Here is a 55,027-nt window from a genome sequence, read left to right on the forward strand (position 1 = left end):
GTCCCGGGCTCGGCCCGGTGCTGCCGCTCCGGGTGCGGCCGCGGGGGCAGCACGGCGGCCGCCGCGGGCACCGGCCCCGCCGCAGCACCGCGTGCCGCGCCCAGGGGGCCGAACGCCTCTCCGGCCTGTGGAGCCTCGTCGACAACTCCGGACAGCTGCCCGCCGCGGCTCTCCATCTCCGCACCCACTCTCCTGCTCGGTACCTGGTGTACTTGCAGATGTACTTGCATTGCATGGTGGTACCGCGCGGTGCAGACCAGAGCGGGTGACCGTAACTTGGCACGTATCGATGACATTTGACAGAAGGCTTATGCCAGCTGGCAGCTCGGTGACAGAACCTGACGCTTCCTGGATACGATCACGCTCATGGAGCCGACCCTGCGCACCGCCCGCCACCAGGGCGTCGCGACCGTCACCCTCGACCGCCCGGCCAAGCGCAACGCCATGACCCCCGCCATGTGGCGCGGGCTGGCCGGGCTGCTGGCGGAGCTCGCCGCCGACCCGGACGTACGGGTCCTGGTGCTGACCGGGGCGCAGCGCACCTTCTGCGCGGGGGCGGACATCGGCACCCTGCGGGACGCGGCCCGGGCCGGGGACCCCGGGACGGGACAGCCGGAGAGCGAGGGATCCGGCGGCGCTGCCCGCGCGCAGCAGACCCTCGCCGTCGCCGCGGAGGAGGCCCTCGCCGCCTTCCCCAAGCCCACGGTGGCGGCCGTGCACGGGCACTGCGTCGGCGGCGGCTGCCAGCTCGCCGCCGCCTGCGACCTGCGGTTCGCCGCGCACGACGCGCTCTTCGGGATCACCCCGGCCAAGCTGGGCATCGTCTATCCGGCCTCCTCGACCGAGCGCCTGGTACGTCTGGTGGGGCCGGCCACCGCCAAGTTCCTGCTCTACTCGGGAGAGCTGATCGACGCGGAGCGGGCGCTGCGCACCGGACTGGTCGACGAGGTGCACCGCGGGGAGGAACTCGACGAAAGAGTCGCCGAGTTCGCGCGGACTCTGACCGCACGCTCCGCACTGACCCAGGCGGCCGCAAAGGACTTCGCGGACGGGCGCACCGGCCCCGAACGGGTCGGACACTGGCAGCGCGAAGCGGCGGCGAGCGGCGACGCGGCCGAGGGCGTGGCCGCCTTCCTGGCGCGACGCGCCCCGCGCTTCGGCCCCCCGCGGCACTGAAGCGGGACCGGCGGCACCGGACCGCCGGGTACCCGCCACCGCGGGCGGCAGCGCCGCGTCCGGGCGGCCGGGAACCGCGCGGGGACACCGCCCGGCGGTCGGCCCGGCACCCGTCGTGCCCGCCCGGCGGGCGCGGCGTCCGAAGGGTGGCCGGCGGGTCCGGAGCCGCCGGTTCCCCGCCCTTCAAGTCGTCCGTACCGACCGGTAGCGTACGGGCATGACGCCACTTCCCGAACGCGCCGGGCGGCGCTGCCACAACGCCCTGAACGCCCTGCACTCCGCGCTCTACTTCTCACCCGCGCTGGGGAAGGAACTCTCGCCCTACGGCATCGACGACCCGCGCGCGATCAACCTGTCCTCGCGGTCCGCGCCGCTGGGCGCGGTGGGCGCGGGCGCGGTGACGGCCACCTTCTACAACTACAGCCACGCCCTGGTCGCGCGGTTCGTACCCGCGGTGTGGGACGCCGCCTCGCCCGAGACCGTCCTGGCCGCGCGGCTGCGTGCGGCCGACACGATGCTGCGGCACCTGCTGGGCGAGGACGCCGTCCGCTCGGCGGAGATGACCGAGGCCGCCCGGCTGGCGCTGCGCGCCGCCGAGGGGTGCACCCGCTCCGGACGGCCGCTGCACGCCGCCAACGCGGACCTTCCGGTCCCCCCGCTCGACGACTCGCCGCACCTGGCGCTGTGGCACGCGGCGACGCTGCTGCGCGAGCACCGCGGGGACGGCCACATCGCCGTACTGCAGAACGCCGAACTCGACGCGCTGGAAGCGCTGGTCAGCCACACCGCCAGCGGACACGGGATGAACCCCGCGTGGGTGATGAGCACCCGCGGCTACAACGAGCAGGACTGGACCGCGGCGCAGCAGCGGCTGACCGGGCGCGGGCTGCTGGACGGCGAGGGCGAGCTGACCGAGCGGGGCACCGAGCTGCGCAAGCACCTCGAGGAGGAGACCGACCGGCTGGACCGCCGCCCCTACGAACTGCTGGGCGCCGAGGGCGTGGCGCGGCTGACCGAGCTGGCGGGCGGGTTCACGCAGGCGGCGATCGGGGCGGGCGCGTTCCCCGCCGACCTGCTCGGCAAGGGCTGAGCCGCGGCTGCGCGGGGCGGTCCGCGCCCGCCCCGCGGGGCCCGCCGTCCCGCCCGCCTGCACGGGCCTGTCGGACACGCCTGCCACAATGCATGCCTACCGGGGGACAACAGCACCGAGAAGGCGGAACGAACCATCGTGACGACGACGATCGAAGGCAGGATCGCCGAGGAACTCGGCGTACGCGAGCGGCAGGTCCGCGCCGCAGTCGAGCTGCTCGACGGCGGGTCGACCGTGCCGTTCATCGCGCGCTACCGCAAGGAAGCGACCGAGACGCTCGACGACGCGCAGCTGCGCTCCCTGGAGGAGCGACTGCGCTATCTGCGGGAGCTGGAGGAGCGGCGCGCGTCGATCCTGGAGTCCGTGCGCGGCCAGGGGAAGCTCACCGACGAGCTCGCGGAGCAGATCCGGGCCGCCGATTCCAAAGCGCGCCTGGAGGACATCTACCTGCCCTACAAGCCCAAGCGGCGCACCAAGGCGCAGATCGCCCGCGAGGCGGGCCTCGAACCGCTCGCCGAGGGCCTGCTGGCGGACCCGTCGGTGGAGCCGCCGGCCGCTGCCGCCGCCTTCGTCGACGCCGACAAGGGCGTCGGGGACGCCGCCGCGGCCCTGGAGGGCGCGCGCGCCATCCTCGCCGAGCGCTTCAGCGAGGACGCCGACCTGATCGGCGAGCTGCGCGAGCGCATGTGGGGGCAGGGCAGGCTGTCCGCCCGGGTGCGGGAGGGCAAGGAGGAGCAGGGCGCCAAGTTCGCCGACTACTTCGACTTCTCCGAGAGCTTCACCGAGCTGCCCTCGCACCGGATCCTGGCACTGCTGCGGGCCGAGAAGGAGGAAGTGCTCGACCTCACGATGGAGCCCGAGCCGGCCGGGGCGGAGCAGGAGGGCCCGAGCTCCTACGAGCGTTCGGTCGCGCACCGCTTCGGTGTGCGCGACGAGGGCCGCGCGGCGGACCCGTGGCTGGCGGAGACGGTGCGCTGGGCGTGGCGTACCCGGATCCTGGTGCACCTGGGCATCGATCTGCGCACCCGGCTGCGCGCCGCGGCCGAGGACGAGGCCGTGCGGGTCTTCGCGACCAACCTGCGCGATCTGCTGCTGGCCGCTCCCGCCGGTACCCGTGCCACCCTCGGCCTGGACCCGGGGCTGCGCACGGGCGTGAAGGTGGCCGTGATCGACGCGACGGGCAAGGTCGCCGCAACGGACACGGTCTATCCGCACGCGCCGCAGAAGCAGTGGGACGAGGCGCTGGCGAAGCTGGCCGCGCTCGCCGAGGCGCATCAGGTGGAGCTGGTCGCGATCGGGAACGGCACGGCCTCCCGCGAGACGGACAAGCTGGCCGGTGAGCTGGTCGCCGCGAAGCCGCAGCTGAAGCTCACCAAGGTGATGGTCTCGGAGGCGGGTGCCTCGGTCTACTCCGCCTCGGCCTACGCCTCGCAGGAGCTGCCCGAGCTGGACGTGTCGCTGCGCGGCGCGGTCTCCATCGCCCGCCGGCTGCAGGATCCGCTGGCCGAGCTGGTGAAGATCGACCCGAAGTCCATCGGCGTGGGCCAGTACCAGCACGATCTGTCCGAGGTGAAGCTGTCGCGCTCGCTGGACGCCGTGGTGGAGGACTGCGTGAACGGCGTCGGGGTGGACGTCAACACGGCTTCCGCTCCGCTGCTCTCCCGGGTGTCGGGGATCGGCTCGGTGCTGGCCGGGAACATCGTGGCGCACCGGGACGCGCACGGCCCGTTCAAGGGCCGCCAGGAGCTCAAGGACGTCTCCCGGCTCGGCCCCAAGGCGTTCGAGCAGTGTGCGGGCTTCCTGCGCATCCGCGGCGGCGACCCGCTGGACGCCTCGGCGGTGCACCCGGAGGCGTATCCGGTGGTCCGCGGGATGGTCGCCAGGGCGGGCACCGACGTGCCGTCGCTGATCGGCAACGCGAAGGCGCTGCGGGCGCTGGACCCGCAGGAGTTCGTGGACGGCTCGTTCGGGCTGCCCACCGTCACCGACATCCTGCGCGAGCTGGAGAAGCCGGGCCGCGACCCGCGGCCCGCGTTCCGCACGGCGAGCTTCAAGGAGGGGGTCGAGAAGCTCGGCGACCTCTCCGCCGGCATGGTGCTGGAGGGCGTGGTCACCAACGTCGCGGCGTTCGGCGCCTTCGTGGACGTCGGTGTGCACCAGGACGGTCTGGTGCACGTCTCGGCGATGTCGAAGACGTTCGTGAAGGACCCGCGCGACGTGGTCAAGCCCGGCGACATCGTCCGGGTGCGGGTGCTGGAGGTCGACGAGGCGCGGAAGCGGATCTCGCTCACCCTGCGGCTGGACGACGAGCCCGGGACGGGCGGGGGCGGCGGTGCGCGGCGCGGCGGCCGGGACCGGCGCCGCGACGGCTCCGGCAAGGCCCCCGCGGGTGCCCCGCGGCAGCGGCAGGGTTCGCCCAAGGGGGGCTCGGGCGGCAAGCGCCGGGGCCAGGGCGCGTCGGCTCCGGCGCCGAACAACAACGAGATGGCCGAGGCGCTCCGCCGCGCGGGCCTGGCCTGACCGGCGGTCCGAGCGGCCGGCCGGCAGCGCGCCGGGGACGGGTGACACCTCGTCCGTCCCCGGCGGCGCCCCTTCCGGCGGTCGCCCGGACCGGGCCCGCGGCGCGGCCTGCGGGGGTGCTCACAACCGCACCAGCACCTCGTCCAACTGCTTGCGCTCCAGGTCAGGCACCCGGGCGCCGGGGGCCGGGTAGCCGACCGGGATGACGTAGGCGCCGCGTTCCTCGGCCGGGCGGTCGCAGATCTCGTTGAGGAAGCGCATCGGGCTGGGTGTGTGGGTGAGCGTGGCCAGCCCCGCCTGGTGGAGGGAGGCGAGCAGGAAGCCGACGGCGATGCCGACGGACTCCTTGGTGTAGTAGGGGCGCGGGGTGTGCGGTCCCTTGTGCACCTCGAAGACGACGAGGACGGCGGGCGCGGTCTCCAGGAACGGCTTGTGCTCGTCGGTGCCGAGCGGGGCGAGCGCCTCCAGCCACTCGTCCGAGGCGCGGCGCCCGTAGAAGGCGCGCTCCTCCTCCTCGGCGGCGGCGCGCAGCCGCCGCTTGCGCTCGGGGTCGGTGAGGACGACGAACCGCCAGGGCTGGACGTGCGCTCCGCTGGGGGCGGTCGCGGCGGTGCGGACCGCCCATTCCAGGACTCCGTCGGGCACCGGCCGGTCGTCGAAGTCGCGGACGGTGCGGCGGCGCGCCATGATCTCGTGGAACGACCTGGCACGCTCCTGCGCCTGCGGGGCGGGGACGTCCAGCGGGCGGAGCGGAACCGTGGGGAGCCGGCTCGGACCGGAAGCGGGACTGGGCTCACTGGTACGGACCATGCCCGCAGCACAGCACATCGCGGCGCGCGGAAAAAGGCTTGCGGCACCGGAGGCGGGGACGTAGCGTCTTGGACGGTTCTGTTGTCGCCGTGAGGAGAGGCCGTTGCGTATCTGAGGTCTGAGACACCGTGTGCCCTGTCTGTGTGCCACGAGTGCGACCTCGGAAGCGAGTCGGCCGACTGCTGCCCCTCTCCTCTTCTGATCCCCGTCCCGGTGTATCCGTCCGGGCCCGGTGTCTCCATGTTGCTCATCCACACCGTGATGCGACCAGGAGGCCCCTGTGACCACTTCCGCACCTTCCCTCATCTGCTCCCGGCTGACCTTCTCCTGGCCGGACGGCACTCCGCTGCTGACCGATTTCGACCTGTCCGTCGGCCCCGGACGCACCGGCCTGATCGGCCTCAACGGCACCGGGAAGTCCACCCTGCTGCGGCTGCTGGCGGGCGAACTGCGGCCGGACGCGGGGAACGTCACGGTCCGGGGCGAGGTGGGCTACCTGCCGCAGAACCTCACCCTGGACACCTCCCTGCGGGTGGACGAGGCGCTGGGGGTCGCCCGCGCCCGGGCAGCGCTGCACGCCATCGAGGCGGGGGACGTGGGCGAGGAGCAGTTCGCCGCCGTGGGCGACGACTGGGACGTCGAGGAGCGTGCCCGGGCGACGCTGGACCAGCTCGGTCTGCACCACATCGGCCTCGACCACACCATCGGTGAGATGTCCGGCGGCGAGTCGGTACTGCTGCGGCTGGCCGCTCTGCTGCTGGCCGGGCCGGACATCCTGCTGCTGGACGAGCCGACCAACAACCTCGACCGGACGGCCCGCCACCGGCTGCAGGAGGCGGTCTCCTCGTTCCGGGGGGTGCTCGTCGTGGTCAGCCACGATCGCGAACTGCTGTCGCTGGTCGACCGGATCGCCGACCTGCGCGGCGGTGAGGTGACCTGGTACGGCGGCGATCTGGAGGCGTACGAGGCCGCTGTCGCCGCCGAACAGCAGGCGGCGGAGCGGATGGTGCGCGCGGCCGAGACCGATGTGCGGCGCCAGCGGAGGGAGCTGGCCGAGGCGCGGATGAAGCTGGCCCGGCGGGCGCAGTACGGCAGCAAGCAGGCCGCGGCCGGGAGCGAGCCGAAGATCCTGCTGGGCGCCCGCAAGCGGCAGGCGCAGGAGACGGCGGGCAGGCACCGCCTGCTGCACGAGCAGCGGCTGGACGAGGCGCGGCAGCAGTTGGAGGAGGCGTCCGAGCGGGTCCGGGACGACTCGGCGATCCGCGTCGACCTGCCCTCGACCGCGGTGCCGCGCGGACGGCGGGTCCTGGAGATGCGGGAGGTGGAGCTGCGGCACGGCCCCCGGATCGACCTCGACGTGCACGGGCCGGACCGGATCGCGCTGGTCGGGCCGAACGGTGCGGGCAAGACGACGCTGCTGCGGACCCTGGCCGGGCAGCTCCCGCCGGTCGCGGGCGAGGTGCACACGCATGTGCCGCTGCGCCATCTGCCGCAGCGGCTGACGGTGCTCGACGACCGGCTGTCCGTCGTGGAGAACGTCGCGCGCTCGGCGCCGCAGGCCACCAATCAGCAGATCCGCGCCCGGCTCGCGCGGTTCCTGCTGCGCGGCAAGCGGGCCGACCGCGCGGTGGGCACGCTCTCGGGCGGCGAGCGCTTCCGGGCCGCGCTCGCCGCCGTCCTGCTGGCGGACCCGGCGCCCCAGTTGCTGATGCTGGACGAACCGACCAACAATCTGGACGAGTCCAGCGCACGGCAGTTGCGGGACGCGCTGACGGCGTACGAGGGTGCTCTGCTGATCGCCAGCCACGACCTCCCGTTCCTGGAGGAGTTGGGCATCACCCGCTGGCTGGGGCTGCGGGACGGGGCGCTGCTGGAGGCAGCCCCGCAGGAACTCGGCCTCCGGCCGGCGGAGGGCGACTGACCGGCGGGCTCATCCGGCGAGGGCGGCCAGGCGGGCGTCGGCGCGGGCGGGAGCGTAGCGGTCCTCGACGACCAGCGCCGCGGCACCGGCCAGGCCCGCGCGCTCGCCGAGCCGGGAGGTGACCACGTTCAGGTGCGCGGTCGTACGGGGCATGGCGCGCTGGTACAGCAGTTCCCGTACGCCGGTCACGAACGGGGTGCCCGCCAGGTCACCGGCGATCATCAGCACCCCGGGGTTGAGCAGGGTGACCACCGTGACCAGCACCTCCCCCACCAGCCGTCCGGCGTCCCGGGCCAGCCGCACCGCCTCCGGCCGGCCGGCGGCGAGGTGGTCGCGGACGCCGGAGCCGGAGGTGGTGGGCACTCCGGCGGCGGTGAGCTGGTCGGCCAGCGCCCGGCCGCTGGCGACGGCGGCGAGGCAGCCGTGGTTGCCGCACATGCACAGCGCGTCGGGGAAGTCGTGCAGCCGGATGTGCCCGATGTCGCCCGCGCCGCCGTCCGTGCCCCGGTAGGGCTGCCCGTCGACGACGACCCCGGCGCCGATCCCGGTGGCGACCTTGACCAGCAGGAACGCCGCACAGTCGGGGTAGCCGGCGCGTTGTTCGGCGTAGGCCATGAGGTTGGCGTCGTTGTCGACGAGGACGGCCGGAGGCGCCGCGGACGGCACATGGGCCGCGTAGGCGGCCCGCATCCGGTCGGGCAGCGGGCAGCCGTCCCAGCCGGGCATGATCGGCGGCTGGACGACCACTCCGGAGTCGACGTCGACCGGGCCGGGCACCGACAGACCGATGCCGCAGACGCGGGCCGGGTCCGTGCCGTGCTCGGCGAGCAGCGCGGCGAACCACCGCGCCAGCCGGTCGAGCACCGTATCGGGACCGTCGCCGACGAGCATCGGGCCGGAGGTGCGGGCCAGCACGTTCCCGGCGAGGTCGAGCAGGCCGGCGGTGGCGTGCCGGGTACCGAGGTCGGCTGCGAGGACCACGGCGTGCCCGGCGTCGAACTCCAGCCGTGTCGAGGGCCGCCCACCGGTGGAGCCGGGCTCGGGCGCGGGCTCGCCCTCGCGCAGCCAGCCCGCGGCGAAGAGCTGGTCGAGCCGGTGGCCGACGGTGGACCTGGACAGCCCGGTGACCTGCTGCAGAGCCCCGCGGGTGGTGGCCCGGCCGTCCCGGATGAGCCGCAGCAGGTGGCCAGCGCTCGACTGGTTGCCGGTGGTGCCGGTCATGCTCTCCTCAGCTCTCGTCCGCTCTCGTCCCCGGGCGCCGGTCCGCGGTCAGCGGCGCCCGGCGGCGGGAACGGCAGGACGACGGGGACGGTGTGGATACCACCGCATCCTGCCATCAGCGCCGCTCAGCGGCCCCGGCGCCGTCCGCCGCCCGGCCGGCTGCGGGCGCGGCCCGTCGGTGCCGTCCGGCTGCCGGGCCCGGTGCGGCCCACCGTGCCGGGACCGCCGCCTCGGTCCCGAACCCGCGCCCAGGGTGCGGCGCCCTCGACGTCGCGGGGCCCGGCGCCGCTCGCGCCGGGTTCGGGGACCCCGGCCCCTGGTTCCGACGGCGAGTGACACATCTCATCGTCAGTTATGTCTGTTCACGAGACGTAACTGCGAGGTATCTTCGACGAAATTCATGAAGCCCGGCAGCCGCACCGTGGCCGCGGCGGAAACGGGAGCGCGCACAGGGACCCGGACACGGACATATGCCGTGCGGGCGGCGGACGAGGGAACGCGAAGGGCGGAACATGGTCAGCACGGCCTGCCGGGAGCGGCCGCTTCCGGACGGCGAGGAGGCGCTTCCCGACGGGCGGAGGACGCCGGGCGGACGCACCCCGGCGGGCGGTGCCGCCCGTCCCGGCGGGGTGGCGCGGTGACCCCTCCGCTGCCGTCCACCGGTGTCGGCCCCGCCGCCGCGCGTGCCCGTGCCGCCGCCCCGCCGCCACACCCGGAACACCGCGGACTGCGCCGCTCCGCCCGCCGGGTACTGCTCGCCAACCGGAACGGCACCTCCACCGTGCCCTCCCGCGCGCTGTATCCGCACCAGTGGAGCTGGGACTCGGCGTTCATCGCCATCGGGCTGCGCCACCTCTCCCCGGTACGGGCGCAGCAGGAGTTGGAGACGCTGCTGTCCGCGCAGTGGGGTGACGGCCGCGTCCCGCACATCGTCTTCAACCCGGCGGTACCGCTCGACGCCTACTTCCCCGGCCCCGACTTCTGGCGCTCCTCCTCGGCGGGCGCCGCCGCCGGGGCGCCGCGCACGGTCGAGACCTCCGGTGTGGTGCAGCCGCCCGTGCACGCGCTGGCCGCCTGGCTGGTGCACCGCGCCGACCCGCGCGCCTCGGCCCGGCGCGCCTTCCTGGCCGGGGTGTACCCGCGGCTCGCGGCCTGGCACCGCTACCTCGCCGAGCACCGGGATCTGGGCGGAGGCGGACTGGCCGCCGCGGTGCACCCCTGGGAGCCGGGCATGGACAACAGTCCGTGCTGGGACGGGCCGCTGGCCCGGATCGAACCGGCTGATCCGGCGTCGTTCCGCCGTGCCGACCTGGCGCACGGCGCGGCAGGGGACCGGCCCACCGACCTGGACTACGGACGCTATGTCCGGCTGGCCGCCGAGTACCGCGAGACCGGCTACCGCGACGCGGCGGCCACGCACCCCTTCGCCGTGGAGGACCCGGGGTTCAACGCCCTGCTCATCGCCTCCGAGTACGCGCTGGCCCGGATCGCGGCGGAGCTGCACGGTGACGCCGCACTCCACCGCAGGCGCGCCGCGGCCCGCACGGAGGCACTGGTGGAGCGGCTGTGGTCGCCGCGGACCGGCCAGTTCCACTGCCGCGATCTGCGGGCCGGGGCGGCTTCGGGCGGCGCCGGGCACGGCGGCACGCTGGTGCCCGAACGCAGCGCCGCGGGGCTGCTGCCGCTGATGGCGCCCGGACTGCCCCGGCCCCTGGTCGAGACGCTGCTGCGCACCGTCGAGGGCGACCACTTCGGACTGGGCACCCGGGTGCGGCTGCTGCCCAGCTACGACCTGCGCGGCGCGTGCTTCGACCGGAACCGCTACTGGCGGGGCCCGGCCTGGTTCAACGTCAACTGGCTGCTGGAGCGCGGGTTCCGGGAGCACGGCGAGCACGCGCGGGCCGACGTGCTGCGCGCGGAGGTGCTGCACGCCGCGGCGGCCAGCGGCTTCGCGGAGTACCTCGACCCGTACACCGGGCAGGGGCACGGCGCCCGCGACTTCAGCTGGACGGCCGCACTCGCCCTGGACCTGCTGGGGCGGGAGGCGGACACCGCAGAGACCGAAAGTGCCCGGGACACCGCCCCGGGAACGGGCGCCGCACCCTCCGCGCCCGTACCCGCGCCCTCGCCCGTACCACCGTCCGAGAAGGGACCCTGACCCCATGACGGCGATCGAGCACCGGCTGCTCGTGCACGACGGGACCTTCGCGGTGCTGGCCGCCTCCGGGGACATCGCCGGGCACAGGGGGGCGCTGCCCGCGGACGGGCTCTTCCGCCGGGAGACCCGCCATCTGAGCCGGTGGCAGCTGACGCTGGACGGCGCCGCCCCCACCGTGCTCGTGCCGGCGCGGGACGACGTCCGCCTCCCCCCGTCCGCAGCCGCGGACGGGCTCGCGGACCGGGAAGGCAACACCGGCGGCGGTGCGGTCGTCCTCACCCCGCACGGGACCCGCGAGGCCCCGCCCGCCTGCACCGTCTTCCGTGAGCAGGCCGTGGTGGACGGTGCGCTGACCGAGCGGATACGCGTCGTCAGCAATCAGGGCACGGCTGCCCCGATACGGTTGAGCCTGACCGTGGACGCCGACTTCGCCGACCAGGCGGAACTGCACTCCCCGCGCGAGGAGTTCACCGGGCCGCAGCGTGCGCGCAGCACCGTCGCCCGCCCGGACGGCGTCGAGTTCCACTACCGGCGGGGCACGAGCCGGCACACCCGCACGGTCGTCACCGCTGATCCCGCGCCCGCCGAGGCCGCGGACGCGGAAAGCCCCGTGGGCACGGCAGGCGCCGGGCCCGACGCAACGGCCCGCAGGCTGAGCTGGCTCCTGGAACCGGCCCCGCACACGGCGGTCGAGCTGCGGCTGTGCGTACGGACGCTGCCGCACGGCACTCCGGACACGGCAGCCCCCGGCCCCGCCGAGGCGCCGGACCCGGCCACCGTGCGGTCCGAACTGGCCGCCGCGCGGCACGCGTTCGCCACCGCCGAGCCCCGGCCCGGCCTGCGCACCACCCGGCCGGAACTGGCCCGCGCCTGCGAACAGGGACTCGCGGACCTGGCCGGACTCTGCGTCACCGTCCCCGGGCCGGACGGTGCCCCACTGCGCGTGCCGGGCGCCGGAGCGCCCTGGTATCCGACCCTGTTCGGCCGGGACTCGCTCCTGACGTCGTTCTTCACACTGCCCTACCGTCCGCTGCTCGCCGAGGCCACGCTGCTCGCGCTGGCGGCCGCCCAGGACGGCGAGGCGGAGCCGGGTCGGATCGCCGAGCCGGGGAAGATCCTGCACGAGCTGCGGCACGGTGAGCTGACCGCCTTCGGGCGGCTGCCGCGCGGGCGCTCCTACGACTCCGTCGACTCCACCCCGCTCTTCCTCGTCCTCCTGGGCGCCTACGCGGAGCAGCGGGGGGCCGCGGGAGCGGAGCTCGCCCGCCGTCTGGAGCCGCAGGCGCGGGCCGCGGTGCGGTGGATGTTCGACCGGGGCGGGCTGGCGGACCTGGGCTATCTGGCCTGCCGGCCCGGCGAGGGCGGCGGGGGTGACCGGAGCTGGAAGGACTCGCCCGGTGCGATCTGCGCGGCCGACGGCACCCTGCCGACCGGTGCCGTGCTGGTGGCGGAGGTGCAGGGATATGCGTACGACGCGCTGTGCCGCACCGCCGAGCTCGCCCGTGCGGTCTGGGGCGATCCGGGTTACGCGGGCTCGCTGGAGCGGGCCGCGGCGGGCCTGCGGGAGCGCTTCGGCGCCGACTTCTGGCTGCCCGAGCGGGGCTTCCCGCCGCTCGCGCTGGAGGAGTCGGGCCGGAAGGTGGATGCGCTCGCCTCCGACGCGGGGCATCTGCTCTGGTCGGGCATCCTGGGGCAGCGCCGGGGCGAGACGGTGGGGCGGCGGCTGCTGGAACCGGACTTCTTCTCCGGGTGGGGGGTGCGCACCCTCGCCGCCGGGCAGGCCGCCTACCATCCGCTCTCCTGCCACCGGGGCGGCATCCAGCCGCAGGACAACGCGCTGATCGCGCTCGGCCTGGCCCGCTACAGCCTGCGGGCCGAGGCGGCGCGCCTCGCGGACGGGCTGCTGGCCGCCGCCGAGCGCAGCGGCGACCGACTGCCGCAGGTGCTGGCCGGCTACGCCCGCGAGGACGTTCCGGAGCCGGTGCCCTCTCCGCACGGAGGTGCGCCGCGCGCCTGGTCGGCGGCCGCTCCGCTGGCCCTGCTGGCGGCGCTGGGCCGGTGACCTGCCGGTGCCCGGCACCGTAGGGTCGCGGCATGAGCGAGGTGACGGGTACGGCGGCGGGCAGCGCACGGCGGACCGGGGGCGTGGTCGTCCTCGGCGGCGGCGTCATCGGGCTGACCACGGCGGTGGTCCTGGCGGAGCGCGGAGCGGACGTGCGCGTGTGGAGTCCGAGCCCGCCGGAGGGGACGACCTCGGCGGTGGCCGGCGGCCTGATCTGGCCGTACCGGATCGCACCGGAGCGGCAGACCCTGGACTGGGCGGTCCGCTCCTTCCGGCACTTCTCCTGGCTGGCCGAGCAGCCGCCGGCCACCGGGGTGCGGCTGGTGCGCGGGCAGTTTGCGGACAGCACGCCGCCCGCGGAGTGGAGCGCGCTGACCGGCACGCCGCCGCGCACTCCGCTGGTCGACATGGGCCGCTATCTCGGCTTTCTGCGGCGCCGTCTGGATGCCGCGGGCGGGCGCTGGGAGCAGCGTGCGGCCGGTTCGCTCGCCGAGGCGGCGGCCGAAGCCCCCACGGTGGTGAACTGCGGCGGGCTCGGCGCCCGTGAGCTGGTGCCCGACCCGGAGGTGCGGCCGGTGCGCGGCCAGATCCTCGTGGTGGAGAACCCGGGCGTCGAGGAGTGGTATGTCGCCGCGGGCGCCGGTGCCCGGGAGACGACGTACCTCCTGCCGCAGCCCTACGGCCTGGTACTCGGCGGCACGGCCGAGGACGGCGTCGAGGAGCGGGAGCCGGATCCGGAGACGGCGGCGGCGATCGTGCGCCGGTGCGCCGCCGTCCACCCGGAGGTGGCGGAGGCCAGGGTGCTCGCACACCGGGTGGGGCTGCGGCCGTTCCGGCCCCGGGTCCGGCTGGAGGCGGAGCGGATTCCCGACGGGCTGGGCGGCACGGCGCTGTGCGTGCACAACTACGGGCACGGCGGCGCGGGCGTCACCGTCTCCTGGGGGTGCGCGGTGGACGCGGCCCGGCTGGTGGAGCCGCCCGAGGCGCGCGGATGACCTACCCGCACCGGAGCGGCGGCTGCCGGGACCCGTTTCCCGGGTGCGGCCGGATGACGCTGGTTGCTGTGGACATGCAATGTGACACGGGAGTACACACGTTCACGGAGAAGTGATCCCTGTCGCAGATGAGTTGGAGGACTCGTGCGCCACAGACTGATCGTCCCGGGTGCGGCAGCGGCGGCCCTGCTGCTGCTCGCGGCCCCGGCCTCGGCGGCCGAACCGACTCCGGGAGCACCGGGCGCGGGCGACCCCTACTACCCGGACTACGGGAACGGCGGCTACGACGTCTCCCACTACGACCTTCGGCTCACCTACCGGCCGAAGACGGACGAACTGGCGGGCACCGCCACCCTGCTGGCCACCGCCGAGCAGGATCTGTCCCGGTTCAACCTGGACTTCGCACTGGACGTCACCGACGTGCGGGTGAACGGGAAGAAGGCCCGCTTCCGCACCTCCGGGGCGCACGAGTTGCGCATCACCCCGGCCCGGCCGCTCGCCGAGGGCGAGAAGGCGACCGTCGTGGTGCGCTACCACGGGACGCCCTCGAAGGTGAAGGTGGACGGCTTCACCTCCTGGCACCGCACCCCGGACGGCGGGGTGGCGGCCAACGAGCCCGAGTCCGCCTGGTGGTGGTTCCCCAGCAACGACCACCCCACCGACAAGGCGAGCTACGACGTCAGCGTCGCCGTCCCCGAGGGCACCCAGGCCCTCAGCAACGGCACCCTCCAGTCGCAGCGCACCCGGGCCGGCTGGACGCGCTTCAACTGGCGTTCCCGCGCCCCGCAGGCCACCTATCTGGCCACTCTGGCGGTCGGCAGGTTCGACATCACGACGTCCGAGACCGACTCCGGACTGCCCGTCGTCAACGCCTACAGCAAGGACCTGGGCGAGCACGAGGGCGCCGCCCGGGCCAGCGTCGAGCGGACCGCGGAACTGACCGGGTGGCTGGAGGGGTACTTCGGCAGCTACCCGTTCGACGCGCTGGGCGGCTATGTGCCCAACACCGACACGACCTTCGCGCTGGAGACCCAGACCCGCCCCTTCTACAGCCCCGACGACTTCGCGGACGGCTCCAACACCTCCGTTGTCGTGCACGAGATGGCCCACCAGTGGTACGGGGACAGCGTCTCGGTGAAGGGCTGGAAGGACATCTGGCTCAACGAGGGATTCGCGCGGTACGCGCAGTGGCTCTGGTCCGAGGACCAGGGTGAGGGCACCGCACAGGAACTGGCCGACTACGCCTACGCCTCGCACCCGGCCGACGATCCCTTCTGGAAGGTCGCGCCGGGCGACCCCGGCCCCGACAACCAGTTCCACCGGGCGGTCTACGACCGGGGCGCCATGGCCCTGCAGGCGCTGCGCAACAGGATCGGCGACAAGGACTTCCTCGCCCTGCTGAAGGGCTGGCCCAAGGCGCACCGGGGCGGCAACGCCGAGGTGGGCGACTTCGTCGCCTACGCGGAGAAGGTGTCCGGCGAGCCGCTGGCCGGGCTCTTCGACACCTGGCTGTACCAGCCCTCGAAGCCCGCCGCGCACGCGTCGGCCTTCACCGCCGACCGTGCTCCGGAGCGCCCCCGCTCCTGGAAGCAGATCCACACGGCGGACCACCCGCGCCGCTGACCCCGGCACGCTCCTCCGGTGCTCCGCCCGGCGGGGCGCCGCCCCCCCGTGGAGCGCCCGGCCCCTCGTCCGCGCCGCCGCGGGCGGAGGGCCGGGCGCTGCCCTGACCTGGCCCTCCCGGCCCGGCCGTGCTCCGGCCGGGCCGCCTCGCAGCCGGGTCCCGGCGCGGGGTCAGCGGCGGCGTTCGGCGCGGGCACGGCGGGCGTAGGGCAGATAGCGGAGGCGCTCCGGGAGGAGCGGGAGGGTCCGCGCGAGCACCCGGCCCAGGCGGCGCAGCCGCCGCTCCTGACGCGACGTCCAGGGCAGCCCCAGGACCTGGCGCGCCTCGGGCGGCATCAGCCCCACGGTCAGGAAGCGACGGAGCCGGGCGAACCCGGGAACGACCAGCGGCCACACCGCACGGACGGCCCCTCGCACGGGCCGCGGCCCCCAGGGCGGCGGCGGGATGTCGGTGTTCAGCGAGGTGAGCTCGCGGACCACCCGGGTGGGTTCGATCTCCTCGGCCAGCATCCGGTGCCAGTAGGGCCAGAACTCCTCCCGCGTCTGCGGCATGTCCCGCTCGTGGATGCCCAGCACCCGGCCGACCTGGAGCCACTCGGCGTACAGCTGCCGCTCCTCGGCGTCGGTGTAGGGACGGCGGCCGAGGTAGCGCTGCGCGTGCCGGTAGGTGGGGAAGCCGGTGGCGTGCACCCACGCGTAGTAGGCGGGGGTCAGCGCATGGTAGCGGCGGCCGTGCGCGTCGCTGCCCTGGATGTGTTTGTGCAGCTCACGCAGTCTGCGCCCTTCCTCGACCCCCTCCTGGCCGCCGTAGACCCACAGCAGGAAGCTGCCCAGCGAGCGCTCCCCGCGGCCCCAGGGGTCGGTGCGGAAGACGGAGTGCTCGTCCACTCCGGCGCCGACGGCGGGGTGGGCGACCTGCAGGGTGAGCGCGGCGGGCAGCATCAGGAGCTGGCGGACCTCGCCGACCACGTCCCACAGGATGCCGTCCGGGGGCGGCGGCTCCGGCCCGGTGCGCACTGGCTGTCGTCCCTCGCTCGTCTGCACACTTCTCATGATGCCTCCGGGGCCCGCACGACGCTCTGCGGCCACCGGTTCCGGCGCGGCGCGAGGTGCGGAACGCGGATGCGGCCGACGGGGCGGCGGAGCCGAACCGGTCGCGGATGTTTTTGCCGCAGTAGCACCCCAGTGTTACCTACTGATCACTAACTGACTTATATTGGTGCGGCGTTGATCGGAGGGCTGCGGCTCAGCTCTCGCCTCTGCCCGGTTCCGTTTCCTAGGACCTGATTGATGACCTCCCCCGAGACACCACCGCCTCCGGCCCCCGCCGCGGACGGAGCGGCTGCCGGCCGGTCCGGGCCGACCGCGGGCGGCCCCCCGAAGGTCCCGGCCGGTCGCGGTCCCGCCAAGGGCACGGCACTGGCACTGCTGGCCTCCGTCGCGGTCGTCGGCGCCGCCTGCCTGATCACCGTCCAGACCTGCGCCGACTCCGCCCGTACGGCGGTCGCCTGGGGCACCGGCGCGGCCGGCGCCGTACTGTGCGCGGCGGTCGCGACCGCGGTGCACGCCCGGCTCACCAGCCGCTCGCTGCGCGCCCAGGTGGCCGCCGCGCAGGCCGGGGCGGCCGAACGGGACGCGGCCGAAGCCCGCTTCGCGGAGACGGCGGTCCCCGGCGTCGTGGAGCGGCTGCGCCGCGGCGGCTCGGCCGAGACCGCGCTGGCCGAGGCGCCCCCGGTGGCCTCCGAGGCGCAGCGCCGGGTGCTGGCGGCCCTGGCGCACGAGGTGCACCGGGGCGAGACGCTGCGGGCGGCGGCGATGTCGGCGTGCGCCAACGCCGCGGGCAGGGTGCAGGCACTGGCCACCGGCATGGCCGCCGACCTGCGGGAGATGGAGCACCGGCACGCGGACGAGGACGTGCTGGGCGACCTGCTGCACCTCGACCACCGGAACGCGCAGACGGGCCGGATCGCCGACTCGCTCGCCGTGCTGACCGGCGCGCGGTCCGGCCGCCGCTGGGCCAAGCCGATCGTGATGGAGTCCGTGCTGCGCGGCGCGATGGGCCGGATCAGCGGCTACCAGCGGGTGCGGCTGCACGCCACGAGCGAGGCCGCAGTCGCGGGCCACGCGGCCGAGGGCGTCATGCACGCGCTCGCCGAGTTGATGGACAACGCGGCGAACTTCTCGCCGCCCACCTCCGAAGTGCACGTCTACGTCGAGGAGGTGGCCGCGGGCATCGTCATCACCGTGGAGGACGGCGGTCTGGTGATGGGCGATGTCGCGCTGCGCCGCGCCGAGCAGGCCGTCTCCGGTGAGCACGGCGACCTGACCACGCTCTCCGGCACCCGGCTCGGGCTGGCCGTGGTCGGGCGGCTGGCGCGCAAGCACGGCCTGCAGGTCTCCTTCCGGCCCTCCGCGCACGGCGGCACGGGCGTACTCCTGCGCGTCCCGCACGAGTTGGTGACCGAACCGCGCCACGAGGAGCGCACCGAGGTGCCGGCTTCGGCCCCCGCGGTCCCGCCCGTGCCCCGCGCGCAGCGGAGCCCCGCACGCCCGGCGGCCCGGCGTCAGGACGACACGGCGGCAGTCCACTCCCGGCAACCGGAGCCGGCCGGCCCGGAGGCGCAGCGCTCCCCGGGCCACGACCGGCGGGAGGAGACCACCCTGACGACTCCGGCACCGCCGCCCCAGGAGTTCGGCGAGAGCGGACTGCCCAAGCGGCGGCGCGGGCAGACCCTGGCCGCCGTCGCCCGTGCCTCGGCCACCTCCTCACGGCTCTCGGAACCCGCGCCCGGCGCGGAGCAGCGGGACCCGACCGCCGCCGGGGAGACCGCGGACGGGCCGGCTGCGGCCCGCGGCGCCAGACGCCCCTCCGGTGCCCGGTTCGGCGACTTCCGCCGGGCCGTCCAGGGCACCGGTACCGAAGACACCGGCCGGCGCTCCCGGCCGTCCGACTCCTCCCCCACCCGCTCCTCTTCCCTCTCGGAGGACGACACCGAATGATCACTGACAGCAAGCTCGACTGGCTGCTGGAAAGCCTCCTGGAGCGCACACCGGGCGCCCGGCACGCTCTCGTGCTCTCCCGCGACGGACTCAAGCTGTGCCGCACCCCCGAACTCTCCGTCGACCAGGCCGACCAGCTCGCGGCCATCTCGGCCGGCATCCAGAGCCTGTCGCACGGTGCCTCCGTGGAGTTCGGCGACGGCCGCGGCGGAGTGCGGCAGGCGATGGCCGAGTTCTACGGCGGCATCCTGTTCGTCGTGGAGGCGGGCGACGGCGCCCATCTGGCGGTCGTCGCCGAGGAGGACTCCGACGTCGGCCTCATCGGGCACAACATGAACGAACTCATCGAACAGTTGAGCGAATACCTCAGTGCTCCGCCGCGCCGGCCGGACGAGGAGGACGACGGCCGCGGAGGCGGAGACGTATGACCCGGCCGGGCCGGGACGAGGACCCGGACCGGCTGTACACCGTGACCGGCGGGCGCAGCCGCTCGGCGGCCGGAGCCGAGACCTTCGACCTGGTGACGCTCGTGGTCAGCGAGAGCGCTCCGGTGCGCGGCATGCAGTCGGAGCACGCCGCGATCCTGCGCATCTGCCGCTTCCCCACGGCGGTCGTGGAACTGGCCGCCGATCTGGGCCTGCCGGTGAGTGTCGTCCGCATCCTGCTGGGCGACCTCCTGGGCCAGGGGAGGATCACCGCACGCCATCCGCGGCGCGCCCGCACCGCTGACGCACTGCCCGACCCCGACATTCTGAAGCAGGTGCTCGTTGGACTCCGCAACATCTGAAGCGAACCCGGCGCCGGCAGCGGGCTCCGAGGCCCGCCCACCGCTGCTCAGCACCGCGGCCCAGGGACTGAAGATCGTGGTCGTCGGCGGCTTCGGCGTGGGCAAGACCACCATGGTGCGGGCCGTCAGCGACATCCGGCCGCTGAACACCGAGGAGACGATGACCCGCGCCGGGGAGGGCGTCGACGACCTCTCCGCCGTCCGGGGCAAGACGACCACCACGATCGCCTTCGACTTCGGCCGCATCAGCCTGGACGACGAGACGGTGCTCTACCTGTTCGGAGCGCCGGGGCAGGAGCGGTTCTGGTTCCTGTGGGACCGCCTCTTCGCCGGCACCCTGGGCGCCGTCGTCCTGGTGGACACCCGGCGGCTGGAGGACTCCTGGTACGCCATCGACCGGCTGGAGGCGCACGGCACCCCGTTCATCGTCGCGCGGAACGACTTCGGCGGCCCCCCGCACACGACCGCGCAGGTACGCGAGGCCCTCGACCTGCCCGCCGGGATCCCGCTCCTCGACTGCGACGCGCGGTCCCGCGAGTCCAGCAAGAACGTGCTGCTCGCTCTCGTGCATCACCTGTACGACCTGTCCACCGCGCGTTCCGCCCCGGAGAACACCCCGTGACACCGCCCCAGCACCCAGGCGCCGCCTCCGCACCCCCGCCCGGCTGTCCGGCCCGTCCGGACTCCGGCGCCGTCCCGCTGCTGGGGCCGCGCTTCCAGAACGACGACCGGGCGCGGCTCTACCGCGAGATGTACCAACAGCACGGGCCCCTCGCCCCGGTCCTGCTGCCGGGCGACATCCCCTGCTGGCTGGTGCTCGGGTACCGGGAACTGCACCGGGTCACCTCCGAACCGGCCCTCTTCAGCCGCGACTCGGGGCTGTGGAACCAGTGGCCGAACATTCCCCCGGACTGGCCGCTGCTGCCGATGGTCGGCAAACAGCCGTCGATCCTCTACACCGTCGGCGAACGGCACCGGCGCCGCGCGGCCCTGGTCGGTGACGCACTGGCCGCGGTCGACCCGTTCGAACTGCGCAACCACGCCGAGCGGTTCGCCGACCGGCTGATCGACGGCATCTGCGGACGCGGCTCGGCCGACCTGATCGCCGAGTACGCCAAGGTACTGCCCGCGCTGGTGCTCGCCCGGCTCTTCGGCTTCTCCGACGAGGCCGGAGCCGAACTGGTGCCCAGCATCAACGCGCTCGTCGACGGCGGGCCGGACGCGCTGCGCGGCCGGGACCGGGTGCAGGCGGCCATGCACTCCCTGCTGGCCGCCCGGCGCACCGCACCGGGCGCCGGCGTCGCCTCCCGGATGCTGCGCCACGGCCACGCGCCCGAGTTCACCTTCGAGGAGATCCTCGAGGACATGGTGGTGAACATCGTCGCGGGGCACCAGCCGACCGCGGACTGGATCGGCAACTCCCTGCGGCTGATGCTCACCGACGAGCGGTTCGCCGCCTCGCTCTCCGGCGGCCGGCACAGCGTCGCCGAGGCCATGAACGAGGTGCTGTGGGAGGACACCCCCACCCAGAACATCGCGGGCCGCTGGACGACCCGCGACACCCGGTTGGCCGGCCGGCACATCCCGGCGGGCGACCTGCTGATGCTCAGTTTCGCCGCCGCCAACGGCGACCCCCGGATCCGCCCGGACCGCACCGTCCTCACCGGCGGCAACAGCGCGTTCCTCTCCTTCGGGCACGGCGAGCACCGCTGCCCCCATCCGGCCCAGGACCTCGCCGAGGGCATCGCGCGCACCGGGATCGAGGTGCTGCTGGACCGGCTGCCGGACCTGGACCTGGCGGTCAGCCCGCAGGCCCTGGTCTGGCGTGCCTCGCCGTTCCTGCGCGGGCTGAGCGCACTGCCGGCCCGCTTCACCCCGACCCCCACCAGCACCACAGGAGGCCCTCGATGACGCCGTGCCCCGTCACCGGAACCGGTCCGGACTCCGGCGCCGGCCGTGCGGCTGCCACCGACCCGGTGATCGTGCTCGATCCGCTGGTCCGCGACCTGGCCGGGGAGGGCGCCCGGCTGCGCGCCGCGGGGCCGCTCGCCCCCGTGGAGCTGCCCGGCGGGGTGCGGGTGTGGGCGGTGACCCGGCACGCGGCGGCCCGCAAGCTGCTGACGGACAGCAGGCTGGTGAAGAACATCGAGCACTGGGCCGCCTACCGGCGCGGGGAGATCCCGCCGACCTGGCCGCTGATCGGGCTGGCCGACCCCGGCCCCAGCATGCTCACCTTCGACGGTCCGGAGCACCGCAGGCTGCGCGCGCTGACCGCGCAGGCGCTCACTCCGCGCCGGGTGGCGGCGCTGCGGCCCCGGATCGAGGAGATCACCCACACGCTGCTGGACGGTCTGGAGGCGGCGGCCGACGCGGAGGGCCGGGTCGATCTCAAGTCCGCCTTCGCGTACCCGCTGCCGATGGCGGTGATCGGCGATCTGCTGGGCATCGACACCACGCGGATCCCGCGGCTGCGCACGCTGTTCGACGGCTTCTTCAGCAGCGTCACCCCGGCCGAGGAGGTCCCGGCCATCATCGCCGAGCTGGGTTCGATCTTCGGCGCCGAGGTCGCCCGGAAGCGGGAGTCGCCCGGCGACGATCTGACCAGCGCGCTGCTGGCGGCCGCGGAGGACGGCGACTCGCTCAGCGACGAGGAGGTGGTCGCCACCGTGCAGGTGCTGATCACCGCCGGCCACGAGACCACGATCAGCCTGCTGGTGAGCGCGGTACGGGCGCTGCTCACCCGCCCCGAGCAGCTCGCCCTGCTCCGGTCGGGCGAGGTGGGCTGGGAGGCCGCCGTCGAGGAGACGCTGCGCTGGGACGCGCCGACCACGCATGTGCTGATCCGCTTCGCCACCGAGGACCTGGAGGTCGGCGGCACCGTGGTGGCGCGAGGCGACGCGGTGATCATCTCCTACGGCGCCATCGGTCGGGACGAGGAGCAGCACGGACCGGACGCGGAGCGGTTCGACCTCACCCGCACGCCCACCCGTCATCTCTCCTTCGGGCACGGGCCCCATGTCTGTCCCGGGGCGCCGCTCTCCCGGCTGGAGGCGCTCGTCGCCCTCCCCGCCCTCTTCGACCGCTTTCCCGGACTGCGGCCGGCGGTCGACCCGGCGGAACTGCGCAACAAGCCCGCGATCACCCAGAACGAACTCCACGAACTGCCGGTGCGGCTGCGCTGATCCCGGGCTGCGCCCGGGGGCGTCCCCGCGCCGGGGGCCTCATTCGTAGAGTCCGTCGATGAGCTGCCGGAAACGGTCGCGCACCACCTGCCGCCGCAGCTTGAGCGAGGGGGTCAGCTCGCCCGTCTGCGGGGTCCACTCCCGCTCCAGCAGGTGGTAGCGCTTGACCTGTTCGGTGCGGTTGAGCCGGGCGTTGGCGGCGGCCACGGCACGGTCGACCTCGGCGCGCACGGCGGGGAGTGCGGCCGCCCGGCCCGGTGGCACCTCGACACCGGTGCGGGCCGCCCAGGCCGGGAGTTCCTGGGCGTCGAGGACCAGGAGGGCGACCAGATAGGAGCGGCCGTCCCCGTGCACCAGCGCCTGGCCCACCAGCGGATGCTCCTTGAGCGCGTTCTCCACCAGGGTCGGGGAGACGTTCTTGCCCGTCGAGGTGACGATCATCTCCTTCTTGCGGTCGGTCAGCCACAGGAAGCCGTCCTCGTCGACGCGCCCGATGTCCCCGGTGGCGAACCAGCCGTCCGCGTCGGTATCGGACCGCACCGAACCGTCGGCGCGCAGATAGCCCGCGAAGAGAGTGCTGCCGCGCACCAGGATCTCGCCGTCCTCGGCGGTGCGGACCTCCGTGCCGCCGAGCGGGCGGCCCACCGAGCCGAGGCGGAAGGCCGCGGGCCCGTTGAGGGTGAGCGCTCCGGTGGTCTCCGTCAGCCCCCAGGCATCCATGATCACCACTCCCAGGCCCGCCCAGAAGTCCTGCAGATCCGGCGGCAGCGGGGCGGAGGCGCTGGCGGTCCAGACCAGCCGGTCGAAGCCCACCGGCGCCAGCAGCGGCCGCAGGACCTCGTGCCGGGCCTTCTCGTAGGCCGCCGCCAGCTGCGGGTCGGGGTCGTGGCCCCGCTCGCGGCAGCGCACCTGGGCGCGGGCCACCCGTGCGGCGTCCCGCACCGCGGCCCGCCGCTCCGCGGGCAGCGCCTCCAGCGCCGCGCGGACGGCTGCGGCCAGCTTCTCCCACACCCGCGGCACCCCGAAGAACTGCGCCGGGCGCAGTTCCCGTACCAGGGCGGCGACCCGGTCGGGGTCGGGGCACAGGTGGACGTGCCCGGCGCGCAGCACCGGCAGATAGATGCCGAGCATCCGCTCGGCGATGTGCGCGAAGGGCAGGTAGCAGATGTGCTCGACGTGGTCGGGCAGTTCGGCGATCCCGTCGAGTGCGAGGCCGTTGAGGATCACGTTCCGGTGGTTGATCACCACGCCCTTGGGGTCGCCGGTGGTGCCGGAGGTGTAGACGACGGTCACCGGGTCCTCGGGGCGCACCCCGCGCCATGCCCGTTCGAAGGCGGCGGAGTCGTGGCGCCGCGGCAGGGTGCTCCAGGCGGTGTGCGGGCCCGCGGCCTCCGTGTCGGCCACCACGAGCCGGAGCCGTCCGGAACCCTGCTGCCCGCAGTCCGGCAGCTGTTCCCAGCGGGTACGTTCCTCGGCTCCACCGATGACGGCCAGCCGGGCCCGGGAGTGCCGGACGATGTGCGCGAGCTGCTCGGGAGAGGCGGTGCCGTAGACGGAGACGGGCACCGCGCCCAGGTGCACCAGGGCCAGATCGGTGAGCCAGTGCTCGGGACGGTTGCCCATCATCAGCAGGACGTGCTCGCCGGGGGCGACGCCCAGCGCGCCGAGTCCGGCGGCCGTCTCGGCGACGCGGTGGCGGACCTGGGACCAGCTGAGCGTGGTGCGGCCGCCCTCGCCGGTGTCCCAGGAGAGCGCCGGGAGGCCCCCGTGGTCGCGCTCGTTGCGCAATAACAGGTCGGGGACGGTCAGTTCGGACGCGTCGCCGGGGAGTCGCAGGATCGTCGTCATGGCGCCTCCGGAGGTGAGGTGGCCGATGAGTGGTGCCGACCGCGGCCGCCGGGGGCCCGCGCGCCACCGGCAGGCGGTATGCCCCGCCGTCCTGCCGCGAGCCTAGCGCGGCGCCCGGGCCGCGTCGACGGTGCCGCCGGAGCGGACCGTCCGGCCCGCCGAGGTTTCACATAAATGGTGAGACAGCAATACTGTTGAACACGATGGGTACGCACGGCACCCGCGGCGGTGCCGCGGTGAGAGGGGCGCGGCAGATGGAGCGGCAGAACGGGACGGCCGACGAGCCCCTCGACCAGCTCACCGTCGACCAGCTCGCGGCGCGGGCGGGCGTGACGGTGCGCACGCTCCGTTTCTACAGCACCCGCGGCCTGCTGCCGCCGCCCACCATCGGCCCCCGCCGGGTGGGCCGCTACGGCCCCGAGCACCTCTCCCGGCTGGCGCTCATCGAGGAGCTGCAGCACCAGGGCATGACCCTGGCGGCCATCGAACGCTATCTGCAGCGGCTCCCCGATGACATCAGCGCCCACGATCTGGCCATCCACCGCGCGGTCGTGGCCTCCTGGCTGCCGGACACGGTGGACGAGACGACGCGTTCCCAGCTGGAGGGCCGGGTCGGCCGGGAGCTGACCGACGACGACCTCGAACGCCTCGCGGCGATGAGCGTGCTGGCCCGTACGGACGACCCGGACGTCTTCCGCGTCGATCCCGCGCTCGTGCAGCTCGGGGTGCGGCTGCTGGACGTCCCGATGTCGCAGGAGGCGATCCTGGCCGCGCGTTCGGTGATGCTGGAGCACGCCCGCTCCGCCGCACGGGAGCTGAGCCGGCTCTTCAAACAGGAGGTGTGGGACCCCTATCGGGAGCTGGAGCCGGACCCCGAACGGCTGGAGCGGATGAAGTCGCTCTCCGCGCACATGCAGCCGATGGTGGTGCAGGCCCTGGTGACGGCATTCCAGCGGTCCATGAAGGAGGAGTTGCGGGAGGTCTTCCCGCTGGAGAGCCCCCCGCGCACGGCCACCGGCCCGGCACCCGAGTGAATCCGGCGGGCGGCCGGAGCCGCCCGGCTGCCCGGGCGGCCGGACAGCCGGGGCGGCCGTGCGCCGGTCAGTCCGTGAAGGTCTCGCCCCGTGCGGCCTTCTCCGCCAGCAGCGTGGGGACCGCGAACCGCTCGCCGTAGCGCTCGCCCAACTCCCCGGCGCGGGCCACGAAGCCGGCCGGTCCGCCCTCGTATCCGTTGATGTACTGGATCACTCCGCCCGTCCAGGCGGGGAAGCCGATGCCCATGATGGATCCGATGTTGGCGTCGGCGACCGTGGTGAGCACGCCCTCCTCGAACAGCCGCACGGTGTCCAGCGCCTCGGAGAAGAGCATCCGCTCCTTCATGTCCTCGAACGGGATCCCTGGATCGCCCTCGACGGCGAAGTGCTCCCGCAGCCCCGGCCACAGCCCGGCCCGCTTGCCGTTCTCGTCGTAGTCGTAGAAGCCCGCACCGCCGCTGCGGCCGGTGCGGCCGAACTCCTCGACCATCCGGTCGAGTACGGCGTCGGCCGGGTGGACGGGCAGTTCCCCGCCCTCGGCCCGCAGCGCCTGCCGGGTCTCGTCCCGGATCCGGCGGGGCAGGGTGAGGGTGAGTTCGTCCATCAGGGAGAGCACCTTGGCCGGGTAGCCGGCCTGCGCTGCGGCCTGCTCCACGGTGGCCGGGTCGACGCCCTCGGCCAGCAGGGCGACGCCCTCGTTGATGAAGTGGCCGATGACGCGCGAGGTGAAGAAGCCGCGCGAGTCGTTGACCACGATCGGGGTCTTGCGGATCCGCCGTACGAGGTCGAACGCGCGGGCCAGCGCCTCGTCGCCGGTCTCGCGCCCCTTGATGATCTCGACCAGCGGCATCTTGTCCACCGGGGAGAAGAAGTGCAGCCCGATGAAGTCCGCGCGGCGCTCGACGCCTTCGGCGAGCGAGGTGATCGGCAGCGTGGAGGTGTTGGAGCACAGCAGCGCGTCCGGGGCGACGAGGTGCTCGATCTCCTGGAACACCTTGTGCTTGAGCGCGGGGTCCTCGAAGACCGCCTCGATCACGACGTCGCAGCCCGCCACCGCCTGCGGATCGGCGGTGGGGGTGATCCGCGCCAGCAGCGCGTCGCGGTCGGCCTCGGTGGTCTTCCCGCGGGAGAGCGCCTTCTCCAGCAGTCCCGCCGAGTACGCCTTGCCCTTCTCGGCCGCCTCCGGGGTGACGTCCTTGAGCACGACCTCGATGCCCGCCCTGGCACACGAGTACGCGATTCCGGCGCCCATCATCCCCGCGCCCAGCACGGCCACCCTGGCGGCCTCGCGCCCGGCGATCCCCTGGGGCCTGCTGCGGCCCGCGTTGACGGCCTGGAGGTCGAAGAAGAACGCCTGGATCATGTTGGTGGAGATCTGCCCGCAGGCCAGCTCCACGAAGTAGCGCGCCTCGATGACCTGCGCGGTCTCGAAGTCCACCTGGGCGCCCTCGACGGCGGCCGCGAGGATGTTGCGCTGGGCCGGATAGGGCGCCCCGCCAGTCTGCTTCTTGAGGTTGGCGGGGAAGGCCGGCAGGTTCTCCGCGAACTTCGGATGCGCGGGCGTCCCACCGGGGATCCGGTACCCCTTGACGTCCCAGGGCTGCTGCGCGGCGGGGTTGGCCTCGATGAAGGCGCGGGCGGCGGCCAGCATCTCCTCCGGCGTCCCGACGACCTCGTGGACCAGACCGACCTCCTTGGCCTTGGCCGGACGGTACTGCTGGCCCTGGAGGAGCACGTTCAGCAGCGCGTCGGTGATGCCCAGCAGCCGCACCGCACGGGTGACGCCGCCGCCCGCCGGGAGCAGCCCCAGTGTGGCCTCCGGGCAGCCGATCTTCGAGCCGCGGGCGTCGAGGGCGACGCGGTGGTGGCAGGCGAGCGCGATCTCCAGACCGCCGCCGAGCGCCGCGCCGTTGAGCGCGGCCACCACCGGGAGGCCCAGGGTCTCGATACGGCGCAGGTCGCGCTTGATGCGCATGCCGTTGTCGAAGACCTCCTGGGCGTCCTCGGGCCGCGCCCGGATGAGCAGCCGCAGGTCGCCGCCGGCGAAGAAGGTCTTCTTGGCGGAGGTCATGATGACGCCGCGCACGCTGTCTCGTTCGGCCTCGAGCCGGTCGGCGACCGCGGTGAGGGACGTCTGGAAGGCCGCGTTCATGGTGTTCGCGGACTGGTCCGGGTCGTCGAAGGTCAGTGTGACGATTCCGGTGCTGTCCTGGTCCCAGCGGATGGTGGTGGAGGTGGGTTCGGGCATGGTTCGGACTCCCTGAGCGAGCGGTGCGGCCCCCGGCGTCGGCGAGGGGGAACGGATCGGGCGGACGGGTCGGCGGCCGCGGCTACAGCCGTTCGACCACGGTGGCGACCCCCATTCCGCCTCCCACGCACAGCGTCACCAGCCCGTAGCGCTGATCCGTGCGCTCCAGTTCGTCGATGCACGTCCCGAGCAGCATCGCGCCGGTGGCCCCCAGCGGGTGCCCCATGGCGATGGCGCCGCCGTTGACGTTCACCTTCTCCAGCGGGAACCCCATGTCCTTGGCGAACCGCAGCACCACAGCGGCGAACGCCTCGTTCATCTCGGCGACGGCGATGTCCTCCACCGTCAGCCCGGCTTTGGCCAGGGCCTTGCGGCACGCGGGGGCGGGCCCGGTGAGCATGATGGTGGGGTCGGCTCCGGAGACGGCGGCCGAGACGATCCGCGCCCGGGGGCGCAGCCCGAACCGCTCCCCGACCTCCTGGCCGCCGACCGCGACCAGGGCCGAACCGTCCACCATGCCGGAGGAGTTGCCCGCGTGATGTACGTGGTCGATCCGCTCCACCGCGTGGTACTTCTGCAGCGCCACGGCGTCGAACCCGCCCATCTCCCCGATGGTCGCGAACGACGGCTTGAGGCCCGCGAGGGTGTCGGCGGTGGTGCCGGGACGGATGTGCTCGTCGTGGTCGAGGACGGTGAGTCCGTTGCGGTCCCGTACCGGTACCACCGAGCGCGCGAACCGGCCGTCCTTCCAGGCGTGCGCGGCCAGTTCCTGGGAGCGGGCGGCGTACTCGTCCACGTCCCGGCGGCTGAACCCCTCCAGAGTGGCGATCAGGTCGGCGCCGATGCCCTGGGGCACGAAACCGGTCTCGAAGCTGGTCAGCGGGTCGTTGAACCAGGCGCCGCCGTCCGAGCCCATCTTCACCCGGGACATGGACTCCACCCCGCCCGCCAGGACGAGGTCCTCCCAGCCGGAGCGGACCTTGGCGGCGGCCATGTTGACCGCTTCCAGGCCGGAGGCGCAGAAGCGGTTCTCCTGGACGCCGGCGACGGTGTCGGGCAGCCCCGCGGCGATGGCGGCGATCTTCGCGATGTCCGAGCCCTGGTCGCCGACCGGGCTGACGACGCCGAGCACGATGTCGTCGACCGCCTGCGGGTCCAGGTCGGGCATGCGGCGGCGCAGCTCGTCGATCAGGCCGACCACCAGGTCGACGGGCTTGGTGCCGTGCAGGGCGCCGTCGGCCTTGCCGCGGCCGCGCGGGGTGCGGATTGCCTCGTACACGAACGCTTCTGAGCTCACGAGGGGTGCCTTTCGTACGGGGGCGGAGGGGAGCCGCGCGGAGGCGGCCGGGCGGGTCCGGCGCGGATGTCAGTTCAGCAGCGACCGCCCGATGATCTCCTTCATGATCTCGGTGGTCCCGCCGTAGATGGTCTGGATGCGGCCGTCGGTGAAGGCCTTGGCGACCGGATACTCGGTCATGTACCCGTAACCGCCGTGGAGTTGCAGACAGCGGTCGGCTGCGCGCTTCTGCAGCTCGGTGGCCCACCACTTCGCCATGGAGGCGTGCACCGCGTCCAGCCGGCCCGCGGCGTGGTCCTCGATGCAGCGGTCCAGGAAGGCCCGGGTGACGGCGCACTCGGTGGCCAGCTCGGCGATCTCGAAGCGGATGTGCTGCAGCTTGGCCAGCGGCCGGCCGAACGCGGTGCGCTCCTTGACGTACGCGGTGGTCAGCTCCAGCAGATGCTCCGCGGCGGCGATGCCCGCGACGGCGATGGCCATCCGCTCCTGCGCCAGATTGGTCATCAGGTGCAGGAAGGCGCCGTTGAGCTCCCCGAGCAGGTTCTCCTTGGGGACGCGCACATCGGTGAAGAACAGCTCGGCGGTGTCCTGCGCCTTCTGGCCGATCTTGTCCAGGTTGCGGCCGCGCTCGAAGCCCTCGGCACCGCGCTCGACGACGAGCAGGCTCAGCCCGTGCGCGCCGCCCTCGGGCGTGGTCCGGGCCACGACGACGACCAGGTCGGCGAGGATGCCGTTGGAGATGAAGGTCTTCGAGCCGTTCAGCAGCCAGTGGTCGCCCCGGTCCTGGGCCGTGGTGCGGATGCCCTGCAGATCGGAGCCCGCGCCGGGCTCGGTCATGGCGATGGCGGTGATGGTCTCGCCCGAGCAGAAACCGGGCAGCCAGCGGCGCTTCTGCTCCGGGGTCGCCAGCTCGGCGAGGTAGGGGCCGACGATGTCGTTGTGCAGACCGACCGCGAGCCCGGGCGCGCCCGCACGGGTGAACTCCTCGGCGAGTACCGCGGCGTAGCGGAAGTCCGGCTCTCCCCCGCCGCCGTACTCCTCGGGCACCGCGAGTCCGAGCAGCCCCTGCCGGCCGGCGGCGCGCCACACGTCCCTGGAGACGACGCCGTCCTGCTCCCACCGCGCGTAGTGCGGCGTCACCTCCTTGGCCAGGAAGGTGCGTACCGTCTGCCGGAACGCTTCGTGGTCCGCGGTGAAGATCTGCCGCTGCATCTGCTGCTGCTTCATGCGTCTCCTCCACCCGCCGCTGCGGGTGCGGTCAGGGCCGGGACACCCCAGTCGCGGGCCACCTGCGCGGTGTGCGCACCGGGCCGGGCCGGCGCGGAGGCGACCCGGGTGGGTGTCGCGGAGAACCGGGGGGCGGGCGCGGGCTGGGTGATGCCGGAGTGCTCCAGATAGGTGCCGCGTGCGGCCAGGTGCGGATGGGACGGCGCCTCGGTCAGCGAGAGCACCGGGGCCACACAGGCGTCGCTGGCCTCGAAGACCTCCGTCCACTCCGCCCGGGTGCGGGAGGCGAACCGGGCGGCGATCAGCTCCCGCAGCTCGTCCCACGCGGCGAGGTCCTCGCGGGGCGGTGCCTCCTCGGCGATTCCGAGGAGGCGGGTGAACTCCGCGTAGAACGCGGGCTCCAGCGCTCCGACGGCCATGAAGCCGCCGTCGGCGGTGGCGTAGGTGCCGTAGAAGGGGCAGCCGCCGTCCAGCAGGTTCGCGGCGCGGCGGTCCTGCCAGCCGCCCGCGGCGAGCAGGCCCTGGATCATGGCCGTGAGGTGGCTCGTTCCGTCCACGATCGCGGCGTCCACCACCTGCCCGGCGCCCTGCGGTCCGCGCGCGTGGTGCAGCGCGGCCAGGACACCGACGACGAGGTAGAGGGAGCCGCCCGCGTAGTCGCCCAGCAGGTTGGCGGGGGCGACCGGCGGCCCCTCGGCCGGCCCGGTCATCCCGAGGGCTCCGGTGACGGCGATGTAGCCGAGATCGTGCCCGGCCCGCGCGGCCAGCGGTCCGTCCTGGCCCCAGCCGGTCATCCGGCCGTAGACCAGCCGGGGGTTGCGGGCCAGGCAGACATCGGGGCCGACGCCGAGGCGTTCGGCGACGCCGGGCCGGAACCCCTCCACGAGCACGTCGGCGCGTTCGATCAGGGAGAGCGCCGCGCCGGCTCCGGCCTGCTGTTTGAGGTCCAGCAGCACGGAGCGCTTGTTGCGGTTGGTGACGTCGTACTCGGGTGCGACCCCGAGGGCACCGCCGCCCGGCCGGTCCACGCGGACCACGTCGGCCCCGAGGTCGGCCAGTGTCATGGCGGCGAACGGCCCCGGCCCGATCCCGGCGAGCTCGACCACCCGCACTCCGGCCAGCGGGCCCCGGCCAGCGGCCCGCTCGCGTTCCTCCGCTGCTGCCATCGGGCCCCCAGCACTGTGACACAACTGATGTAACACCGATGATGCTATGGACACCAACGGCAATCCACAAGCCCCGCCGGGCCACTCGGCCGCCTGGAGCCGGGGCACCGGACCGCCGCTCGGCACTCCCGTGTCCGGCAGCCTCGCCTCAGCCGGGAGCCTCGGCCGGCGGGCTCGCGGCTCCGGGGCCCGTCGCGCGGCGCGCGGGCCGAGCGCCACGGCCGAATCCCGCCAGCAGCCGCGGGCACGCGAACGCAGCCTGGACACATGGACACCGGAACAGACCGCACGCGGACGGGCCGCCGGACAGCCGGCACGGGATACGAGGTCCGGGCGATCCCGCCCGGAACGCTGCAGGAACTGCGCACACGCGACGACGCGGGCGCTCCGCCGCGCACGGTGGTGGACGAGGAGGGCGGCAGCCCGCTGCGCTGCTGCCTGGAGCGGAGCGGGCCGGGCGAGACCCTCGCCCTCGTCTCCTACGCGCCGCTGCGCCGCTGGGCACGTGAGACGAACGCCGACCCGGGCGCGTACGACGAGGTCGGGCCGGTCTTCATCCATCCGCACGACTGCGGCGGCTGGACGGGCACCCCGGACGGCGGCTTCCCGGAGGCCATGCGCGGCGAACGGCGCACGCTGCGGGCCTACTCGGCGCAGGGCAGCATCCTCGGCGGCCTGCTGCTCGACCGCACCCGGGAGGGAACGCCGACCGTGGAGGAGGGACTGGCGCAGCTCTACGCAGACCCCCTCGTGGCGGCGGTGCACGTCCGCGCGGTCGAGTTCGGCTGCTTCCAGGTGGAGACGCGGAGGTGCGGCACGGGATGACCGGCGGGGAACCGGACCGGGCTCCGGCACTCTGCGTCCGCTGCCCCGCGCCGTCACCCTCCGGCCTCGGCGGAGACACCCGGATCCCGGTCTCCGCCTCCGGCGGAGGGCTCGCCCGTCACCCGGCGGTGGGATGGACAGCCGAGGGGACGCTGCGTAAAGTTGCAGAAAAGTCAGAGGTTTCACGCAGCTTCACGCATCGGCCGGGAGGGATCCGGGCCAGGAGGGGGCCCCGCACATGGGCGAGTCGGCATACATGGAGCAGGAACTGCGCAGCCAGCCGGAGACCTGGCGGGCAGCGGCGAAGATCGGTGCCGGTGACACCCCCCTTCCGGCTGCGGCCGCCGGTCGCGGTGATCGGCTGCGGAACCTCGTGGTTCATGGCGCAGTCCTACGCTTCGCTGCGCGAGGCGGCCGGCCTGGGGGTGACGGACGCCTTCGCCGCCTCCGAGGCCTTCCTCGGCGCGGCCCGGGGGTATGACGCGGTGGTCGCGCTCACCCGCTCCGGCACCACGACGGAAGTGCTGCGCGTGCTGGACGCGGTGCGCGGCCGGATCCCCACCGTGACGGTGCTGGGCGACCCGGACACCCCGGCGACGGCGCTGTCGGACGAGACGGTCGCGCTGCCGTTCGCGGATGAGAGGTCCGTGGTGCAGACCCGTTTCGCCACCTCGGCGCTGACCCTGCTGCGGGCTCATCTGGGCGAGGACCTGGCGGGACCCGTCGCCGACGCCGAGGAGGCACTCGACTGCCCGGTGGAGCAGGAGTGGCTGGATGCCGAGCAGTTCACCTTCCTCGGCCGGGGCTGGACCTTCGGGCTGGCCAACGAGGCGGCCCTCAAGATGCGGGAGGCGTCGCAGAGCTGGACGGAGTCCTATCCCGCCATGGAATACCGGCACGGGCCGATAGCCATCGCCGCGCCCGGACGGATCACCTGGCACTTCGGCCGGGCGCCGGAAGGGCTGGAGAGCGAAGTACGCGCCACGGGTGCCCGCTTCGTGTGCCACGGCCGGGATCCGCTCGCGGACCTGGTCCTCGTCCACCGCGTCGCGCTGGAACGGGCCCGGGTGCGGGGCCTCGACCCGGACAACCCGCGCAGCCTGACCCGCTCGGTGATGCTGGAGGGCTGATCGGCGCGGCGGCCCCGGTGACCGTACGGCAGACGGCCTCCGGCACCCGCCGCTCCGCGTCTTCGACGCCCGTGCCGCCCCGGCCTCCGCGCCGGCCCGCTCCCAGCCGGGGCGGACGCGTTCCGCTCCCGCCGCACAGCCGTACCGCACACCGGCCGCACCCGGCCCGCGCGGGTCACCGTCCGACGAATCCCCCAGCCCGCTCCACCCGTACCAGGAGTCCCCGATGCCTCTCGTCCCCACCGCCTCGATCCTCGCCGCCGCCCGGGCGGCGGATACCGGTGCGGCCGCGTTCAACGTCATCCACCTGGAGACCGCCGAAGCGCTGGTGGCGGCTGCCGACGAGACCGGCTCGCCGCTCATCCTGCAGATCAGTGAGAACTGTGTGCGCTACCACGGCAGCCTGCTGCCGATCACCCGTGCCGCTCTCGCGCTCGCCGAGGCGGCACGGACCGAAGTCTCGGTGCATCTGGACCACATCACCGACGCGGACCTGATCCGCCAGGGCGTCGAGGCCGGGGTCGGCTCGGTGATGATCGACGCCTCCACCCTGCCGTACACCCAGAACGTGGCGACGACCGCGCGACTGACCTCCTGGTGCCACGAGCGGGGTGTCTTCGTCGAGGCGGAGCTGGGCGAGGTGGGCGGCAAGGACGGGGTGCACGCGCCGGGAGTGCGAACCGACCCCGACGAGGCGCTGGCGTTCGTCGCGGCCACCGGAGTGGACGCACTGGCGGTCGCGGTGGGCTCGTCCCATGCCATGCGGGAACGCACCGCGAAGCTGGATCTGGAATTGATCGGCCGTCTCAGGGAGAAGCTGGCGGTGCCGCTGGTGCTGCACGGCTCCTCGGGGGTTCCCGACGAAGAGCTGCGGGCGGCCATCGGCGCGGGGATGACCAAGATCAATATATCGACGCATCTCGTCTCGGTCTTCACCGGGCGCGTGCGTAAGGTACTGGAGGCCGACCCCGCGCTCATCGACTCGCGCAAGTACGTGGCCCCGGCGCGGGAGGCGGTCCGGAGCGAGGCGGCACGGCTTCTGCACGTACTCGGCGACATGGGGCGGATGAAGGAGAAGACGTCAGGTGAAGCGCCATGAGCGGATGAACGCGCTGCTCGAACTGCTGGGCGAGCGCGGCAGCATGGAGGTCGAGGAGGCCGCCAGCACGCTGGAGGTCTCCGCGGCGACGATGCGGCGCGACATGGACGCTCTGGCCGAGCAGCAGTTGCTCACCCGCACCAGGGGCGGCGCGGTGCTCAGTGCGGTCACCTACGACCTGCCGATCCGCTACAAGCGCGGACACCATGTGGGGACGAAGCAGTCGCTGGCCCGGGCCGCCGCCGCGATGGTGGAGCGCGGCGATGTCGTCGGGCTGAGCGGCGGTACGACGACCACGGAGATCGCCCGCGCCCTTGCCACCCGCCCCGACCTGGCCGAGTCGGGCCCGCAGCAGCACCTGACGATCGTCACGAACGCGCTGAACATCGCCTATGAACTGGCAGTGCGGCCGCAGATCAAGACGGTCCTGACGGGGGGTGTGGCGCACTCCCGCACCTTCGAGCTGACCGGCCCCTACAGCGAACTGGTACTGGACGAACTCCGGGTCGACATCGCCTTCATCGGCGCAAACGGCATGGACCCCGCGGAGGGGGCCACCGTGCACGACGAGTCGGAGGGGCGCATCAACGGCCTGATGGCCCGCCGCGCGGAGCGGGCCGTGGTGGTCACCGACTCCTCGAAGGTCGGCGTGCGCTGCTTCGCCAGGATCGGCGGCCCGGGCCTCTTCCACACCTTCCTCACCGACAGCGGGATCCCGGACCCCGCGCGCCGCGAGTTCGAGGAGCGGGGGCTGCGCACAGTGGTGGCGGAGCCGGATCCGGATGACTGACGAGGGGATGACCTGGTCCGATCGGTCCAGGCGATGACCGACGGGACCGGACGCCCCAGGGCCCGAGGGCCCGGCGGGCGGTCTGCACAGCCGTTTCGCCTACCGCTCCGTGCAGAGGTCGGCGGAGGTACGACTCCTACGGGCAGAGGTGAAGTACGCGTTCGCCGCCGGGAGGAACATCAGGATCACCGCGGTGAGAACTGCCAGTACATGAAGGGTGCGGCTCACGGCGAAGGCGAGGTCCAGGGCGCCGATGTCGGAGAGCAGAGCTCCGACCGACGCTCCGTCGGCGAGGCGTCGGAGGGGCTCGGTCACCATCGACGCCGTTCCTCCGATGCCCAGACCGAGAGCGAGGGCGAGGCGGGCCCAGCCGTGTCCGCGGCGCATGCATCCGGCGCACCACCCTGCGAGGGTGAAGACGGTCAGCCGGATGGTCAGACCCACCCCGATCTCGCCTGCCGAACCCGAACCGTCGGCGGCCATCCCGCCGACGGCGAGCACCGTCTCGAATGCCCCGGCCGTCACCGCGATCATCCACAGCGCGAAGGCTCGCCGGACGGGTGCGGGCGCCGGAACCGCTGACGCCGGGTGGGGCGGGAGGACGGTGCCGGGCACGGCAGTGGAGATGCTCGGTGGGTTCATGAGGGTCTGCCTCTCCGAGTGCGTCCGGGGCAGCCGCGAGCGGGGCCCCGGATGGTGCTCCGCTTCTGGAGCACCAGCGATGCTCCAACTCCCGGAACACGACGGCACGCCTCCTACCCCGTACGGCACGGTGCACCTGACGCCACCTTGCCGAGGGGCGCTCGGTCGCCCCGGCTGCCGCGCACACCGACGGGGAAGCTCGCCATGGGGGTGCTGAACCAGCGCGGTGCCGCTGACCAGCCGAGCCTTGCCGTCCGTCCCGCGGCCGCGGGGGCCGGCTCCGGGGCGATCCCGTCATCCGGCTCGCCGCCGGGCCGCCGGGCCGCCGCTCACAGTCGCTCACCCGACTGCCCCCACCGGCAGCACAGACCGTATCCGCGTCATCCCACCCGTCTCTGATCCGGTGCTGTTCGGCCGGCGCCGGTCGACCGCCTTCCGCGCGCCCCCTCCGGTCGGGCCGCCCGGGTGCCCGGGAACGGAGGCATATGCCCGCGCAGGACTCCCGGTTCGACCAGCCCGCCCCCTCCGTCCGGTCCGACCATCGGAATATCAGCCGCCGTAACCTGAACCCACCACCGCCCTGCCGTCACCCGCTCTCGCGCCCCTGAGTGCCAAAATGTTCGTTATGGATCAGTTTTCTGCGGCTGGTAGGCCACCAGAGGATCGGGATGTGGCCGCCCGTGACTCCGTCGGCACGGCGAAGTTCGGCACCGAGTTCGTACCGGGCGAGTTCGAGCGCGACGGCACGTCCGGCGGCGCTGCCCGTTCCACCGAGCCGGCGGCGAACACCGCCGCCGAGGACACCCCCCGGGGACCCGAGGGCTCGGCCGCCGCCGGGCGCGCCGTCCCCCAGTCGGGTGCGGCACAGGCCTGGGCCGCGCTCGGCGGGGATCCGGCGCTGCTGGCCCGCGCCACCCGCGAACACCGCCCGGGCCTGCTGCCGTCCGCGCTGCCCGTGCAGGAACTCGCCTCCGCCGCGGTGACGGCCTGCTCGCTGGCGGCGGCCGAGTTCTCGTGCGTACGCGCCCGCAGCGCGCTGCTGCCCCCCGTCCGGGTGGACGACGGCGCCGTGGCCACCGCCTTCCGGAGCGACCGGCTGGTGCGGATCGACGGGCGGGCGCCGGTCACTTTCGCGCCGCTGTCCCGCTTCTGGCGCACCGCGGACGGCTGGGTGCGCACCCACGCCAACTACCCGCACCACCGCGCCCGGCTGCTGTCGGCGCTGGGCATGCCGGACCACGGCCCGGCGGAGGACGAGGCGGCGGCGGGCCGGATCGCCACCGAGCTGGCGGGACGTCAGGCCCGGGACGTGGAGGAGGCGGTGTACGGCGAGGGAGGCGTGGCCGTCGCCGCCCGCACCCCCGAGGAGTGGGCGGCCCATCCGCAGCGCGCGGCGGTCGCCCCCGCTCCGCTGGTCGCCCTCAGCAGGCTGGACGGGGCACCGACGCTGCCGCTGGAGGGGCCGCCGGGCCCGGGAGGACTGCGCGGCCTGCGCGTGCTGGACCTCACCCGCGTGCTGGCCGGCCCGGTCGCGACCCGCACACTCGCACTGCTCGGTGCGGATGTGCTGCGGATCGACGCGCCGGAACGGCCGGAGTTCCTGGACACCCATGCGGACACCGACCTGGGCAAGCGCTCGACGCTGCTCGACCTCTCCAGCCGGGCCGGGCAGGGCGTCTTCGAGGAGTTGCTGGCATCGGCGCATGTGGTGGTGACCGGGTACCGGCCGGGTGCGTTGGACCGGTTCGGGCTGGCCCCCGAGTCCCTGATGGACCGTCGGCCGGGCCTCGTGGTGGGCCAGCTCAGTGCGTGGGGCACAGCCGGGCCGTGGCAGCGCAGGCGTGGCTTCGACAGCCTGGTGCAGGCCGCGACCGGCATCGGCTTCCTGGAGGCGGCGGGGGCCGCCGGCCGGACGGACGCGGGGACCGGGTCGGCGGACCTGGCACCCGGCGCGCTGCCCACCCAGGCGCTCGATCACGGCAGCGGCTACCTGCTGGCCGCGGGGCTGCTCCGGGCCCTCACCGAGCAGCGCACCGGCGCCGCCGGGTCCCGGCTGGTACGGCTCTCCCTCGCCCGTACCGCACACTGGCTGCTGCACGACCTGCCCGCGGACCCGGGCGGAGGGGCGCGCGAGGCGTCCGGTGCCGAGCGTCCGGTGCCCGACGACACGCCCTGGCTGACGACGGGGGACAGTGCGCTGGGGCGGTTGCGCTACGCGCTCTCCCCGGTCGGCTTCGGTCCGGCGGACTCCGCGGGTCCCGCGCCGAGCGGCTCCGGGGACGGGGCGGACGCGCTCGACGCCGCGCGCAGCCCCCGCGACTGGGGCCGGTTGACCGGCCAGGTGGGCGGTGACCCGGCAGCGTGGCTGTCCTGAAGCCGGCCGCGGGGCTGCCGAGGAGCCGCCCCGGGGCGGCGCCGAGATCGGCGGCACGGCCGTTCCGACGTCCGCGGCGGCACCGGCGCTGCACCGCCCCGCCGTACCGTCCGCCGCCGTGCGTGCCGCCCGGGACGCGCGCGGCAGCGGGCCGGAGGGCGGGTCAGGGGCTGCCGGAGGCGCCGAGCAGCCACTCGCCGAACACGACGAGGACGAAGCCGAGTCCGAGAACCGCCGTGGCCACCCGGGTGCGGCCCCGGCGGCTGAGCACGATGGCGGTGCCGGAGAGGATCAGCGCCAGGCCGTAGAAGCCGACGGTGAGCACCGAGGGCGCCGAACGCAGCCGGACCACGAGTGCGACGGCCACCGCGAGCATGACGACAGCCGAGAGGGCTATACGTATGCGTCGCGCCTGACGCGGCGTCAGCGCCGGCCGTTCCACCGTGGCTCCCTCCGGCTCTCCGGACTCGCGGGCCTCCGGTTGCCCCTCCCGCCGCGCCGCGCCTTCCGGACCGCCGGGTGCGGACCCGGGATCGGCATCCGCGGGGTCGCGCCCGTCGGCGCGATCGGGGTCGTCGGCGGGGGCTCGGTCTTCGGTGCGGACGTGGGCTGCGGAGGAGGGGGAATTGGCTTCCGACATGCACGGGAGCGTATCCCTCCCGGCCACCGGGTGGGACCCTCGGCCCGGGGCCGTGCCCGCCGCGCGGGTAGCTCACTGCTCGTCCGGCGTGCCCTTCGTGCCGCCCGCCCAGGCGCGCAGCGCGTCCCGGCTGTCGAACTCGCCGAGGTTGGTGTCGACCGGGTCGCTGGTGTACTGGTGGAAGCGCCAGCGGTGTTTGACACCGGGTGCGCCCGGCTTGCCGTTGTAGTGCGCGATCCACAGCCCGTCGCCCGCGAACGAGGTCTTGTCGCGGTTCAGCCAGAAGTCGACGTTGCAGTACAGCAGGACCTTGTGGCCGGACGCCTTGTCCTGCACGTACTTGATCCACTCGTCCTTCTCGTCGTTGCCGACCGCGGAGTCCTCCCAGTCGAGCGCCAGCATGTCGCCGGCGACCAGGTCGATCTTCGAGAGGAAGTAGTCGGCCTGGGCTTTCATGCTGCCCGGCCTGACGAAGTGGTAGAAGCCGGTGACCAGTCCGGCGTCCCGACCGGTGCGGCGTTGCTCGACCCACTTGGGGTTGGTGTAGGACGTCCCCTCGGTGAGCTTGACGAAGACGAACTCGATTCCCCGGGTGCTGTAGTCCTCGGGCTGGTACGAGGCGACATCGATCCCTTTGATCATAACTGTGCGCCACCCACTCTCTTTTCACTCTGCGCACGAGGCTGATTACTCTTCGATACCCGCTGAGCGTCACACCGTACCCCGCGCAGGCCGGCCTCCTGCCGGCAGTCGCCGCACGCGCCCCGGCAATCCCCGCGCCCGGCGCGTCCTGGAGTGCGGCGCGCGTGACAAAGGCGCACGATCGGGTACTGCGACACTTGCCCGCGGGTACGCCGCACGGGCCGCTCCGCGGTCGCGGCATCCCGCCCTGCGCACGGCGAAACGTTACGGAGAGAGAGCACCATGGCCACCACACGTACCGCTCACACCGTCTGGACCGGGAACCTCACCGAGGGATCGGGCACCGTCAGCCTCGACTCCTCCGGTGTCGGCCAGTACCCGGTCTCCTGGGCGTCGCGCGCGGAGGAGCCCGGCGGCAGGACCAGCCCCGAGGAGCTCATCGCCGCCGCGCACTCCAGCTGCTTCTCGATGGCGCTCTCCAACGGCCTCAACAGCGCGGGCACCCCGCCCACCACGCTGACCACGAAGGCCGCCGTCGACTTCCAGCCGGGCACCGGCATCACGGGCATCCATCTGACCGTGCGGGGCGAGGTGCCCGGCATCGATCAGGCCACGTTCGCCGCCGCGGCGGCGGATGCCGCCCGGAACTGTCCCGTCAGCCAGGCACTGCAAGCCACTCCGATCACCCATGAGGCCGAACTGGCCTGAGTCGCCGGCGGTCCCCGCCCGGCCCGTCACGCCGCCCCCGGAGAGGAGGAACCATGCCGGAGCTGCCCGAAGTCGAGGCGCTGCGGGACTTCCTGGCCGAGCGGCTGACCGGACGCACCGTCCGGCGCGTGCTGCCGGTCGCGATCAGCGTGCTCAAGACCTACGATCCGCCGCTGGACGCACTGGAGGGCCGGGCCTTCACCGGGGTCGTCCGGCACGGCAAGTTCCTCGACCTGGCACTGGGCGGGACGCACGGGGAGGACCGCCCGCCGGACGGCGAGGACCTGCACCTGGTCGTCCATCTCGCCAGGGCCGGGTGGCTGCGGTGGCAGGACGCGCTGCCCGCCGCTCCGCCCCGCCCGGGCAAGGGTCCGCTCGCGCTGCGGGTGGCGCTGGCGGGCGAGCCGGCCGAGGGCTTCGACCTGACCGAGGCGGGGACCCACAAGCGGCTCGCCGTGTACCTGGTGCGGGACCCGGACCAGGTGCCGGGGGTCGCACGGCTGGGGCCCGATCCGCTCTCCCCCGCCTTCGACCGCGCGGCGCTCGCCGCTCTGCTCGCCGGGCAGCGGCACCGCGTCAAGGGCCTGCTGCGGGACCAGTCGGTGGTCTCCGGCATCGGGAACGCCTATTCCGACGAGATCCTGCACGCGGCGAAGATGTCGCCGTTCCGGCTCGCCGCCGATCTCTCCGCGGAGGAGGTCGGCTCGCTGCACACAGCGCTGCGGGAGGTCCTCACCACCGCCGTCGAGCGGGCCCGCGGACTGTCGGCCGCCGAACTGAAGGCGGGCAAGCGGCTCGGGTTGCGGGTGCACGGCCGCGCGGGCGAGCCGTGCCCGGTGTGCGGGGACACGGTGCGCTCGGTCTCCTTCAGCGACTCCGCGCTGGAGTACTGCCCCACCTGCCAGACGGGCGGCAAGCCCCTCGCGGACCGGCGGCTGTCGCGTCTGCTGAAATGAGGGCGGCATCAGCACTACCCGTCGGTAAGGGCTCGCGGGCCCGGAGAGGTTGCTGTGGACGCTGAAGAGACCGGAGCCGCGGCGGAGCAGACCGCCGCGCCGGAGCGCCGGACACGTGAGTTCGACATCGTCCTGTTCGGGGCGACCGGCTTCGTCGGCGAGCTGACCGCGCGGTACCTGGCGGCCAACGCGCCCGGAAGCTGCCGCTGGGCGCTGGCCGGGCGCAGCGAGCAGAAGCTGAAGGAGCTGCGCGAGCGGCTGGCCGCCGCGTACCCGGGCGCGGCCGAGGTGCCGCTGATCACCGCGGACGCCGACGATCCGCGCGCGGCGGCCGGCCTCGCGGCGCGCTCCCGGGTGGTGGCGAGCACGGTCGGGCCCTATCTGCGGTACGGCATCCGCCTGGTGGCCGCGTGCGCCGAGGCCGGGACGGACTACCTCGACCTCTCCGGCGAGCCGGAGTTCGTGGACCTGGTGTATCTGCGGCACCACTCCCGGGCGCGCCGGACCGGCGCCCGCCTCGTGCACGCCTGCGGGTTCGACTCGGTACCGCACGACCTGGGCGCCCGCTTCACCGTGCAGCAGCTGCCGGAGGGGGTACCGCTGAGCGTCGACGGCTTCGTGCGTTCCAACGCGGCCGTCTCCGGCGGCACGTTCGCCAGCGCGCTGCTGTCCTTCTCCCGCGCCGACCGGATGGCCCGGACCGCCAAGGCCCGCCGGGCCGCCGATCCGCGCCCGGCGGACCGCTCGGTCCGGACGCCCACGGGGCGGGTACGGCACGAGGACGAGCTGGGGCTGTGGGCCGTGCCGCTGCCGACCATCGACGGGCAGATCGTGGGGCGTTCGGCGGCCGCGCTGGAGCGGTACGGCCCGGCGTTCACCTACCGCCACTACGCGGGTGTCCGGCGGCTGCCGGTCGCGCTGGGCGGGATCGCGGGCGCGGGCGGCCTGTTCGCCGCGGCGCAGCTGCCGCCGCTGCGCCGGTTCCTGACCTCCCGGCTGGCCTCGGGTGAGGGGCCGGACGAGCGCCGCCGGGCACGGAGCTGGTTCTCGGTGCGCTTCCTGGGCCGGGGCGGTGGGCGCCGGGTGGTCACCGAGGTCGCGGGTGGCGACCCCGGCTACGACGAGACGGCCAAGATGTTCGCGGAGGCGGCGCTCTGCCTCGCCCACGACGATCTGCCGCCCGCCTCGGGCCAGGTGACGACCGCGGTCGCGATGGGCGAGGCGCTGACCGCGCGGCTGATGCGCGCCGGAGTGGAGTTCCGGGTCCTGGAGGACTCCGCGGACGCACCGCACTGAGCTGCCGGAGGCTTTCCCGGCGCGTCGGGGATGGCGACCGCCTCGTGTTCAGGGTGGCGGATGTCGAGCGGGCGCCGGCGTTCCGCTGCGGGACGCCGGGCCTGGAACCGGTCCGGGGCGAGGAGCGGTGGGCGGGTGCGGTTCCGTTCCCGTCGGTCCGAGGCCGTCCGCGGTGCCCGGCCCGCGGGGCGGGTGCCCGGTCCCGCGGCATGGTCCGGATTCAGTCCACGGCGCCGTCCAGATAGCGCCAGGCGCCGTCCAGCCGCACGAACCGGCTGCGCTCCTGCTGGGTTCCGGGGGCGCCGTCGGCCCCGCGGTGGTGGGCGCTGAAGGTGACCGTCCCCTCGCGGTGGAAGGCGCTGCCGCCGGAGGTGGCGAGGATCTCCAGACCTGTCCAGCGCGGTGCGCCGGACAGGTCCAGGTGTGCGGGACGGGTGTCCGGGTGCCAGGTGCGCAGCAGGTAGCCGGTGTCCGCCAGCGCGAAGGCGGCGTAGCGGGAGCGCATCAGCTCCTCCGCGGTGGCGGGGACCGCCTCGTCGTGGTGGAAGCGGCCGCAGCACTCGTCGTAGCGGGCCGCCCCGCAGGGGCAGGCGGCGGGCGCGGGGCGGCCGGGACCCGGGCGGTCGGTGGCGGCCGGGCGGTGTGCTGGACGGGCGGGTTTGCGTCGGGGCATGTGTTCATCATGCCGGACCTCTGGACAGTGGACTGTTCCGGAACCAACCTTGCGGAACGATCAGTTCGACACGGTTGGTCCGCGGTTTCGGAACGCATGCGTGCGAGGGCGAAGGTGAGAGATGTATCGGCCCGATCTCTCCCCCGTGGCCGACAGCCTCGCGCTGTCCGCACTGGTGGGAGCACTGCCCCTGCTCATCCTGTTCGCCCTGCTGGGCGGCCTGCGGCTGAAGGCCCACTGGTCGGGGCCGGCCGCGCTGGGCGTGTCGCTGGTGGTGGCCGTGTGGGCCTACGGCATGCCGGTGCAGCTGGCGCTGCTCGCGGGCACCCAGGGTGCCGCCTTCGGGCTGTTCCCGATCATGTGGATCGTGCTGGCCGCCCTGTGGGTGCACCAGCTCACCGTCACCAGCGGCCGGTTCGCGGATCTGCGCCGCGCCTTCAACCTGGTCAGTGACGATCCGCGGATCCAGGCGCTCATCATCGCGTTCTGCTTCGGCGCGCTGCTGGAGGCGCTGGCCGGGTTCGGCGCCCCGGTGGCGATCACCGGGGTGATGCTGATGGCGCTGGGCTTCTCGCCGGTGCGGGCCGCCGTCACGGTGCTGGTGGCCAACACCGCGCCGGTGGCGTTCGGCGCGATCGGGACGCCGATCATCACCGCGGGTTCCCTCACCGGCATCGACCCCGCCGAGATCGGGGCCTATGTGGGCCGCCAGACACCGCTGCTGGCGCTGTTCGTGCCGCTGCTGCTGGTGGCGCTGGTGGACGGGGTGCGGGGCGTGCGGCAGACCTGGCCCGCCGCCCTGGTGTGCGGAGGCGCGTTCGCCGTGGCGCAGTTCGTCAGCTCCAACTACCTCTCGGTGGAGCTGACGGACATCGTCGCCGCGCTGGTGGCGCTCGGGGCCGTGGTCGGCTTCCTCCGCTTCTGGCGTCCGGCCGAGGGCGCGCGGGTCCGGGAGGACCTGCGGTCGGCGGCCGCCCGCGAGCACCGCGAGGCGGGCGGCGAGCAGCCGCCGGGCACGGCGGAACGGCCCGGCACGGCGGAACGGCCCGACGGGGAGCTGTCCCGGGCCCGGATCGGGCTCGCCTTCCTGCCCTACCTCGTCGTCATCGCGGTCTTCTCCGTCGCCAAGCTGTGGGACCCCGCCGAGACGTTCCTCGCGGACAGCGATGTGCGGGTGCCGTGGCCGGGGCTGGACGGGGAGGTGCTGACGGCCTCCGGGGAACAGTCCTCGGCCACCGTCTACGTCCTCCCCTGGCTCTCCTCGCCCGGCTCGCTGCTCGTGCTGTGCGGGGTGCTGGTGGCCGCCGTGCACCGGGTACCGGCCCGGGACGCGGTGCGCGAGTTCGTGCGGACGGTGGTGACGCTGCGCTGGGCGCTGCTCACGGTGGGGTCGGTGCTGGCTCTGGCGTACGTGATGAACCTCTCCGGCCAGACGATCACCATCGGCACCTGGATCGCGGGGGCCGGCGCCGCCTTCGCGTTCCTCTCCCCGCTCCTGGGCTGGCTGGGCACGGCCGTCACGGGCTCGGACACCTCGGCCAACGCCCTGTTCGCCACGCTTCAGCAGACCGCGGCCGACCGCGCGGGCCTGGATCCGACGCTGCTGGTCGCCGCGAACACCTCCGGCGGTGTGGTCGGCAAGATGATCAGCCCGCAGAACCTGACGATCGCGGCGACCGCCGTCGGGCTGTTCGGCAAGGAGGCCGTCCTCTTCCGCAAGGTCGTGGCCTGGAGCCTGCTGCTCCTGCTGGCGGTCTGCCTGCTGGTGCTGCTCCAGTCCGGCGTCGCCGCCTGGCTGCTGCCCTGACGCCGCGCGGACGGCGGCCGCGCGGGGTCCGGGTGTGTCCGCGCCGGTGCCGGGAGCACCGCGGACGCGCCCCGGGGCCGGAAGCGGCGCAGGGCCCGCACCTCGTCGGTGCGGGCCCTGCGAGCGTCCTGCGCGGCAGGTGTCAGGCGGGGGTGATGTTCTCCGCCTGGGGGCCCTTCTGGCCCTGGGTGACGTCGAAGTTCACCTTCTGGCCCTCCTGCAGCTCACGGAAGCCCTGGGCGTTGATGTTCGAGTAGTGCGCGAAGACGTCGGCGCCGCCGCCGTCCTGCTCGATGAACCCGAAGCCCTTTTCCGAGTTGAACCACTTCACGGTGCCGGATGCCATTTTCTTCTCCTTCAGGGTGGCTGGGAACGCACACCTCGTGCGCTCCGCGTCGCCGCAATGACCCCCATCCAGAGAAGCTCCGGAAAACAGAACGCGCCCGAGCCACAAAGCTCAGGCGCGCACACGTATGGGTACCAAAACTGCAACGTCTTTACGGTACCACGGCCGGGGTGGGCACCGCCGTCAGCCGTGGTCTTGGTGGCCGGGCACGGTGCCGTCGGGTTTGGCGACGAGCAGCAGTCCCGCCATCCCCATGTCGGAGTGGCTCTGGACGTGGCAGTGGTACATCCACGCGCCCGCTCCGGACCCCTCCCCGGCCAGGATCTGGAAGCCGAAGGAGTCCCCGGGGCCGGTGATCTTGTTGTCGATGACCGGGCTGGTGTCGTCCGGGCCCGCCAGCATGCCGGTGCGGTTGTCGGCCCAGCGGTGGGCGTGCATGTGGAACGTGTGGTAGTACTCACCGTGCGTGATCATGATGATCTCGACGCGGTCGCCCACGGTGGCCTCGAAGTCGGGCCCCTTGTCGAGGTTGTTGATGGTCATGTCGTTGAAGACGATGGTGAACTGGCGGTCGGGGTCGGGCAGGATGTCGCCCTCCCGGCGCACGACGACCGGGCCGTAGAGGCCGTTGCGGATCCCTCCGGTGCCGTGGTCGGTGCCGACGACGTGGTCGTGGTAGTGCCAGTATCCGGCGCTGCCGGGACGCCAGGTGCCGTCCTTGCGGCGGCCGGGCGCGTGGGTGCGCCAGGTGTAGGTGCGCTTGCCACCCGGCTCGACGTGGCTCTTGTTCATCCTGGTGCCGTCGCTGGCGATGTCGTAGTCCACGCCGTGCGGGTGGAGGCTGGCCGCGACGTCCATGGTGTTCTCGAACTCGACGTGCAGGGTGTCGCCCTCGACGAGTTCGATCAGCGGTCCGGGGACGGTGGCCTTCCCCTTCTCCAGGCCGTAGCCCATCCTGCCGTCGGGGAGCTTCTCCACGTACATCTTCATCCGCCGGGTCTCACCGCCCTTGCCCGCGCGGCGGATCGCCGCGGAGCGGGCCGGTGCCGCCTGCGCCGCGGGCGCGGCCGCCGTCAGTGCGCTTCCGCCGGCCGCGGCGACGGCGCCCGAGGCCAGCAGGCCTCTGCTGAAGGAGCGGCGGGTGTGGGTGCTGGGGTTTCGGGTCTCTCGGGTCATCGTTCTCGATCTCCCCCGGGGGCGTGTGGCCAATGGAGTGCTGAACGGTGCGCCGCGCGATGCGAGTTGCAGGGGACGGTAGCGCCGGAGGCAGCGTTTATCCACACCCAGGACAAAGTTCGTCGGATTACGGTCATAGCTCTTGGCGAACCGCCGAAAGAGGTCTAGCTTCTGCCACGTTTCGGTGACAGAAGAGGGGTGGATCACGCATGCGGCTCCAACCGCACCCAAAACGGGCGAGACCCCGACGCAGGAGGATCGCCGCGCTGCTGGCCGGCGCGCTCGCCGCCGGGCTGCTCAGCGCACCCGCGCTGGCGGCACCACCGCCGGGAGCACCCGCGCCCAAGCTGGCGCTGCCGAGTCCGCCGGGCGGTGAGGACGTCCGGGTCCTGGTCTTCCACGGCGCGACGGGCGAGGAGTCCCCCACCGTCGATGCCGCGATCGAGGCCATCGAGAAGATCGGACAGCAGGGCCCGGCCCAGGAGCACTTCACCATCCGCGCGACCGACGATCCGGCGATCTTCACCAAGCCGCGGCTCGGCCGCTTCAACGCCGTGGTCTTCCTGACCGGCGACGGCGACGTGCTCGACCCGGCGCAGGAGGCCGGTCTGGAGAGCTTCATGGAGGCGGGCGGCGGCTTCCTCGGCGTCCACGACGCCGCCCGCGCCGAGCCGTACTCGGAGTGGTTCACGGGGCTCATCGGTGCCCGCCCGGCCGAGCACAGCCCCTCGAAGGTGCAGCGGGCCACCGTCGAGGTCGGCGACCGGCAGCATCCGGCGACCAAGGATCTGCCCGTCGAGTGGAAGCGTCCCGACAGGTGGCTCAACTGGCGGGAGAACCCCTCCGGGAAGGTGCACACCGTCGCACGGCTGCGCACCACCACCTACGACGGCGGCGCGGACGCCGGCGGCTGGGACCACCCGGTCTCCTGGTGCCGCGACTACGACGGCGGACGCTCGTTCTACACGTCCATGGGCGGGACCGCGGCCAGCTTCGCGGAGACGGACTTCCGCACCCATCTGCGGGGTGCCCTGATGTGGACGACGCGGCTGGCGCGCGCCGACTGCCAGGCGGCCATCTCCGCCAACTACGAGGCGAAGCGGCTCACCGAGCCCAACCAGCCCGGGCAGTCCGACCAGATCGGCGAGCCGCACGGCGTGGTCACGGCCGAGGACGGCCGGGTCTTCTACATCGGGCGCGGCGGCGGCGACGCCTCCCAGCCGGTGGTCACCGACTGGGACGACCCCGACATCGGCAAGGGCAAGGGCCAGGTGCACATCTGGGACCCGGAGACGGAGCAGGTCACCCTCGCGGGCGAACTGACGGTCTTCGGCAACAAGGGCGGCGGCGGCGAGCTGGTCAAGAACGAGGAGGGGCTGCTCGGCATCGAGCTGGACCCGGACTTCGCCCGCAACGGCTGGGTCTACCTGCACTACACGCCGCACAGCGAGATCGACCGCGACACACACATGGCGAAGCGGCGTGTCTCCCGGTTCACGCTGGACCAGCAGACCGACAAGCTGGACCTGGACTCGGAGAAGGTGCTGCTCGAGTGGCCGGTGCAGATCCACAGCTGCTGCCACGCGGGCGGCGGCATGGCCTGGGACTCCGAGGACAACCTCTACATCGCCACGGGTGACAACAACTCCTCGCAGTACAGCGACGGCTACTCGGGGAACAATCCGGAGCCGAACTTCAAGGGTGTCTCGTTCGCCGACGCGCGCCGTACCGCGGGCAACACCAACAACCTCAACGGCAAGATCCTGCGCATCCACCCCGAGGACGACGGCACCTACACCCTCCCCGAGGACAACCTGTTCACCGGCGAGGAGACCGACGAGGGCGGCGGCAAGACCCGGGGTGAGATCTATGTGATGGGAGTCCGCAACCCGGCGCGGATCGCCGTCGACAAGGAGACCGACACGCTCTACGCGGGCTGGGTCGGCCCGGACGCGCAGTCCCCGAGCCCGACCTGGGGCCCGGCCAAGTACGACACCTTCGCCAGGATCACCAGCGCGGGCAACCAGGGCTGGCCGTACTGCATGGGCAACAAGCAGCCCTACCGGGACCGCAACCTGCCCGACCCGAGCAAACCGCTGGGCTGGTACGACTGCGATCATCTGAAGAACGAGTCGCCCAACAACGACGGTCTGGTCAACATCCCGCCGGCCCGCGGGAACAACATCTGGTACTCGCCGCAGGGCGGCGGACCGGACTTCCCCCGGGACGAGAACGGCATCCCCAGCTACCAGGAGGACGAGCAGCAGCTCACCCTTCCCTGGCTGAAGGGCGGCGGCCAGGCGGCGATGAACGGACCGCTCTACCGGTTCGACGCGGACAACCCGGCGAAGGGCAAGTGGCCCTCGTACTGGGACGGCAAGTGGTTCGTGGGTGACTTCTACGACGGCGACCAGCCGCGGCACGCGCTGGTGATGCCGAAGGGCGACACCGTGGGCGCGCAGCCCGACCACGCCGAGAGTCTGGACGGGATCGTGCCCGTCGGCGAGGGCGGCATCCGCAACCTCATGGACTGGAAGTTCGGACCCGACGGCGCGCTGTACGTCCTGGACTACGGGCGCGGGTTCTTCACCTCCGACGACAAGTCCGCGCTGTGGCGGGTGACGTACAAGGGCGGCGAGCCGACACCGAGCCCGGAGGACATGGCCGAACCGGCACTGCGGAAGGAGACGGTCCGATGAGGGCGAGCGTACGAGCGGGGCGCCGCGGGAGACGCGAGCGGCACCGGCTGGTGACGGCCCTGCTGGGGGCCCTGGTGATGGTGCTGGGCCTGACCTCCGGTACGGCGTGGGGGCAGGGCACGACCCTGTCCGGCGCCCGGAGCACGGGGCAGAGCGGCCCGGCCGCCGACGCGCAGGTGCTGACCTGGACGGCGAACGACGACATGACGAAGTACGCCTCGGCGCCCTCGACCGCGGTGGCGGGCAAGGCGACGATCGTCTTCGAGAACAGCGAGGCGACCGGCAACACCACCGGGATGTCGCACACCCTCACCTTCGTCACCTCCGACCCGGACTACAACCAGGACGTGGACCTCAACATCCTGGCCTCGCCCAACGACTCCGAGGGCGGGAAGCACACGGTGGAGGTCACCCTGACGCCGGGGACCTACAAGTACCACTGCACCATCCCCGGTCATCAGCAGATGACCGGAACCCTGGTGGTGACCGGGGACGATCCGGGTGAGGACGGCACACCGCCCGAGACCTCCGCCGCGGTCGACGGCGACCAGGACGAGGACGGCAACTATCTGGGCAGCGCGACGGTCACGGTCACGGCCTCGGACGCGGACTCGGGCGTCGAAAGCATCGAGTACGCCCTCGACGGCGGCGACTTCCAGCCCTACACGGCGCCGGTGACGGTGGCCGATGCGGGCGAGCACACCGTCCGCTACCGGGCCGCGGACAAGGCCGGGAACGCGGCGGAGGAGAAGTCGGTCGACTTCACCGTCGTCGAACCGCCGGACGAGGACACCACGCCGCCGACCACCCAGGGCAGCGCCGAGGGCAGCAAGAACTCGGACGGCCACTTCATCGGCCGGGCGACGGTCACCGTGACGGCCGCGGACGACAAGTCCGGGGTCGAGAGGATCGAGTACTCGCTGGACGGCGCCCCGTACGTCGACTACGCGGAGCCGCTGGTCGTCGACCGGGCCGGTTACCACGCGGTCACCTACCGCGCGACCGACCAGGCGGGCAACGTCTCGGAGCCGCAGCGGCTGTCGTTCCGGATCGTGGCGGGCGGCGGAGTCCCGGCGCCGGCCTGCCCGGAGTACGACGAGCGGGAGACGGTGATCGTCGGCACCGTGGACACCGGGGTGCCCAACCGCATGACGAAGCGGCGCTGCACCGTCAACGAGCTGATCGAGGACGAGAAGGAGTGGACGTCCCAGGCGCTGTTCCTCAAGCACGTGCGCGGGGTCACCGAGGGGCTGGTCAAGGAGGGTGTGCTCGTACCCCGCGAGCAGAAGCTGATCAACCGCGCCGCCAAGCGGTCCGGGATCGGGACACCGGGTCAGGAGACCGGCTACCGCGACCTGTTCGACGGCAGCGAGGAGTCCTTCGCCGACTGGGAGCAGGTCGGCGGCGGGAAGTTCGGGCTCAACGACGACGGCAGCATGACCAGCGACAGCTCGGTCGAGGGCATGGGAATGCTGTGGTACCCCCAGCGCAAGTACGGGGACTTCTCGTTGAAGCTCCAGTTCCGTGACGACGCGCCGGGGGACGGCCGGGCCAACGCCGGGGTCTTCGCCCGCTTCCCCGACGTGCACGACCACCCGGAGGAGTCGCGGCCGGAGTGGGTGGCCATCAAGTACGGCCATGAACTGCAGATCCTGGACCGCCCCGACGGGGACATGTACAAGACCGGTTCCGTCTACGGGTTCGACCGCGTCGGTCTGGCGGGCGCGGGCGTCACCCCGAAGGGCACCTGGAACGACTACGAGATCCGGGTGGTGGGCCAGCACTACGAGATCTACCGCAACGGCACACTGATCAACGAGTTCGACAACAACCGCGGACAGGTCTTCGAACCGCCGCGCTCCGACGACCCGGGCACCGACGGGCGCCGCTACGCCTCGGGCTATGTGGGCCTCCAGGTCCACAGCACGACGGACGTGGTCTCCTACCGGAACGTACGGATCAAGGAGCTGTAGCAGCAGCGCGCCGGCCGGAGCAGGAGCGGCCGGGCGGGCGGGCGGTGCCGCAACCCACGGCGCCGCCCGCCTTCGCTGTCAGGAACCGCGCTGCTCCGGGATGCCCATCCGGGAGGCGAACTCCTCGGGGGCGCCCTGGTAGCCGCGCAGCACCGGTGTGTGGTGCCATTCGCCCGTCCCGCCCCGGGCGAACTCGGCGACGGTGGCCGCGGTCGCGTCCGGGACGCCGGAGAAGTCGTCCTGGGACAGCTCCTCGTAGCCCTCCTTGACCTGCACGGCCGTGTTCGGGACCTGCGCGAACGTCTTGTGCCCCTCGCCCTGCTGGATGGCGACACCCACCACGACCCGCACGTACTCCTCGGAGAGCCGGTCCAGTTCGAGGGTGAGCACCTCGTCGGAGCCGAAGCCCTGGCCGGTCTTGCTGTCCCGGTTCAGGATGATGGTGCCGTCCGGGGCGCGGCTGTCGAAGTGCACCAGGTAGGCGGGCTCACCGTAGGGGGCGTCGGCGGTGTAGGTGGCGGCCACTATGTCGAGGTCGTGCTCGGGCTCGCCCAGCGGGCTCGGGTCCCACTTGAGGGTGACCTCCACCTTGTCGAGTCCTTTGTTGAGACTGCTCATCCTGCCCCCTCCTCGTGTGCGGCGCGCACGCCGCAACCGACCGAAACTGCACGGCAGTTCCATCCTGCCACGGCGGACGGTGGACGCTCAGGAGCGCATCCGGGTGAGACGGGAGCGCTCCAGGGCGGTCCACACGGCGTCCACGGCCGCCGCCGCGCGTGCACGCGGACGACCGGTTCCTCCCCGCGGGCCCGGCCGGTCCCACGCGAGCGGTAGCGTGACCGTTCGATCACGACCAGCGGTCCCGGCGCGTCGACCGGCGGGCCGGGAACGGGGCACGACGGTGTACGCGGTAGGCGAGCAGGACGATCACGACGATGTCTTCCCGGTCGTCGAGCACGACGGTGCGGAGCACTGGGAGGCCCCGGGCGATCTGGAGCGGCGGCTGTACAAGCTGCACGAGGTCGACGAGAGCTACACCTACCTGCGCGCCCTCGCCGAGAACGGCGTCTACCACCCGATGCCGATCGAGCAGACCGTCCGCGATCCCGCCGGACGGCGGCCGGTCACCAGCGAAATCACCGGCTCGGACGGCGTCACCCGCATCGTCGCCCAGGTCTACACCGACGGTCTGCTGCCGCGGCCGCATCCGTATGTGGTCTTCGAGTTCATCACCCTGGGCACCCTCGCCGACATCCTGCCGCCCGAGGTCGAGGTGCTCGTCGTCAACGGCGCGACGCCCTGCCAGGAGCTGTTCCGGGTGGACGAGGAGGAGCGGGAGGTCTGGTCGGAGCTGCACGAGGAACTGTTCGATCCGCACGCGCTCACCGGCCGCCTCGTCACCCGGCGGACCGGAGCCCCGGAGTCCGGCCCCCTGCTGCACGGGCTGGCGTGCGGCGCCCATCTGTGCTTCGGCAACGGCGACCCCTGGAACACCCTCGACTGGCACGGCGCCGGCTACAGCAACGAAGTCGAACGGCTCGCGGAGTACTGGGGAGTCGAGAGCCGCGAGGACTGGCTGGAGACCGAGCAGCGGCTGCTGGAGTGCGAGGTGAGCCCCTGGTACTGGGATTTCGTGCTCGGGGCCCGCCTCGCGCTGGAGAAGGAGCACCGCGGCCCGGGCCCGGTGGACGCCGGGCAGTGGCGGGACTGCGTGGAGACGACACTGCGCCGGGTCGTCGAGGCCCCCGAGGGTCCGGACTTCGACGCCTTCCTGACGGACCTGCGGTCACTGGTGGGCAAGGTGCTGCGGTACGAGGCGCGCTTCCGCGCCGACGGACTGATCGGTCCGCACGAGGTGATCCGCACCGTCGCCGCCTGGGACCTGGGCCGGGCCTCCAAGATGGCCCGCTGGGGCCGGGGGGCCCGCTACGCGACCCGCGCCGAGATGTACGACGCGATCGAGCGGGTCGGCACCGGCGTGCGGAGCACCTACCGCTCCTGGACGGAGTTCTCGGCGGCCTATGTGATGGGCCGCTGCCTGCACTTCGACGAGGAGCGGTTCGGCACCTGGTACACCGACGTGCTGGAGGCGCACCGGGTGCTGCTGCGGGCACCGCGCAGCCCCTGGCGGACGGTGCCGTTCCGGCTTCCGGACTGACGGTGCCGGGCCGCCGGATCAGTCCAGGACCGCCGCCACCGCCTCGATCTCGACCAACTGGTCGGAATACCCCAGCACGGTGACGCCCAGCAGCGTGCTGGGCACGTCGTGGCAGCCCACGGCATCGCGGTAGACCTCCCAGGCCGCCACCAGGTCGGCCTGGCTGCCGGCGGCCACCAGGACCCGGGTGCTGATCAGATCCCGCAGATCGGCGCCCGCCTCGTGCAGCGCGGTGCGCAGGTTCTCGACGGCTCGGGCCGCCTGGCCCGCGTAGTCCCCGACGGGGGTGACCGTGCCGTCGTCCGCCAGCGGGCAGGCCCCCGCGAGGAAGATCAGGCGCGCGTCGGGCGGCGCCGCTGCCGCGTACGCGTACTCGGCCACGTCGGAGAGGCTCCGGGAGCGGATCAGGGTCACGGCTCGGGCCACGGGGGTTCCCTTCGGCAGGTGCGGCAGGTCTTCCCGTACCCCAGCGCAGCACGCAGGACGGCGCAACCGGTTTCCGCGCCGCGCGGAAGGCGGCGCTCAGCCGGCCGCGAGCTGCTTGAGCCGGCCGATCAACTCCGCGTCGCAGAAGTCGAGGAAGCCTCCGGGGTCGGGTCCGGCGTTCATCAGGACCAGTCGGTCGAAACCGGCCTGCAGGAAGGGTCCGGCCACCTCCAGGCAGCGCTGCGGATCGTTGCCGCAGGCGAACCGCTGCCGGATGTCCTCCTCGCGGATCTGCGCGGTGGCGGCCTCGAAGTTGACCGGATTGGGGAGTTCGCTCATCACCTTCCAGCCGGTCAGTGCCCAGCGGAAGGAGGCGAGCGCGGCCCTGGCGCCCTCGCGCTCGCTCTCCGCCCAGGCCAGCGGGACCTCGGCGTAGCCGGGGCCGGTGCCGCCCGCCTCCCGGTAGTGGCGCACGATCTCGGGCTTCTCCTCCGTGGCGAACAGGGCGTCGCCGAGCTCGGCCGCGATCCGGCAGGAGGCGGGTCCGCTGGCGGCCCCCGGATCTGTCGGTGCTGGTGGCAGGGGTTCGGCTGGGCCCGGCAGCACCGGCCCGGTGCTGGGATGCGGGGCTGGTGACCGGTCGGTGGCGGAGACCGGGGTGCCGTTCAACGCCGGGCCCCCGCCCGTTCCGCGGGCCCGAACCGCCGCTCCAGGCAGGGTCGGCGCCGCCCACCACCGCGCGGCGGCGGCGCCCGGTGCGCGGGACCGCTCGCGGACGGCTACGCCGGGGCCGTACTGTCCGCCTCGGCGCGCAGGTCCCGGATCCGGCGGAACTTCCCGACGGAGCGCTCGATGGTCTCCGGGTCGACCACGCGGGCCTCCACCGCCACCCCGATGCCGTCCTTGACCCGGCGTACGAGCGCGGCCTCGGCCGCGGCGCGGTCGGCCGGGGTGGCCGCAGGCCGGGCCTCCACGAGCACGCTGAGGTGGTCCAGCCGCCCCTGCCGGGTGAGCTGGAGCTGGAAGTGCGGGGCCACGGCGGGGAGGTCCAGCACGATCTCCTCGATCTGGCTGGGGAAGACGTTGACCCCACGCAGGATGATCATGTCGTCGCTGCGGCCGGTGATCTTCTGGATGCGGCGGAACGCGGGGCGCGCGGTGCCGGGCAGCAACCGGGTCAGATCGCGGGTGCGGTAGCGGATGACCGGCAGGGCCTCCTTCGTCAGCGTCGTCAGCACGAGTTCGCCCGGCTCCCCGGAGGGCTGCGGCTCCTCCCCCAGCGGGTCGACGATCTCCGGATAG

At 73.5% G+C, this 55,027-nt stretch carries 43 protein-coding genes and 3 pseudogenes; 27 read left to right on the top strand and 19 right to left on the bottom strand.

What is annotated here, in order from left to right:
* The coding region (locus A949_RS39205) for a hypothetical protein (protein WP_237735868.1) at positions 1-230 on the bottom strand (230 nt) is incomplete at its 3' end.
* 136 nt (positions 231-366) lie between these two features.
* Here A949_RS39205 and A949_RS0120230 point away from each other — a divergent pair.
* The 3 genes from A949_RS0120230 to A949_RS0120240 all read left to right on the top strand — a co-directional run bounded on the left by A949_RS0120230 (position 367) and on the right by A949_RS0120240 (position 4,786).
* Positions 367-1,176 carry an enoyl-CoA hydratase/isomerase family protein gene (locus A949_RS0120230; protein WP_019357849.1) on the top strand — a complete coding sequence of 270 codons (810 nt, stop codon included), beginning with the start codon at positions 367-369 and terminating at the stop codon, positions 1,174-1,176.
* A 217-nt stretch (positions 1,177-1,393) separates the two neighbouring features.
* Positions 1,394-2,266 (top strand): SCO6745 family protein, encoded by an 873-nt coding sequence (locus A949_RS0120235; protein ID WP_019357850.1) that lies wholly within the window; start codon positions 1,394-1,396, stop codon positions 2,264-2,266.
* A 138-nt stretch (positions 2,267-2,404) separates the two neighbouring features.
* Positions 2,405-4,786, top strand: a complete 2,382-nt coding sequence (locus A949_RS0120240; RefSeq protein ID WP_019357851.1) for a Tex family protein — start codon at positions 2,405-2,407, stop codon at positions 4,784-4,786.
* 120 nt (positions 4,787-4,906) lie between these two features.
* On the opposite strand, the gene A949_RS0120245 is transcribed toward A949_RS0120240, so the two are convergent.
* A complete protein-coding gene (locus A949_RS0120245; RefSeq protein ID WP_026004859.1) occupies positions 4,907-5,596 on the bottom strand; it encodes a nitroreductase family protein in 690 nt (229 codons plus the stop codon).
* Between the two features lie 280 nt (positions 5,597-5,876).
* Here A949_RS0120245 and A949_RS0120250 point away from each other — a divergent pair, with 280 nt between their 5' ends.
* A complete protein-coding gene (locus A949_RS0120250) occupies positions 5,877-7,517 on the top strand; it encodes an ABC-F family ATP-binding cassette domain-containing protein (protein WP_019357853.1) in 1,641 nt (546 codons plus the stop codon).
* Between the two features lie 9 nt (positions 7,518-7,526).
* Here A949_RS0120250 and A949_RS0120255 read toward each other — a convergent pair whose 3' ends face one another.
* Positions 7,527-8,738 (bottom strand): ROK family transcriptional regulator, encoded by a 1,212-nt coding sequence (locus tag A949_RS0120255; protein ID WP_019357854.1) that lies wholly within the window; start codon positions 8,736-8,738, stop codon positions 7,527-7,529.
* 637 nt (positions 8,739-9,375) lie between these two features.
* On the opposite strand from A949_RS0120255, the gene A949_RS0120265 reads away from it, so the two are divergent.
* From A949_RS0120265 to A949_RS0120280, 4 genes are all read left to right on the top strand, one after another.
* Positions 9,376-10,896, top strand: a complete 1,521-nt coding sequence (locus tag A949_RS0120265) for an MGH1-like glycoside hydrolase domain-containing protein (protein ID WP_019357856.1) — start codon at positions 9,376-9,378, stop codon at positions 10,894-10,896.
* 4 nt (positions 10,897-10,900) lie between these two features.
* Positions 10,901-12,958, top strand: coding sequence for an amylo-alpha-1,6-glucosidase (locus tag A949_RS0120270; RefSeq protein ID WP_019357857.1), 2,058 nt, complete (start codon positions 10,901-10,903; stop codon positions 12,956-12,958).
* A gap of 32 nt (positions 12,959-12,990) precedes the next feature.
* Positions 12,991-13,953: an FAD-dependent oxidoreductase gene (locus tag A949_RS0120275; RefSeq protein ID WP_019357858.1), complete on the top strand. Its 963-nt coding sequence runs from the start codon at positions 12,991-12,993 to the stop codon at positions 13,951-13,953.
* Positions 13,954-14,097: 144 nt separating this feature from the next.
* Positions 14,098-15,576: a M1 family metallopeptidase gene (locus tag A949_RS0120280; RefSeq protein ID WP_019357859.1), complete on the top strand. Its 1,479-nt coding sequence runs from the start codon at positions 14,098-14,100 to the stop codon at positions 15,574-15,576.
* Between the two features lie 171 nt (positions 15,577-15,747).
* On the opposite strand, the gene A949_RS0120285 is transcribed toward A949_RS0120280, so the two are convergent.
* Positions 15,748-16,629: an oxygenase MpaB family protein gene (locus A949_RS0120285; RefSeq protein WP_051019573.1), complete on the bottom strand. Its 882-nt coding sequence runs from the start codon at positions 16,627-16,629 to the stop codon at positions 15,748-15,750.
* A 237-nt stretch (positions 16,630-16,866) separates the two neighbouring features.
* Here A949_RS0120285 and A949_RS34015 point away from each other — a divergent pair, with 237 nt between their 5' ends.
* The 6 genes from A949_RS34015 to A949_RS0120315 are packed head-to-tail and all read left to right on the top strand — an operon-like array spanning position 16,867 to position 22,545.
* Positions 16,867-18,576 (top strand): ATP-binding protein, encoded by a 1,710-nt coding sequence (locus A949_RS34015; RefSeq protein WP_019357861.1) that lies wholly within the window; start codon positions 16,867-16,869, stop codon positions 18,574-18,576.
* Complete coding sequence (locus A949_RS0120295; RefSeq protein ID WP_019357862.1) at positions 18,573-19,004, top strand: roadblock/LC7 domain-containing protein; 432 nt, start codon at positions 18,573-18,575, stop codon at positions 19,002-19,004. The genes A949_RS34015 and A949_RS0120295 overlap by 4 nt, the downstream gene beginning before the upstream one ends.
* Positions 19,001-19,363 (top strand): DUF742 domain-containing protein, encoded by a 363-nt coding sequence (locus A949_RS0120300; protein WP_019357863.1) that lies wholly within the window; start codon positions 19,001-19,003, stop codon positions 19,361-19,363. Before A949_RS0120295 ends, A949_RS0120300 begins: the two co-directional genes overlap by 4 nt.
* Positions 19,344-19,985, top strand: a complete 642-nt coding sequence (locus A949_RS0120305; protein ID WP_026004861.1) for a GTP-binding protein — start codon at positions 19,344-19,346, stop codon at positions 19,983-19,985. The genes A949_RS0120300 and A949_RS0120305 overlap by 20 nt, the downstream gene beginning before the upstream one ends.
* A complete protein-coding gene (locus A949_RS0120310; RefSeq protein WP_019357865.1) occupies positions 19,982-21,274 on the top strand; it encodes a cytochrome P450 in 1,293 nt (430 codons plus the stop codon). Before A949_RS0120305 ends, A949_RS0120310 begins: the two co-directional genes overlap by 4 nt.
* Positions 21,271-22,545, top strand: coding sequence for a cytochrome P450 family protein (locus tag A949_RS0120315; protein WP_019357866.1), 1,275 nt, complete (start codon positions 21,271-21,273; stop codon positions 22,543-22,545). Before A949_RS0120310 ends, A949_RS0120315 begins: the two co-directional genes overlap by 4 nt.
* 39 nt (positions 22,546-22,584) lie before the next feature.
* Here A949_RS0120315 and A949_RS0120320 read toward each other — a convergent pair whose 3' ends face one another.
* Positions 22,585-24,393 carry an AMP-dependent synthetase/ligase gene (locus A949_RS0120320; protein ID WP_019357867.1) on the bottom strand — a complete coding sequence of 603 codons (1,809 nt, stop codon included), beginning with the start codon at positions 24,391-24,393 and terminating at the stop codon, positions 22,585-22,587.
* 203 nt (positions 24,394-24,596) lie between these two features.
* Between A949_RS0120320 and A949_RS0120325 the strand changes: the two genes are divergently transcribed.
* A complete protein-coding gene (locus A949_RS0120325) occupies positions 24,597-25,427 on the top strand; it encodes a MerR family transcriptional regulator (protein ID WP_019357868.1) in 831 nt (276 codons plus the stop codon).
* Positions 25,428-25,494: 67 nt separating this feature from the next.
* On the opposite strand, the gene A949_RS0120330 is transcribed toward A949_RS0120325, so the two are convergent.
* The 4 genes from A949_RS0120330 to A949_RS0120345 form a co-directional block, all read right to left on the bottom strand.
* Complete coding sequence (locus tag A949_RS0120330) at positions 25,495-27,675, bottom strand: 3-hydroxyacyl-CoA dehydrogenase NAD-binding domain-containing protein (RefSeq protein ID WP_019357869.1); 2,181 nt, start codon at positions 27,673-27,675, stop codon at positions 25,495-25,497.
* An 82-nt stretch (positions 27,676-27,757) separates the two neighbouring features.
* On the bottom strand, positions 27,758-28,972 hold the full coding sequence (locus tag A949_RS0120335; protein WP_026004863.1) for an acetyl-CoA C-acetyltransferase: 1,215 nt from the start codon (positions 28,970-28,972) through the stop codon (positions 27,758-27,760).
* 69 nt (positions 28,973-29,041) lie between these two features.
* Positions 29,042-30,184 (bottom strand): acyl-CoA dehydrogenase family protein, encoded by a 1,143-nt coding sequence (locus A949_RS0120340; protein WP_026004864.1) that lies wholly within the window; start codon positions 30,182-30,184, stop codon positions 29,042-29,044.
* Positions 30,185-30,195: 11 nt separating this feature from the next.
* Positions 30,196-31,365 (bottom strand): CaiB/BaiF CoA transferase family protein, encoded by a 1,170-nt coding sequence (locus A949_RS0120345; protein WP_037707036.1) that lies wholly within the window; start codon positions 31,363-31,365, stop codon positions 30,196-30,198.
* 267 nt (positions 31,366-31,632) lie between these two features.
* On the opposite strand from A949_RS0120345, the gene A949_RS0120350 reads away from it, so the two are divergent.
* The 4 genes and pseudogenes from A949_RS0120350 to A949_RS0120365 all read left to right on the top strand — a co-directional run bounded on the left by A949_RS0120350 (position 31,633) and on the right by A949_RS0120365 (position 35,209).
* Positions 31,633-32,190 (top strand): DUF1203 domain-containing protein, encoded by a 558-nt coding sequence (locus A949_RS0120350; protein WP_019357873.1) that lies wholly within the window; start codon positions 31,633-31,635, stop codon positions 32,188-32,190.
* Between the two features lie 238 nt (positions 32,191-32,428).
* Positions 32,429-33,320 (top strand): annotated as a pseudogene (locus A949_RS34020) (SIS domain-containing protein).
* Positions 33,321-33,546: 226 nt separating this feature from the next.
* On the top strand, positions 33,547-34,419 hold the full coding sequence (locus A949_RS0120360) for a class II fructose-bisphosphate aldolase (protein ID WP_019357875.1): 873 nt from the start codon (positions 33,547-33,549) through the stop codon (positions 34,417-34,419).
* Entirely contained in the window at positions 34,406-35,209 is an 804-nt protein-coding gene (locus A949_RS0120365; RefSeq protein WP_026004866.1) for a DeoR/GlpR family DNA-binding transcription regulator, read from the top strand. The genes A949_RS0120360 and A949_RS0120365 overlap by 14 nt, the downstream gene beginning before the upstream one ends.
* A 99-nt stretch (positions 35,210-35,308) precedes the next feature.
* Here the strand turns inward: A949_RS0120365 and A949_RS34025 are convergent, their stop codons facing one another.
* Complete coding sequence (locus tag A949_RS34025; RefSeq protein WP_019357877.1) at positions 35,309-35,851, bottom strand: hypothetical protein; 543 nt, start codon at positions 35,849-35,851, stop codon at positions 35,309-35,311.
* A gap of 670 nt (positions 35,852-36,521) precedes the next feature.
* On the opposite strand from A949_RS34025, the gene A949_RS0120375 reads away from it, so the two are divergent.
* Positions 36,522-38,225, top strand: coding sequence for a CoA transferase (locus A949_RS0120375; protein WP_019357878.1), 1,704 nt, complete (start codon positions 36,522-36,524; stop codon positions 38,223-38,225).
* 163 nt (positions 38,226-38,388) lie between these two features.
* Here A949_RS0120375 and A949_RS39210 read toward each other — a convergent pair whose 3' ends face one another.
* Positions 38,389-38,865: a hypothetical protein gene (locus A949_RS39210; RefSeq protein ID WP_019357879.1), complete on the bottom strand. Its 477-nt coding sequence runs from the start codon at positions 38,863-38,865 to the stop codon at positions 38,389-38,391.
* Between the two features lie 72 nt (positions 38,866-38,937).
* Complete coding sequence (locus A949_RS0120385) at positions 38,938-39,507, bottom strand: glycoside hydrolase family 25 protein (RefSeq protein WP_019357880.1); 570 nt, start codon at positions 39,505-39,507, stop codon at positions 38,938-38,940.
* 282 nt (positions 39,508-39,789) lie between these two features.
* Between A949_RS0120385 and A949_RS0120390 the strand changes: the two genes are divergently transcribed.
* Genes A949_RS0120390 through A949_RS0120400 form a run of 3 tightly spaced genes read left to right on the top strand, consistent with a single transcriptional unit; the run spans position 39,790 to position 42,467 of the window.
* Positions 39,790-40,215: an OsmC family peroxiredoxin gene (locus A949_RS0120390; RefSeq protein WP_019357881.1), complete on the top strand. Its 426-nt coding sequence runs from the start codon at positions 39,790-39,792 to the stop codon at positions 40,213-40,215.
* A 53-nt stretch (positions 40,216-40,268) separates the two neighbouring features.
* Positions 40,269-41,171, top strand: a complete 903-nt coding sequence (locus A949_RS0120395) for an Fpg/Nei family DNA glycosylase (protein ID WP_019357882.1) — start codon at positions 40,269-40,271, stop codon at positions 41,169-41,171.
* A gap of 54 nt (positions 41,172-41,225) precedes the next feature.
* Positions 41,226-42,467, top strand: coding sequence for a saccharopine dehydrogenase family protein (locus tag A949_RS0120400; protein ID WP_019357883.1), 1,242 nt, complete (start codon positions 41,226-41,228; stop codon positions 42,465-42,467).
* 220 nt (positions 42,468-42,687) lie between these two features.
* Here the strand turns inward: A949_RS0120400 and A949_RS0120405 are convergent, their stop codons facing one another.
* Complete coding sequence (locus tag A949_RS0120405) at positions 42,688-43,140, bottom strand: YchJ family protein (RefSeq protein ID WP_019357884.1); 453 nt, start codon at positions 43,138-43,140, stop codon at positions 42,688-42,690.
* A gap of 121 nt (positions 43,141-43,261) precedes the next feature.
* On the opposite strand from A949_RS0120405, the gene A949_RS0120410 reads away from it, so the two are divergent.
* Positions 43,262-44,947, top strand: a complete 1,686-nt coding sequence (locus A949_RS0120410) for an L-lactate permease (RefSeq protein ID WP_019357885.1) — start codon at positions 43,262-43,264, stop codon at positions 44,945-44,947.
* 142 nt (positions 44,948-45,089) lie between these two features.
* Here A949_RS0120410 and A949_RS0120415 read toward each other — a convergent pair whose 3' ends face one another.
* Positions 45,090-45,293, bottom strand: coding sequence for a cold-shock protein (locus A949_RS0120415; RefSeq protein ID WP_019357886.1), 204 nt, complete (start codon positions 45,291-45,293; stop codon positions 45,090-45,092).
* Positions 45,294-45,476: 183 nt separating this feature from the next.
* Entirely contained in the window at positions 45,477-46,469 is a 993-nt protein-coding gene (locus tag A949_RS0120420; RefSeq protein ID WP_019357887.1) for a multicopper oxidase domain-containing protein, read from the bottom strand.
* 209 nt (positions 46,470-46,678) lie between these two features.
* Here A949_RS0120420 and A949_RS0120425 point away from each other — a divergent pair, with 209 nt between their 5' ends.
* Together A949_RS0120425 and A949_RS0120430 are read left to right on the top strand one after the other, a co-directional pair.
* Entirely contained in the window at positions 46,679-49,168 is a 2,490-nt protein-coding gene (locus tag A949_RS0120425) for a ThuA domain-containing protein (RefSeq protein WP_019357888.1), read from the top strand.
* Positions 49,165-51,141, top strand: a complete 1,977-nt coding sequence (locus tag A949_RS0120430) for an OmpL47-type beta-barrel domain-containing protein (RefSeq protein ID WP_051019574.1) — start codon at positions 49,165-49,167, stop codon at positions 51,139-51,141. The genes A949_RS0120425 and A949_RS0120430 overlap by 4 nt, the downstream gene beginning before the upstream one ends.
* 78 nt (positions 51,142-51,219) lie before the next feature.
* On the opposite strand, the gene A949_RS0120435 is transcribed toward A949_RS0120430, so the two are convergent.
* The gene (locus A949_RS0120435) at positions 51,220-51,759 is read right to left on the bottom strand and encodes a TerD family protein (RefSeq protein ID WP_019357890.1); all 540 of its coding nucleotides are present in this window, start codon (positions 51,757-51,759) and stop codon (positions 51,220-51,222) included.
* 283 nt (positions 51,760-52,042) lie between these two features.
* On the opposite strand from A949_RS0120435, the gene A949_RS0120440 reads away from it, so the two are divergent.
* Complete coding sequence (locus A949_RS0120440; RefSeq protein ID WP_019357891.1) at positions 52,043-53,299, top strand: DUF1266 domain-containing protein; 1,257 nt, start codon at positions 52,043-52,045, stop codon at positions 53,297-53,299.
* 18 nt (positions 53,300-53,317) lie between these two features.
* Here A949_RS0120440 and A949_RS0120445 read toward each other — a convergent pair whose 3' ends face one another.
* The 3 genes and pseudogenes from A949_RS0120445 to A949_RS0120455 all read right to left on the bottom strand — a co-directional run.
* Positions 53,318-53,725, bottom strand: a complete 408-nt coding sequence (locus tag A949_RS0120445) for a RidA family protein (protein WP_019357892.1) — start codon at positions 53,723-53,725, stop codon at positions 53,318-53,320.
* 96 nt (positions 53,726-53,821) lie between these two features.
* Positions 53,822-54,280, bottom strand: a pseudogene (locus A949_RS34035) (LLM class F420-dependent oxidoreductase); the annotation flags it as partial.
* Positions 54,281-54,504: 224 nt separating this feature from the next.
* Positions 54,505-55,027, bottom strand: a pseudogene (locus tag A949_RS0120455) (phenylacetate--CoA ligase); the annotation flags it as partial.

The sequence above is a fragment of the Streptomyces sp. AA1529 genome, from assembly GCF_000280905.1.
In the GTDB taxonomy this organism is placed as follows: Bacteria; Actinomycetota; Actinomycetes; order Streptomycetales; family Streptomycetaceae; genus Streptomyces.

Bases quoted from the DNA above. Each gene is read 5' to 3' on its own strand.
- A949_RS0120230 (WP_019357849.1), top strand. From the start codon at position 367: ATGGAGCCGACCCTGCGCACCGCCCGCCACCAGGGCGTCGCGACCGTC.
- A949_RS0120235 (WP_019357850.1), top strand. From the start codon at position 1,394: ATGACGCCACTTCCCGAACGCGCCGGGCGGCGCTGCCACAACGCCCTG.
- A949_RS0120245 (WP_026004859.1), bottom strand. From the start codon at position 5,596: ATGGTCCGTACCAGTGAGCCCAGTCCCGCTTCCGGTCCGAGCCGGCTC.
- A949_RS0120255 (WP_019357854.1), bottom strand. From the start codon at position 8,738: ATGACCGGCACCACCGGCAACCAGTCGAGCGCTGGCCACCTGCTGCGG.
- A949_RS0120270 (WP_019357857.1), top strand. From the start codon at position 10,901: ATGACGGCGATCGAGCACCGGCTGCTCGTGCACGACGGGACCTTCGCG.
- A949_RS0120275 (WP_019357858.1), top strand. From the start codon at position 12,991: ATGAGCGAGGTGACGGGTACGGCGGCGGGCAGCGCACGGCGGACCGGG.
- A949_RS0120285 (WP_051019573.1), bottom strand. From the start codon at position 16,629: ATGAGAAGTGTGCAGACGAGCGAGGGACGACAGCCAGTGCGCACCGGG.
- A949_RS34015 (WP_019357861.1), top strand. From the start codon at position 16,867: ATGACCTCCCCCGAGACACCACCGCCTCCGGCCCCCGCCGCGGACGGA.
- A949_RS0120295 (WP_019357862.1), top strand. From the start codon at position 18,573: ATGATCACTGACAGCAAGCTCGACTGGCTGCTGGAAAGCCTCCTGGAG.
- A949_RS0120300 (WP_019357863.1), top strand. From the start codon at position 19,001: ATGACCCGGCCGGGCCGGGACGAGGACCCGGACCGGCTGTACACCGTG.
- A949_RS0120315 (WP_019357866.1), top strand. From the start codon at position 21,271: ATGACGCCGTGCCCCGTCACCGGAACCGGTCCGGACTCCGGCGCCGGC.
- A949_RS0120320 (WP_019357867.1), bottom strand. From the start codon at position 24,393: ATGACGACGATCCTGCGACTCCCCGGCGACGCGTCCGAACTGACCGTC.
- A949_RS0120325 (WP_019357868.1), top strand. From the start codon at position 24,597: ATGGGTACGCACGGCACCCGCGGCGGTGCCGCGGTGAGAGGGGCGCGG.
- A949_RS0120330 (WP_019357869.1), bottom strand. From the start codon at position 27,675: ATGCCCGAACCCACCTCCACCACCATCCGCTGGGACCAGGACAGCACC.
- A949_RS0120340 (WP_026004864.1), bottom strand. From the start codon at position 30,184: ATGCAGCGGCAGATCTTCACCGCGGACCACGAAGCGTTCCGGCAGACG.
- A949_RS0120345 (WP_037707036.1), bottom strand. From the start codon at position 31,365: ATGGCAGCAGCGGAGGAACGCGAGCGGGCCGCTGGCCGGGGCCCGCTG.
- A949_RS0120350 (WP_019357873.1), top strand. From the start codon at position 31,633: ATGGACACCGGAACAGACCGCACGCGGACGGGCCGCCGGACAGCCGGC.
- A949_RS0120360 (WP_019357875.1), top strand. From the start codon at position 33,547: ATGCCTCTCGTCCCCACCGCCTCGATCCTCGCCGCCGCCCGGGCGGCG.
- A949_RS34025 (WP_019357877.1), bottom strand. From the start codon at position 35,851: ATGAACCCACCGAGCATCTCCACTGCCGTGCCCGGCACCGTCCTCCCG.
- A949_RS39210 (WP_019357879.1), bottom strand. From the start codon at position 38,865: ATGTCGGAAGCCAATTCCCCCTCCTCCGCAGCCCACGTCCGCACCGAA.
- A949_RS0120385 (WP_019357880.1), bottom strand. From the start codon at position 39,507: ATGATCAAAGGGATCGATGTCGCCTCGTACCAGCCCGAGGACTACAGC.
- A949_RS0120390 (WP_019357881.1), top strand. From the start codon at position 39,790: ATGGCCACCACACGTACCGCTCACACCGTCTGGACCGGGAACCTCACC.
- A949_RS0120395 (WP_019357882.1), top strand. From the start codon at position 40,269: ATGCCGGAGCTGCCCGAAGTCGAGGCGCTGCGGGACTTCCTGGCCGAG.
- A949_RS0120405 (WP_019357884.1), bottom strand. From the start codon at position 43,140: ATGCCCCGACGCAAACCCGCCCGTCCAGCACACCGCCCGGCCGCCACC.
- A949_RS0120410 (WP_019357885.1), top strand. From the start codon at position 43,262: ATGTATCGGCCCGATCTCTCCCCCGTGGCCGACAGCCTCGCGCTGTCC.
- A949_RS0120415 (WP_019357886.1), bottom strand. From the start codon at position 45,293: ATGGCATCCGGCACCGTGAAGTGGTTCAACTCGGAAAAGGGCTTCGGG.
- A949_RS0120420 (WP_019357887.1), bottom strand. From the start codon at position 46,469: ATGACCCGAGAGACCCGAAACCCCAGCACCCACACCCGCCGCTCCTTC.
- A949_RS0120425 (WP_019357888.1), top strand. From the start codon at position 46,679: ATGCGGCTCCAACCGCACCCAAAACGGGCGAGACCCCGACGCAGGAGG.
- A949_RS0120430 (WP_051019574.1), top strand. From the start codon at position 49,165: ATGAGGGCGAGCGTACGAGCGGGGCGCCGCGGGAGACGCGAGCGGCAC.
- A949_RS0120435 (WP_019357890.1), bottom strand. From the start codon at position 51,759: ATGAGCAGTCTCAACAAAGGACTCGACAAGGTGGAGGTCACCCTCAAG.